This window comes from Arthrobacter sp. 92 (assembly GCF_050260325.1).
Classification (GTDB): domain Bacteria; phylum Actinomycetota; class Actinomycetes; order Actinomycetales; family Micrococcaceae; genus Arthrobacter.
This window is the reverse complement of record NZ_CP189863.1, coordinates 2,903,160-2,958,540: the sequence shown is the minus strand read 5'-3', so window position 1 is coordinate 2,958,540 and position 55,381 is coordinate 2,903,160. Positions and strand designations below refer to the sequence as shown.

54 protein-coding genes and 4 pseudogenes (2 of these 58 only partly in view) are annotated in these 55,381 nt (G+C 63.4%); 25 read left to right on the top strand and 33 right to left on the bottom strand.

Going from position 1 to position 55,381, the window contains the following annotated elements:
* From ACP4XC_RS13695 to ACP4XC_RS13645, 11 genes are all read right to left on the bottom strand, one after another.
* Nucleotides 1-243: the 5' end (the start) of a glucose-6-phosphate isomerase gene (locus ACP4XC_RS13695; protein ID WP_427170520.1), read on the bottom strand. The gene continues 348 nt to the left of window position 1, outside the view; only the first 243 of its 591 coding nucleotides appear in the window; the start codon lies at nt 241-243; its stop codon lies beyond the left edge, outside the window.
* The gene (locus ACP4XC_RS13690; RefSeq protein WP_427170517.1) at nt 240-1,202 is read right to left on the bottom strand and encodes a shikimate dehydrogenase; all 963 of its coding nucleotides are present in this window, start codon (nt 1,200-1,202) and stop codon (nt 240-242) included. Before ACP4XC_RS13690 ends, ACP4XC_RS13695 begins: the two co-directional genes overlap by 4 nt.
* 10 nt (nt 1,203-1,212) lie before the next feature.
* Entirely contained in the window at nt 1,213-2,742 is a 1,530-nt protein-coding gene (gene glpK / locus ACP4XC_RS13685; RefSeq protein ID WP_427170515.1) for a glycerol kinase GlpK, read from the bottom strand.
* 41 nt (nt 2,743-2,783) lie between these two features.
* Complete coding sequence (locus ACP4XC_RS13680; RefSeq protein WP_427170512.1) at nt 2,784-3,833, bottom strand: zinc-dependent dehydrogenase; 1,050 nt, start codon at nt 3,831-3,833, stop codon at nt 2,784-2,786.
* The gene (locus ACP4XC_RS13675) at nt 3,830-4,897 is read right to left on the bottom strand and encodes a galactitol-1-phosphate 5-dehydrogenase (protein WP_427170510.1); all 1,068 of its coding nucleotides are present in this window, start codon (nt 4,895-4,897) and stop codon (nt 3,830-3,832) included. Before ACP4XC_RS13675 ends, ACP4XC_RS13680 begins: the two co-directional genes overlap by 4 nt.
* Nucleotides 4,898-4,903: 6 nt before the next feature.
* Complete coding sequence (locus ACP4XC_RS13670; RefSeq protein WP_427170508.1) at nt 4,904-5,743, bottom strand: SDR family oxidoreductase; 840 nt, start codon at nt 5,741-5,743, stop codon at nt 4,904-4,906.
* Nucleotides 5,744-5,813: 70 nt separating this feature from the next.
* Nucleotides 5,814-6,476 (bottom strand): bifunctional 4-hydroxy-2-oxoglutarate aldolase/2-dehydro-3-deoxy-phosphogluconate aldolase, encoded by a 663-nt coding sequence (gene eda, locus ACP4XC_RS13665; protein ID WP_427170506.1) that lies wholly within the window; start codon nt 6,474-6,476, stop codon nt 5,814-5,816.
* Nucleotides 6,466-7,380, bottom strand: a complete 915-nt coding sequence (locus ACP4XC_RS13660) for an MBL fold metallo-hydrolase (protein ID WP_427170504.1) — start codon at nt 7,378-7,380, stop codon at nt 6,466-6,468. Before ACP4XC_RS13660 ends, eda begins: the two co-directional genes overlap by 11 nt.
* Nucleotides 7,377-8,216, bottom strand: a complete 840-nt coding sequence (locus ACP4XC_RS13655) for an ATP-binding cassette domain-containing protein (protein ID WP_427170502.1) — start codon at nt 8,214-8,216, stop codon at nt 7,377-7,379. Before ACP4XC_RS13655 ends, ACP4XC_RS13660 begins: the two co-directional genes overlap by 4 nt.
* Nucleotides 8,213-9,268, bottom strand: a complete 1,056-nt coding sequence (locus ACP4XC_RS13650) for an ABC transporter permease (protein ID WP_427170500.1) — start codon at nt 9,266-9,268, stop codon at nt 8,213-8,215. Before ACP4XC_RS13650 ends, ACP4XC_RS13655 begins: the two co-directional genes overlap by 4 nt.
* 47 nt (nt 9,269-9,315) lie before the next feature.
* Entirely contained in the window at nt 9,316-10,371 is a 1,056-nt protein-coding gene (locus tag ACP4XC_RS13645) for a substrate-binding domain-containing protein (RefSeq protein ID WP_427170498.1), read from the bottom strand.
* A 136-nt stretch (nt 10,372-10,507) separates the two neighbouring features.
* Between ACP4XC_RS13645 and glmS the strand changes: the two genes are divergently transcribed.
* The 5 genes from glmS to ACP4XC_RS13620 all read left to right on the top strand — a co-directional run bounded on the left by glmS (nt 10,508) and on the right by ACP4XC_RS13620 (nt 17,187).
* Nucleotides 10,508-12,403 carry a glutamine--fructose-6-phosphate transaminase (isomerizing) gene (gene glmS / locus ACP4XC_RS13640; protein WP_427170496.1) on the top strand — a complete coding sequence of 632 codons (1,896 nt, stop codon included), beginning with the start codon at nt 10,508-10,510 and terminating at the stop codon, nt 12,401-12,403.
* Between the two features lie 206 nt (nt 12,404-12,609).
* Nucleotides 12,610-13,737, top strand: a complete 1,128-nt coding sequence (locus ACP4XC_RS13635) for a sugar ABC transporter substrate-binding protein (RefSeq protein WP_427170494.1) — start codon at nt 12,610-12,612, stop codon at nt 13,735-13,737.
* Nucleotide 13,738: 1 nt separating this feature from the next.
* A complete protein-coding gene (locus ACP4XC_RS13630) occupies nt 13,739-15,289 on the top strand; it encodes a sugar ABC transporter ATP-binding protein (RefSeq protein ID WP_427170491.1) in 1,551 nt (516 codons plus the stop codon).
* A gap of 86 nt (nt 15,290-15,375) precedes the next feature.
* Complete coding sequence (locus tag ACP4XC_RS13625) at nt 15,376-16,338, top strand: ABC transporter permease (protein WP_427170489.1); 963 nt, start codon at nt 15,376-15,378, stop codon at nt 16,336-16,338.
* A 54-nt stretch (nt 16,339-16,392) separates the two neighbouring features.
* The gene (locus ACP4XC_RS13620) at nt 16,393-17,187 is read left to right on the top strand and encodes an SDR family NAD(P)-dependent oxidoreductase (RefSeq protein WP_427170487.1); all 795 of its coding nucleotides are present in this window, start codon (nt 16,393-16,395) and stop codon (nt 17,185-17,187) included.
* A 745-nt stretch (nt 17,188-17,932) separates the two neighbouring features.
* Here ACP4XC_RS13620 and ACP4XC_RS13615 read toward each other — a convergent pair.
* On the bottom strand, nt 17,933-19,750 hold the full coding sequence (locus ACP4XC_RS13615; protein WP_427170485.1) for a glycoside hydrolase family 15 protein: 1,818 nt from the start codon (nt 19,748-19,750) through the stop codon (nt 17,933-17,935).
* 572 nt (nt 19,751-20,322) lie between these two features.
* Here ACP4XC_RS13615 and ACP4XC_RS13610 point away from each other — a divergent pair.
* Nucleotides 20,323-20,601, top strand: a pseudogene (locus ACP4XC_RS13610) (transposase); the annotation flags it as partial.
* 442 nt (nt 20,602-21,043) lie between these two features.
* Here ACP4XC_RS13610 and ACP4XC_RS13605 read toward each other — a convergent pair.
* From ACP4XC_RS13605 to ACP4XC_RS13590, 4 genes are read right to left on the bottom strand one after another with little or no spacing between them, the layout of a single operon-like run.
* On the bottom strand, nt 21,044-22,270 hold the full coding sequence (locus ACP4XC_RS13605) for an N-acetylglucosamine-6-phosphate deacetylase (protein WP_427170483.1): 1,227 nt from the start codon (nt 22,268-22,270) through the stop codon (nt 21,044-21,046).
* A 6-nt stretch (nt 22,271-22,276) separates the two neighbouring features.
* Nucleotides 22,277-23,092: a copper homeostasis protein CutC gene (locus ACP4XC_RS13600; protein WP_427170481.1), complete on the bottom strand. Its 816-nt coding sequence runs from the start codon at nt 23,090-23,092 to the stop codon at nt 22,277-22,279.
* The gene (gene nagB, locus ACP4XC_RS13595; protein ID WP_427170479.1) at nt 23,077-23,856 is read right to left on the bottom strand and encodes a glucosamine-6-phosphate deaminase; all 780 of its coding nucleotides are present in this window, start codon (nt 23,854-23,856) and stop codon (nt 23,077-23,079) included. The genes ACP4XC_RS13600 and nagB overlap by 16 nt, the downstream gene beginning before the upstream one ends.
* A 55-nt stretch (nt 23,857-23,911) precedes the next feature.
* On the bottom strand, nt 23,912-25,162 hold the full coding sequence (locus ACP4XC_RS13590) for a PTS transporter subunit EIIC (protein ID WP_427170477.1): 1,251 nt from the start codon (nt 25,160-25,162) through the stop codon (nt 23,912-23,914).
* A gap of 213 nt (nt 25,163-25,375) precedes the next feature.
* Here ACP4XC_RS13590 and ACP4XC_RS13585 point away from each other — a divergent pair, with 213 nt between their 5' ends.
* The gene (locus ACP4XC_RS13585; RefSeq protein WP_427170475.1) at nt 25,376-25,606 is read left to right on the top strand and encodes a glucose PTS transporter subunit EIIB; all 231 of its coding nucleotides are present in this window, start codon (nt 25,376-25,378) and stop codon (nt 25,604-25,606) included.
* Complete coding sequence (locus ACP4XC_RS13580; protein WP_427170473.1) at nt 25,606-26,064, top strand: PTS sugar transporter subunit IIA; 459 nt, start codon at nt 25,606-25,608, stop codon at nt 26,062-26,064. The genes ACP4XC_RS13585 and ACP4XC_RS13580 overlap by 1 nt, the downstream gene beginning before the upstream one ends.
* A 21-nt stretch (nt 26,065-26,085) precedes the next feature.
* Here the strand turns inward: ACP4XC_RS13580 and ACP4XC_RS13575 are convergent, their stop codons facing one another.
* Nucleotides 26,086-26,754 (bottom strand): GntR family transcriptional regulator, encoded by a 669-nt coding sequence (locus ACP4XC_RS13575; protein WP_427170471.1) that lies wholly within the window; start codon nt 26,752-26,754, stop codon nt 26,086-26,088.
* A gap of 806 nt (nt 26,755-27,560) precedes the next feature.
* On the opposite strand from ACP4XC_RS13575, the pseudogene ACP4XC_RS13570 reads away from it, so the two are divergent.
* Nucleotides 27,561-27,806, top strand: a pseudogene (locus ACP4XC_RS13570) (ATP-binding protein); the annotation flags it as partial.
* A 94-nt stretch (nt 27,807-27,900) separates the two neighbouring features.
* On the opposite strand, the gene ACP4XC_RS13565 reads toward ACP4XC_RS13570, so the two are convergent.
* The 9 genes from ACP4XC_RS13565 to ACP4XC_RS13525 form a co-directional block, all read right to left on the bottom strand.
* On the bottom strand, nt 27,901-28,167 hold the full coding sequence (locus ACP4XC_RS13565) for an HPr family phosphocarrier protein (RefSeq protein WP_427170469.1): 267 nt from the start codon (nt 28,165-28,167) through the stop codon (nt 27,901-27,903).
* A 38-nt stretch (nt 28,168-28,205) separates the two neighbouring features.
* Nucleotides 28,206-28,409 (bottom strand): PRD domain-containing protein, encoded by a 204-nt coding sequence (locus tag ACP4XC_RS13560; protein ID WP_427175112.1) that lies wholly within the window; start codon nt 28,407-28,409, stop codon nt 28,206-28,208.
* Nucleotides 28,410-28,681: 272 nt separating this feature from the next.
* Nucleotides 28,682-29,092 (bottom strand): rhodanese-like domain-containing protein, encoded by a 411-nt coding sequence (locus ACP4XC_RS13555; protein ID WP_427170467.1) that lies wholly within the window; start codon nt 29,090-29,092, stop codon nt 28,682-28,684.
* Complete coding sequence (locus tag ACP4XC_RS13550; RefSeq protein WP_427170465.1) at nt 29,092-29,724, bottom strand: bifunctional 4-hydroxy-2-oxoglutarate aldolase/2-dehydro-3-deoxy-phosphogluconate aldolase; 633 nt, start codon at nt 29,722-29,724, stop codon at nt 29,092-29,094. The genes ACP4XC_RS13555 and ACP4XC_RS13550 overlap by 1 nt, the downstream gene beginning before the upstream one ends.
* 3 nt (nt 29,725-29,727) lie before the next feature.
* The gene (locus tag ACP4XC_RS13545; RefSeq protein ID WP_427170463.1) at nt 29,728-30,699 is read right to left on the bottom strand and encodes a sugar kinase; all 972 of its coding nucleotides are present in this window, start codon (nt 30,697-30,699) and stop codon (nt 29,728-29,730) included.
* An 8-nt stretch (nt 30,700-30,707) separates the two neighbouring features.
* Nucleotides 30,708-32,276, bottom strand: coding sequence for an N-acyl-D-amino-acid deacylase family protein (locus ACP4XC_RS13540; RefSeq protein WP_427170461.1), 1,569 nt, complete (start codon nt 32,274-32,276; stop codon nt 30,708-30,710).
* Nucleotides 32,277-32,302: 26 nt separating this feature from the next.
* Nucleotides 32,303-33,508, bottom strand: a complete 1,206-nt coding sequence (locus ACP4XC_RS13535; RefSeq protein WP_427175111.1) for an alanine racemase — start codon at nt 33,506-33,508, stop codon at nt 32,303-32,305.
* 101 nt (nt 33,509-33,609) lie between these two features.
* Entirely contained in the window at nt 33,610-34,002 is a 393-nt protein-coding gene (locus ACP4XC_RS13530) for a RidA family protein (protein ID WP_427170459.1), read from the bottom strand.
* Nucleotides 34,003-34,065: 63 nt separating this feature from the next.
* Nucleotides 34,066-35,406 carry an MFS transporter gene (locus ACP4XC_RS13525; RefSeq protein ID WP_427170456.1) on the bottom strand — a complete coding sequence of 447 codons (1,341 nt, stop codon included), beginning with the start codon at nt 35,404-35,406 and terminating at the stop codon, nt 34,066-34,068.
* 142 nt (nt 35,407-35,548) lie between these two features.
* On the opposite strand from ACP4XC_RS13525, the gene ACP4XC_RS13520 reads away from it, so the two are divergent.
* From ACP4XC_RS13520 to ACP4XC_RS13475, 10 genes are all read left to right on the top strand, one after another.
* Entirely contained in the window at nt 35,549-36,310 is a 762-nt protein-coding gene (locus tag ACP4XC_RS13520) for a helix-turn-helix transcriptional regulator (RefSeq protein WP_427170454.1), read from the top strand.
* Nucleotides 36,311-36,598: 288 nt separating this feature from the next.
* Nucleotides 36,599-37,264 carry a TetR/AcrR family transcriptional regulator gene (locus ACP4XC_RS13515; protein ID WP_427170452.1) on the top strand — a complete coding sequence of 222 codons (666 nt, stop codon included), beginning with the start codon at nt 36,599-36,601 and terminating at the stop codon, nt 37,262-37,264.
* Between the two features lie 53 nt (nt 37,265-37,317).
* Complete coding sequence (locus tag ACP4XC_RS13510) at nt 37,318-38,013, top strand: saccharopine dehydrogenase NADP-binding domain-containing protein (protein ID WP_427170450.1); 696 nt, start codon at nt 37,318-37,320, stop codon at nt 38,011-38,013.
* A gap of 16 nt (nt 38,014-38,029) precedes the next feature.
* A complete protein-coding gene (locus ACP4XC_RS13505) occupies nt 38,030-38,401 on the top strand; it encodes a hypothetical protein (RefSeq protein WP_427170448.1) in 372 nt (123 codons plus the stop codon).
* A gap of 768 nt (nt 38,402-39,169) precedes the next feature.
* The gene (locus ACP4XC_RS13500; protein ID WP_427170446.1) at nt 39,170-40,132 is read left to right on the top strand and encodes an ABC transporter substrate-binding protein; all 963 of its coding nucleotides are present in this window, start codon (nt 39,170-39,172) and stop codon (nt 40,130-40,132) included.
* A gap of 89 nt (nt 40,133-40,221) precedes the next feature.
* Nucleotides 40,222-41,130, top strand: coding sequence for an ABC transporter ATP-binding protein (locus ACP4XC_RS13495; protein ID WP_427170444.1), 909 nt, complete (start codon nt 40,222-40,224; stop codon nt 41,128-41,130).
* A complete protein-coding gene (locus ACP4XC_RS13490) occupies nt 41,130-42,044 on the top strand; it encodes an ABC transporter permease (protein WP_427170442.1) in 915 nt (304 codons plus the stop codon). The genes ACP4XC_RS13495 and ACP4XC_RS13490 overlap by 1 nt, the downstream gene beginning before the upstream one ends.
* A gap of 42 nt (nt 42,045-42,086) precedes the next feature.
* On the top strand, nt 42,087-43,037 hold the full coding sequence (locus ACP4XC_RS13485; protein ID WP_427170440.1) for a TauD/TfdA dioxygenase family protein: 951 nt from the start codon (nt 42,087-42,089) through the stop codon (nt 43,035-43,037).
* Nucleotides 43,034-44,425 (top strand): LLM class flavin-dependent oxidoreductase, encoded by a 1,392-nt coding sequence (locus ACP4XC_RS13480; RefSeq protein ID WP_427170437.1) that lies wholly within the window; start codon nt 43,034-43,036, stop codon nt 44,423-44,425. The genes ACP4XC_RS13485 and ACP4XC_RS13480 overlap by 4 nt, the downstream gene beginning before the upstream one ends.
* 25 nt (nt 44,426-44,450) lie before the next feature.
* The gene (locus ACP4XC_RS13475; protein ID WP_427175110.1) at nt 44,451-44,915 is read left to right on the top strand and encodes a flavin reductase family protein; all 465 of its coding nucleotides are present in this window, start codon (nt 44,451-44,453) and stop codon (nt 44,913-44,915) included.
* Nucleotides 44,916-45,430: 515 nt separating this feature from the next.
* Here the strand turns inward: ACP4XC_RS13475 and ACP4XC_RS13470 are convergent.
* On the bottom strand, nt 45,431-45,574 hold the full coding sequence (locus tag ACP4XC_RS13470) for a hypothetical protein (RefSeq protein WP_427170435.1): 144 nt from the start codon (nt 45,572-45,574) through the stop codon (nt 45,431-45,433).
* Nucleotides 45,571-45,867: a hypothetical protein gene (locus tag ACP4XC_RS13465; RefSeq protein ID WP_427170433.1), complete on the bottom strand. Its 297-nt coding sequence runs from the start codon at nt 45,865-45,867 to the stop codon at nt 45,571-45,573. The genes ACP4XC_RS13470 and ACP4XC_RS13465 overlap by 4 nt, the downstream gene beginning before the upstream one ends.
* A gap of 381 nt (nt 45,868-46,248) precedes the next feature.
* Between ACP4XC_RS13465 and ACP4XC_RS13460 the strand changes: the two genes are divergently transcribed.
* The 5 genes from ACP4XC_RS13460 to ACP4XC_RS13440 all read left to right on the top strand — a co-directional run bounded on the left by ACP4XC_RS13460 (nt 46,249) and on the right by ACP4XC_RS13440 (nt 50,155).
* Complete coding sequence (locus ACP4XC_RS13460) at nt 46,249-46,719, top strand: Hsp20/alpha crystallin family protein (RefSeq protein WP_427170431.1); 471 nt, start codon at nt 46,249-46,251, stop codon at nt 46,717-46,719.
* 57 nt (nt 46,720-46,776) lie between these two features.
* Entirely contained in the window at nt 46,777-47,082 is a 306-nt protein-coding gene (locus ACP4XC_RS13455; protein WP_427170429.1) for a hypothetical protein, read from the top strand.
* Between the two features lie 75 nt (nt 47,083-47,157).
* Nucleotides 47,158-47,346 (top strand): hypothetical protein, encoded by a 189-nt coding sequence (locus tag ACP4XC_RS13450; RefSeq protein WP_427170426.1) that lies wholly within the window; start codon nt 47,158-47,160, stop codon nt 47,344-47,346.
* A gap of 351 nt (nt 47,347-47,697) precedes the next feature.
* The gene (locus tag ACP4XC_RS13445) at nt 47,698-48,441 is read left to right on the top strand and encodes a GAF and ANTAR domain-containing protein (RefSeq protein ID WP_427170424.1); all 744 of its coding nucleotides are present in this window, start codon (nt 47,698-47,700) and stop codon (nt 48,439-48,441) included.
* Between the two features lie 718 nt (nt 48,442-49,159).
* Nucleotides 49,160-50,155 carry an alpha/beta hydrolase family protein gene (locus tag ACP4XC_RS13440; RefSeq protein WP_427170422.1) on the top strand — a complete coding sequence of 332 codons (996 nt, stop codon included), beginning with the start codon at nt 49,160-49,162 and terminating at the stop codon, nt 50,153-50,155.
* Here ACP4XC_RS13440 and ACP4XC_RS13435 read toward each other — a convergent pair.
* A pseudogene (locus ACP4XC_RS13435) lies at nt 50,059-50,742 on the bottom strand (DUF1214 domain-containing protein); the annotation flags it as partial. The gene ACP4XC_RS13440 and the pseudogene ACP4XC_RS13435 sit on opposite strands and share 97 nt — an antisense overlap.
* A 259-nt stretch (nt 50,743-51,001) precedes the next feature.
* Here ACP4XC_RS13435 and ACP4XC_RS13430 point away from each other — a divergent pair.
* A pseudogene (locus tag ACP4XC_RS13430) lies at nt 51,002-51,238 on the top strand (helix-turn-helix domain-containing protein); the annotation flags it as partial.
* Nucleotides 51,239-51,712: 474 nt separating this feature from the next.
* Here the strand turns inward: ACP4XC_RS13430 and ACP4XC_RS13425 are convergent.
* The 4 genes in view from ACP4XC_RS13425 to ACP4XC_RS13410 are tightly spaced (at most 32 nt apart) and all read right to left on the bottom strand, a layout consistent with a single transcriptional unit that may run on beyond the window.
* A complete protein-coding gene (locus tag ACP4XC_RS13425; protein WP_427170420.1) occupies nt 51,713-52,591 on the bottom strand; it encodes a DUF6454 family protein in 879 nt (292 codons plus the stop codon).
* Nucleotides 52,569-54,122: an inositol monophosphatase family protein gene (locus ACP4XC_RS13420; RefSeq protein WP_427170418.1), complete on the bottom strand. Its 1,554-nt coding sequence runs from the start codon at nt 54,120-54,122 to the stop codon at nt 52,569-52,571. The genes ACP4XC_RS13425 and ACP4XC_RS13420 overlap by 23 nt, the downstream gene beginning before the upstream one ends.
* The gene (locus ACP4XC_RS13415) at nt 54,119-55,222 is read right to left on the bottom strand and encodes an ABC transporter ATP-binding protein (RefSeq protein ID WP_427170415.1); all 1,104 of its coding nucleotides are present in this window, start codon (nt 55,220-55,222) and stop codon (nt 54,119-54,121) included. Before ACP4XC_RS13415 ends, ACP4XC_RS13420 begins: the two co-directional genes overlap by 4 nt.
* 32 nt (nt 55,223-55,254) lie before the next feature.
* Nucleotides 55,255-55,381 carry the 3' end of an ABC transporter permease gene (locus ACP4XC_RS13410; RefSeq protein WP_427170412.1) on the bottom strand. The gene runs 725 nt beyond the window's last position, so 127 of the gene's 852 nt are visible here — the last part of the coding sequence; its start codon lies beyond the right edge, outside the window — the gene reads right to left on this strand; its stop codon occupies nt 55,255-55,257.

The window sequence follows — 55,381 nt, the reverse complement described above, 5'->3', positions numbered from 1 at the left end:
CGGATACGTGATGCTCGTTCCGTAGGCCACATCGCCGTTGGTCGAGGGGACGCCCATGTCGAAGAATTCGTATACGAGCACGTCCTCGTTAGCGAGCTGGGTGGTGGCCGCCTCCTGGTCGGCGTACATATCTGCCATGGCAGAGAGCCGGCGCTGCAGGGGGGCCTTGGTCGTTGAGAGTCCGGTAGTGACGTTGAAGTCGGTGACGACTGCTTCGACAGTGGTTGCGGGGGTGGTGTTCATGAGGGGTTCTCCTTCTGGGATACGGTCTGGGCGATGTTGGAGAGGCGGTCAAAGGCCGCTCCCCGGGTGGGGATGTCTATGTTGAATACGTCGGCGATCACGCGGGTCCAGCCGTGAATGAAGTACACCCAGCCGTCCTCTACCTGGACCTCTAGTTCCGGCTGTTGGGCCCGGGCCTGGTCCAGGAAGACCAGGTCGCCGCGGTAGTTGAAATCCCAGGCGATGGCTCCCTGGGGGAAGGTGACGCCGTCGGTCAGCGGCGAGCCGGGGCGGTCTTTGCCCAGCCCGGTTGCGTTGATGATCAGGGATCCTGGGGATGCGTTGGCGACGACGTCGTCATTGGTCGATTCGTCCGTGGCCTGGACGTACGTGATCGGCAATGTGCTGCCGATTCTGACGTGCATTTCCCGCATTTCCTCGAGTCTGAGACTCCTGCGGTTGGTGACAATGATTTTCTTGGGGCCGGGCAGGCCGGCGGCGGTGCGCTTGTGCAGGTACAGGGTGAGTGCCAGGGAGGATCCGCCGGCGCCGAGCAATACCAGGTCTGCTGAGGAGTTTTCCCAGTAGCTCCCGGGAAGGATGGCCTCCAGGGACAGGCCGCTGGTGGCGGCGTCCATGGCGTTGCCCCAGAGGTGCGCGGATCGTTTGCTGATGCTGCTGATCTCGTGCAAGAGCTGCGCATCGGGTCCAAAGTCATCGAAGAGGTCGCGGGCAGCGCTGACAATGTCCAGCTTGTGGGTCGTTACGAGTGCCCCGAGGGACATCGGGTCGGATTTCAGGAATCCGACGACTTCCCGGTAGGCCTCCCGTGGTGCGCCCAACGGAAGGTCGATGCCTTTGAGGGTCGCGTTGAGGCCGAGTTCTTTGGCCCAGGCCGGGAAGACTTTCATGATGGAGGATTTGTTCGTCGTGACACCGATGAAGTACATGGTTGGTTCGACGGCGGGTAGTAGCGTCACAGGGCGCTCCCTAGAGGTTGGTGGTCGGTGGGGTGGTGGGTTCGTGCTCTTCCCAGTCGCAGGCGCGGGCGACGGCCTTCTGCCAGCCGGCGTACAGGGAGGAACGTTTTTCTTCGGACATGTCCGGCACAAAGGCCCGGTCGAGTGCGAACGTGTCACGGAGTTCGTCCTGGCTGTTCCAGAATCCGCAGGCCAGGCCCGCGAGAAGCGCGGCTCCGCGCGCGGTCGATTCCACCTGGCGGGGACGGAGGACCGGGACGTTGACCATGTCGGCCTGAAACTGCATGAGGAAGTTGTTCCGCACCGCGCCGCCATCGACCCGGATTTCCGAGACGGGGAGGCCGGCGTCGGCTTCCATGCAATTGATGACGTCCTTGATCTGGAAAGCGATGGATTCAAGGGTGGCCCGGATGATGTGGTTCCGGCTCGATCCCCGGGTGAGTCCGAGGATCGCGCCGCGGGCGTACGGGTCCCAGTAAGGCGCGGCCAGGCCGGTGAAGGCGGGAACGACGTATACCCCGCCGGAGTCCGGTACCCGCATGGCGGCGTATTCGCTGTCGGCCGAGTCATAGATGACGCGAAGCTCATCGCGCAGCCATTGGATGGACGCCGCGGCAACGAAGATGAGTCCTTCGAGCGCATACTCGACCTTGCCGCCGATACCCCAGGCGATGGTGGTCAGCATGCCGTTCGCCGAGCTGACGGGCGTGTCCCCGGTGTTCATGACCAGGCTGGCGCCGGTGCCGTAGGTGGCCTTGACCATGCCGCGGTCGAAACATGCCTGGCCGAACAGCGCCGCCTGTTGGTCTCCGATTGCCGAGGCGACGGGGATGTGGGCGCCTGCGAAGATCCCGTCGCAGGTGTTTCCGTAGACCTCGCTGCTGGGACGGACCTCCGGAAGGATGAGCCGCGGCACCCCGATCTCGGTGAGCAGTTTGTCGTCCCAGTCCAGCGTGTTGATGTTGAAGAGCATCGTCCGGGCAGCATTGGAGTAGTCCGTGACGTGCGCCGCCCCGGCTGTGAGGTTCCAGATCAGCCAGCTGTCGATGGTGCCGAAGCAAAGCTCGCCGGCTTCTGCCCGCGCTCGTGCGCCGGGCACGTTGTCCAGGATCCACGCGATCTTTGTGCCGGAGAAGTAGGCGTCTATGACCAGGCCGGTTGTGGAACGGACGTGGTCCTCCAGGCCCCTCTCCTTCAGGCCGTCGCACACGCCTGCTGTTCGCCGGTCCTGCCAGACGATGGCGTTCATGATGGGCTTCCCGGTGCCGCGGTCCCAGATGACTGTTGTTTCGCGTTGGTTCGTCACGCCGATGGCACCGATGTCGTGCGGGTCGATGTTGGCCCCTTGCAGGGCGCGGCGGGCTACGGCCAGCTGCGTGTTCCAGATTTCCATGGGATCGTGTTCCACCCACCCCGGCTTGGGGTATATCTGGGTGAACTCCTGACTGGCCTCGCCTACGATCTCCACGTCTGAGCTATAGATTATTGCCCGGATGCCGGTCGTCCCGGCATCCAGCGCCATGATGTACTTCGTCGTCATCGCAGGTCCATTTCTGTGCGCATTGCGGTTGGGGCAGCGCGTTAATTCGATTCGAAAAGGATCATGGCCTTCATCCCTTGGCCCGATCCTGCATAGGCCAAGGCCTTCTCGATGTCATCCAGTGTGAATGTCTGGCTGACCAGTGGCGAGAGGTCCAGGCGGCGTTCTCCGACGAGCCGAAGGGATTCGGCGTAATCGGAGTTGCTGGACCCGGTCGTTCCCGTGAGCGTCAGGCCCTGGTAGTGGACCCTGTTCGTGTCCAGGGGCACGGTCTGCGCCTTCCCGAGTCCGGCAAAGAAGTTCACGCGTCCGTGGGTCGCCAGCAGCTCGACCGCCTGCGCCTGCACTTCGGGTTTGGAGACACACGTCAACGCCACGTCAACACCACGGCCTTCGGTCTCTTCCTCCACAACGGTCGCGAGGTCGCGCTCGGTGAGGTTGACCAGGACATCGGCCCCGACTGATCCAGCGAAGTCAAGACGCGGCTGCCTGTTGTTGGAGACGATAATCTTCCGGGCACCGTAGAGTTTGCTCAACATGACGTGGCAGGCGCCGATGGGCCCGGCTCCCATGATCAACACCGTGGTGCCAGGCTCCACCCCCAGCTTGCTGACAGCGTTGTAGCAGCATGACAGTGGTTCCACCAGTGCGGCTTCGGCGAACGTCACGCTCTCGGGCAAGTGGAACACGTTGCCCCGATTGACGGCGGCGCTGGGTACGCGGACGTATTCCTGGAAGCCGCCGTCCATGGTGATGCCGAAGGCTTCGTAGAAGGGGCACATGTTGTTCAAACCCACGAGGCAGTTCGGGCATCTCCCGCACCCGACGTTGGGCGTGACGCTGACCCTGTCGCCGACGGCGTAACCAACGACTTCACTGCCTGCCTCGGTGATTTCCCCGGCAAATTCGTGACCAAGCACGCGTGGGGTGCCGTCCTGGAGCTTGAAGTGCCCGTTGGCGGCGATCCGACGGTCTGTGCCGCAGATCGAGGCTGCCCGGACCTTGATGATGATGTCGCCGGGACCCGCAGCCGGCGTCGGGATTTCGTCCACGGTGATGTTGCCCGGGGAATGGAGGCGTGCTGCTTTCACTTGGCCCGCACCTCCGCCTGAGCCTCGGCCGAAACGGCGAACAGCACCTTATTGTACCAGATGGCACGGTCGGTGAGCTGCCTGAATGTCCCGGGTGCCTCTTCGAGCGGCAGGACATGGCTGATCAATTCGTCCACGTGGAGGTCACGGCCCAGATGGGCGATGACCATGTCCCATTCGCTGCGGCCCTTGGGTGCAACCTTGGCGTTCCAGGTTCCGTAGAGCCGCAGTTCCCGCCGCAGGAGTGAGGAGACGGCCGCCTTGGCGAGGTGCAGATCCCCGCTCAGGTCGCCGAGAAGGACCACCTGCCCCTGGACGGATGCCGCCTCGATTGCCTGGATCAGCGCACTCGGATTCCCTGTCGCCTCGACGGCGATCTGCGGCCCCCACCCTCCGGTGGCGGCTTTGGCAAGCTCTGCCGTGTCACCCGTCTTGGCATCGAGGGTCTCGAAGCCGAGGCCGGACATGATCTCCAGCTTGCGGTCGTCGATATCCGCAACCAGGACACGGGAGCAGCCCAGGATCCTCAGCCATTGTGCGGCCAGGGCGCCGATGGGTCCTGCTCCGATCACGAGGGCGGTGGCATGTGTGGGGATCTGGACCTTCAGCATGGCGTGCAGTGCCACCCCGGCAGGTTCCACCATGGCCGCGTGGGTGAGCGGCATATCGTTCGGAACACGGAAGATGTTCCGCTCCGGCACCCACATCCTCTCGGACATGGCCCCGTGTCTGCGGGAGCCGAAGTAGTCGTATCCGGTTCCCAGGGCATATTCACCGATCTCGGACATGGGATCCTCGTGACTGTGCAGCAGAGGAAAAACCGCCGCGCGGTCGCCGGCGCCAAGGCCTGGACTGTGCGGGGCTTCCTCAACGATGGCAGAGAACTCATGTCCGAGGACCAGGGGGTAGTGATACGCCTTGCCGTGCCCGTAACGGAGCACGTCGGACCCGCAGACGCCGACGGCGCCGACGCGCACCAGCACGGGGTTGTCTCCGACCGGTTCGGGATCTGGGATGTCGGTGTATTCCAGGTCGTTGAGTCCGTTAAGGATGGCAGCTTTCATGGTTTCTTAGACCTCCATGCCGTAGCGGTGTGCCTTGTGCGTCGGGTAGAGCGCGATCTGCGGGATGGTGACGTCAGGGGTCCGGGTCGCCACGAAAAGGGTGATTTCAGCGACGTTGTCCACTTCAATGCAGCTGGCGTGGATGCCTTCTTTGAGTTCCTTCTCGTCGAGCCAGCCGTCGATGTAGGCGGGGACGTCGCCGTCGTAGAGGCCCTTGTCGATGATTTCGGTCATCGGGGTCTTGACGTGGGACGGGTTGATGACGGTGACGCCGATTTTCTTGTCCTTGCCCTCGAGCAGGATGTTCTTGCTGAAGCCCATCAGGCCGTGCTTGGATGCGCGGTAGGGGCTGTGCCCGGGCCCGGAGGCGACCCGTGCCGAGGATGAGCCCATGTTGATGATGCGGCCGCCGTTTTCCTGCTTTTCCATGATCCTGAAGGCTTCACGGCACATCAGGAACACGGCGGTCAGGTTCGGGGTCATCGTCTTGTTCCACTCGTCAAGGGTGACGTCGACGACCGGCGGGGCCAGGGAGTCGCGTCCGGCGCTGTTGACGATGAGATCGACGCTTCCCCAGGTGTTTTTGGCCCAGGCGAAGAGGTCGATGACGGATTGTTCGTCGGTGACGTCGGCGAGAATAGAGTGCACCTCGCCGCGGCCGTAGCCGCGGATGCTGGCGGTGACCTTTTCCAGCCGTTCTTCGTCGATGTCCACGAGCAGGACCTTGCTTTCGTTGGCTGCGAAGATCCGGGCGACGGCTTCCCCGATTCCGGACGCTGCTCCGCTGATGACGGCGACCTTGCCGGCCAGGGCAACTCCGGGCTGGGGGACGTATGTTTCGCTCATTTTGTGTTCTCCTTTTGGATGATGGAACTTGCAGGATGGTGTTGGGGTAGGGCCGGGATGCGGCGGGGCGTCAAGATGATGCCGCGCGGGTTCGGGTGGCATCGGCGGCGAGTTCGGCGGCCTGCGCGGCGCTGGTGCGGATTTCATCCCAGCGCCGGCTTGCGATGGCGTCGCGGGTGGCGATCCAGGAGCCGCCACACGCGACGACGGAAGGCTGGCCCAACCAGGCCGTGACCGTTTCGGCCGTGATTCCTCCGGTGGGCATGAAGGACACGTCCGGGTATGGTGCGCTGAGCGCCCGGACCAGCCGGATGCCTCCGATGGCCTCGGCCGGGAAGAGTTTCAGCAGGTGCAGCCCAAGGGACCGCGCCGCTTCGATTTCCGTCGGCGATGTGACGCCGGGAATGATCGGCACGGAGCGTTGCCGTGCGCGCCGGACGACGGCGGCGTTGAGGCCGGGGGAGACGATGAAGTGCGCGCCCGCGTCCGCGGCGGCGTCCACGTCCTCTTCGGACAGGACGGTGCCGGCTCCGACTAGAAGTCCGGGCACGTTCTCGACCATGCGGGCAATCGCTTCTGCTGCCGCATCTGTTCTGAAGGTGACTTCCGCGATGGGAAGGCCCGCTTCGACCAGTGTCCGGCCGAGCGGGATGGCGTCGTCGGCGTATTCGATTTCGATGACGGGAACAATAGCGAGCCGGCGAAGCGACTCTTCCAGATCCTCAGCGTTCATGACTGATGCTCTCTTCCTGCAGGGCGGCGGCTGTCCCGGGCGGGGCGATGCTGTAAGGGCGTCCGACGGTCGGGACCGTCCACTGAAGATTTCCCGCAGAGCGGGCAAATTCGGCGACGGCATCGTCGGGGTTGATGGTGTTGAAGTCGAAGAGTCCAAAGTGGTGCCCCACCATTGCGGGTATGCCCGCTGCCTTGCAGAGGCTGATGGCTTCCGTAACCGTGAAGTTTCCCGGCACGCCGTTTGTCAGCCGGTGGCTGTCGCGGCCGTTGATGGGCAGCAAGGCGACGACCACGCCGTGCTCACGGAGCAGTTGGGCCTGGCCTTCGTATGGGATGCAGTCGCCGGAGTGGTAGATCCGGACTCCGGCGATGTCGACGATGAAGCCCAGGAACACCGCATCCCCGTGCTCGTCGGTTTCCAGTGTTTCGTGTGCGGCGGGAACCGCGGTGACAGTGATGTCCGTAGCCAGCTCAATCCGGTCGCCGGCCGTGACCGGGGTGAACGATTCGGCCGGGACGTGGCGGTCCAGCGCGATCCGGGCACGGGCCCTCGGGGCAATGAACCGGGGGCTGTTCCGTGTCAGGAGTGCCTGCACGGTAGCGGGGTCCAGGTGGTCGGTGTGGGCGTGGCTGTGGAGTACCGCGCTAACGCCCTGGATTTTCGAGGGGTCCACGGGCACCGGGTGGAGGCGGGTGTGGGGGAAGATGGTGCCGGCATACTTGGTGGCGAGACTGTCCGAGAGGTACGGGTCCAGAAGCACTCTGCGTCCGGCATGTTCGAGTGCGAATCCCGCCTGTCCCAGCCACCAGAATCTGATGTCCTCGGATGGTGTGGCGGCCTGGGTCAGGTAGCCCAGGCCCGGCCCGTCTGCCAGGGGGCGAATGATGGGTTGGTAATTCATTGCCTCACCAGCCGCTCAGGGATGGTTTCGGGATCATGGTCTTCCGGGGGTGTCTGGGCTCCGGTCATGAGGGAGACGGCGTCGTTCATCGTGATCGCCGTCTTCTGCACGCACGCGATCCGCCGGCCGAGCCTCTGGATGTGGATTCTGTCGGCTACCTCGAACACATGCGGCATGTCGTGGCTGATGAGGATGACTGGAATTCCGCGGTCCCTGATCTCGGCTATGAGGTTGAGGACTTTGGTCGATTCCTTCACGCCCAGCGCGGCTGTGGGTTCATCCATGATGATGACGCGGCTGCCGAACGCGGCCGCGCGGGCGACGGCGACGCCCTGGCGTTGACCACCGGACAGTGTTTCCACGGCCTGGCCGATGTTCTGGATGGTCAGCAGACCGAGGTCACCGAGGATCGTTGCCGTTTCCTGGCGCATGGCCTTTCGGTCCAGCATCCGCAGTCCCCATCCAAGCGGTCCTGGCTTGCGGAGCTCCCGGCCCAGGAAGACATTGGCTGCTATGTCGCGGGCGGGAGCCAGGGCCAGGTGCTGGTAAACGGTTTCAATTCCAGCTGACCTGGCATCAAGCGGCGTGCGGAACCGTTCGGTTTTTCCGTCGACCCTGATTTCTCCCTCGTCCGGCACCACTGCGCCGGACAGGCACTTGATCAGGGATGATTTCCCGGCACCGTTGTCCCCGATCACGGCGAGGACTTCCCCCGGGTACAGGGTCAGGTCCGCGCCGGCGAGTGCGGTGACGTGCCCGTAGCGTTTGACCAGGTTCCGGGCGGAGAGGATTGGCGTGATCTGCCGGGTCCGTGCGGGGTTGCTTGTCGTTGTCATCCTGCGACCTTTCGTGTCCACTGATCCAGGCCGACGGCCACGATGACCAGGACGCCTGTGGTGAAAACCTGCCAGAGCACGTCCACACCGGTGAGTGTCAGACCGTTGCTGAACACCCCGATGATCAAGGCCCCGAGCAGGGTGCCCAGCACATGACCGCGGCCGCCGAAGAGGCTCGTGCCTCCGATGACGACGGCGGTGATGCTGGCAAGGTTCACGCCCTCTCCGGAGAATGGGCTGACGGAACCGACGCGCCCAATCAGAAGCCACCCGGCCACGGCACAGATCACGCCGGCGGTGATGTAGACGCCCATCAGCACCCTCGTGGTGCGTATCCCGCTCAGCCGTGCGCCTTCGGCGTTGTCGCCGACGGCGTAGATGTGCTCACCCCATGCGGTGCGCCTGAGGATGTAACTGACGACGATGAATGCTGCCAGGACGAGGATCGAGCCGAACGTCACCGGTGCACCCAGAACTCGTAACGTCTGGCCGGGCCACAGGAGCAGGTCCGGCAACGCATTTGCCTTGATCGTCTGGCTGCCGGAGACAAACAGGTTAAGGGCGGTGAAGATGCTGAGGGTGCCGAGGGTTGCGATAAAGGGGGGTACCCGGAACCGGGTGACCAGCGCCCCGTTGAGGAATCCGCACATTCCGCCCGTCAGCAGGCCCACGAGCAGTGCCAAAAGCGGAGGAGTTCCCGCTTCGGCGGCAAGCTTGCCGGCAATCACGGTGCTGAAGACCATCGCCGCGGCAACTGACAGGTCAATGCCGCCGGTCAGGATTATCAGCGTCTGTGCGATGCCGACCATGCCGATGATCTGTACCTGCTGCAGGATCAGGGAGATGTTCAGGGGTTCGATAAACCGGGATCCGACCGTGACGGTGAAGAAGATGCAGGCGAGGATCAGAACGGCCGTCGGCCCCAGCAGCGGGTGGGCATGCATGGCGCGCTGTATTCGTCCCATGAGCGGGACCTGCGGCTGGTCGACGAGGCGTTCCCCTACCCGGCGCGGGGGAGCGGGCGCCGTTGGTGGTGATGATAAGGACTTCATGGTGTGTACCTTTGCTGTTCAAAGAAGTGGTGTCCTGGGGGCCAGGCTCATCCCCAGCAGTTCGCCAGGCCCCAGGCTGTGTCCTTGGATTCGACTCCGGTGGCGGGCTTGTCGCTGATAAGGGTCACGCCCGTGTTGGTGAAGTCCAGACCCTGGCTGGCTGCAGGCCGTGTTCCGTCCTTGATGTAGGCGCTGATGGCCTGAAGCGCGTCACCGGCCATCTTCAAGGGAAACTGCATTGATGTGGCTCCGATGGCCCCGGTTTTGACGTTCTTGACTCCCGGGCAGCCCCCGTCAATGGAGACCACCGTCACTTTGTTCTCAAGGCCGGCGGCTTTGATGGATTCGAAGGCGCCGGCCGCGGCCGGTTCGTTGATCGTGTAGACGAGATTGATGGTGCGGTCGCGCTGGAGGAGCTTCTCCATGGCTGTGCGGCCGCCGGCTTCGTTGGCGTTGGTGACTTCGTGGCCGACAATGCGGGCGTCGGGCTCGTCGCCGATCTTGGACTTGTCGGCGACGTCGATACCGAACCCCTGAAGGAATCCCTGGTCTCGTTGGACGTCGACGGCGACCTGGGCGGGGCTCAGGTCAAGCATGGCGATACGCGCCTGCTTGCCGTTGAACTGGGTGGCCGCCCACTTTCCGATGAGCACCCCGGCCTGGAAGTTATCCGTGGCGTAGGTGGCATCGGCAGCGGAGGCCGGATTGGTGGGGGAATCGAGGACAGCGACGAAGACGCCGGCGTCGCGTGCCTTCTTGATGGCGGGAAGGATGGCCTCGGAGTCGGACGGAGCGATCATGATGCCCTTCGCCCCCCGGGCGACCAGATTTTCAATCGCCTTGACCTGGGAGTCATTGTCGCTTTGGCCCTGGCCGGACAGAGCCTGCAGGTCAAAGCCGAGCTCCGCTGCCTTCTGCTGGGCGCCTTCGCGCATCTTCACGTAATACGGGTTGTCGTCGGTCTTGGTGATGAGGCCGACGAGCGGTTTGGAACTGCCTGACGCTCCAGAACATCCTGAAGCGCCGATGGCGAGGCCGGCCGCGATCAGGATCGCCGCGGCGGCTTGGATCCTCGGTGCACGCCTTTGTGTACGGTTCAACATTTTTTGAGAGCCTTTCTCGCGTTCGGAAGCGTCGTCGCTCTGAACTCCGGGGTGCTGTTGACTCCACATTAGCAGGAATTTTCAACCGTGCAATAAGTTTTGGAAGAAAGTTCCCATCTCGCGTAATGTGTTTCCCATGTGTGGAATCGTGGGATACGCGGGAACAGCCGGCTCGGTCGAGACAGGGTTGCCCAGCCGGGCAGTGAGGGTGGTTCTCGAGGGGCTCCGACGCCTGGAATACAGGGGATACGACTCCGCTGGCCTCGCGGTTCTGGCCGGGAAGCGTGTTCATGTGCGCAAAAAGGCCGGACGGCTGGCGAACCTCTCGGCGCTGGTGGAAACGGAACCATTGCCAGCTGCGGCGGTGGGGATCGGGCACACGCGCTGGGCGACGCACGGGGCACCGACCGATGCGAACGCCCACCCGCATCTGGCTGACGATGACCGGCTCGCCGTCATACATAACGGGATCATCGAGAACTATGCGCCATTGCGGAACCGGCTGGCAATGGGGGGCCACGAGTTCCTTTCGGAAACCGATTCCGAGGTCGCGGCGGCACTTCTTGCGGATAACTACCGCAGTCTGGTTGGGAATCGGACGGGCGGCGACACCCTTGCCGCCGCGATGCGCCGGACCTGCGCGGAGCTGGAAGGCTCGTTCACTATTCTGGCCGTGCATGCCGACCACCCGGGCCTCATCGTGGCGGCCCGCCGGGATTCCCCTCTCGTGGTGGGCCTCGGCGACGGGGAAAACTTCCTGGGGTCGGACGTCTCCGGATTCGTCGACTTCACCCGCCGTGCCGTTGAACTCGGACAGGACCAGGTCGTCAGCCTCACGGCGGATGATGTCACCATCACCGACTTCCGTGGCGTACCCGTGGCAGGGAGGGACTTCGCCGTCGACTGGGAAGCGGCCGCAGCCACCAAAGACGGCCATGCCTCATTCATGGCCAAGGAGATTCATGAACAACCCGAAGCTGTCCGCCGCACACTAGGCGGGCGGCTCGGCGCGGATGGAGCGGTCTCGCTGGGGGACCTTGGAGTCACTGACGAAGTCCTGGCGGGCATCCGGAAGATCGTTATCGTTGCCTGTGGAACAGCCTCTTACGCGGGCCAAATTGCCAAATATGCCATCGAACGTTGGTGCCGCATTCCCGTTGAAGTCGATCTGGCCCACGAGTTCCGATACCGCAGCCCGCTGGTTGACGGCCGCACGCTCGTGGTTGCCATCTCGCAGTCAGGCGAGACGATGGACACCCTAATGGCCGTTCGGTACGCGCGGGAACAGGGCGCACCAGTCCTTGCGATCTGCAACACCGTCGGTGCGACAATTCCGCGCGAATCAGATGGGGTGCTCTACACGCACGCAGGGCCCGAGGTTGCCGTAGCCTCCACCAAGGCATTTCTCACCCAAGTGACAGCAGGACTCCTGCTCGCCCTCCACCTGGCGCAACTGCGCGGCACCGGCGACCCGACGGAGATCTCAGCGGCGGCGCGGGAACTGGCTGGCATGCCGGCAAAGATCCAGACCGTGCTGGCAGGCGAAGCTCGGATAGAGGCCCTCGCCGCGTCGATGACCGACGCGACAGCAGTACTCTTCATCGGCAGGCATGTCGGGCACCCGGTTGCCATGGAAGGGGCCCTGAAGCTCAAGGAACTGGCCTACATCCATGCCGAAGGTTTCGCCTCCGGCGAGCTCAAGCATGGCCCGATTGCCCTGATCGAGGCCGGGCAGGCGGTGATTGTCATCGTTCCTTCGCTGACCGGGAGCCCGGTCCTTCACGCAAAAATGATGTCCACAATCCAGGAGATCAAGGCCCGCGGCGGCCGTGTCATCGCCCTCGCGGACGAGGGGGATGCCGCAACCGGGGGCTGGGCGGACACAGTGCTGACCATACCGGCGTCCGCCCCTCTGCTCGCACCGCTGTTGACCGCCGTGCCGTTGCAGCTCTTCGCGGCGGCCCTGGCGGGCGCCAAGGGGCTGGACATTGATCAGCCGCGAAATCTTGCCAAATCAGTCACTGTGGAATAGCGCACGGAAACAATCTAGAAATTTCCGCCAAACCTATAGTTTTGGCGGAAATTTCTTGCTACGGTAATGCTATTGCCAATGAGGGCAAACCCACTGCATCCCCAACTGGTCCCGGCCACCGAAATCCTGCCGCCAGCCACTGCAATGGCATTCAGAGAGGCCCCAACATGTTTCAACGGAGAAACCACCAACGGGGAAGCGCGGCCGTGGCCCTGCTTGCCTGTCTCATGCTGCTGACCACGGCCTGCGGGTCAGCGAAAACCAGCCAGACATCACAGGCAGATTCCGCCGCATCCGCCGCGTTCACAGCCAAGGTCACCGCCGATGTGGCCGCTGCCGCGGCGCCGCAAACCCCCACGACCAACCCCATACCGGCCAGCGCATCGCTCTCGGGCGGGGCCAAGAAGATCGTGATCATCCCCTGTTCCATGGCGGTCGAAGGGTGCGCCCGGCCGGCCCGCTCAACACAGGAAGCCTCACGGCTCCTTGGCTGGGATGCGACCATCGATGACCCCGCAAGTGACAGCACCAAGATCTCCGCGGCCATTCAGCGGGCCGTTTCGCGGAAAGTTGATGCCATCGCCCTGACGTCCATCGACGCCGCCGCAGTCCAGGGCGACATCAAGTCCGCCAGGGACGCAGGCATCGCCGTGACCTGCAACATGTGCGGCAACAAGGACGACTTGTACCAGTCACTGATTCCGGCTCTGGACGCCAACAACAAGGGCGGCTACATCCTGGGGGAGTTCGCTTTCCTTGAAGCACGCAAGCGTTTTGGTTCAGCACCCAAATTCATCGTCCTGACAGACCCGGAATTCGACACCGTCAAGGCCCGGGTGAGCGGACTCAAGCAGTTCATCGATGACTGCAAGGCCGCCGGAGCAGGCTGTGAGCAGGTCGCGGAAAGTTCCTTCCTGGCAGGTGAAATCAGCACTGTGGCTCCCGGGCGGGTAGCCCAGCTGGCGCGCAGCAACCCCCGATACAACGTGCTGTTCGCAGGATTCGACGCTGCCATGCTGTTCTTCTCCCAGGGCCTGCAGCAGGCTGGACTCGCTGACTCCAAGAAGGCTTTCGGGATTTCCGTGGACGCCGACGTCGCCAACACAGAGATGATCCGCAAAGGCGGGTTCCAGGCGGCCTCGATCGGATTTGCCTTCGGCCGCGCAGGCTATGGCCAGGTGGACAATCTGAACAGGATCTTCAGCGGCCAGAAGCCCCAGGACCAGGGCATCAGCGGTAAACTCGTCACCGCCGAGAACGCCCCGGCCTCCGGCGGCTGGGACGGCGACTTCGACGCAGCAGCCCTTTACAAGGGACTGTGGAAGGTCAGCTGATATGAACACCGCCGATTCGCCCCGCACCGTCCTCACGGTGCGGGGTCTGTCCAAGACTTTCGTTGGTCAAAAGGCTCTTGACGCCGTGAACCTTGAGCTGCGCTCGGGTGAAGTACACGCACTCCTGGGCCAGAACGGCTGCGGAAAGTCCACGCTCATCAAGTGCCTCGCCGGATTTCATCACCCGGACGAAGGCGCCGAAATGACTCTGGACAGTGCGCCCGTGACCCTTCCCTTCGAACCCTCCCAGGCCGCGGCCATGGGTTTGGTGTTCGTTCACCAGGATCTGGGCCTCATTCCGAATCTTTCCATCACCGAGAATTTCGAAGCCTCAAGGCGTTACGGGGCCGGGCTCTTCTCAAAGATCCGGTGGTCACGAATGAGAGAAAACACCACCGCGGAGCTGGCACTCCTTGGGCACCCGGATCTTGACCCCGACACGCCGGTCGGCCGTCTGCCGATAGCCCAACAGACCATTGTTGCCATAGCGCGGGCGCTGAGCTCAGCCGGCGAGGGGGCCAAAGTCCTCGTCCTGGACGAACCCACGGCTGCCTTGCCCGACTCGGAAGCCGCACTGCTCTTCAAAGCAGTCCGTCGGGTCGTGGACAGGGGCGTGGCCGTCCTCTATGTCACCCACAAGCTCGAAGAGCTGGCCGCATTTGCGGACAGGGCGACAATCCTGCGCGATGGCCGGAACGTGGAAACAGTCGACATAGCCGACACCGACCGGGACAGACTCGTCCGGCTGATCGTTGGACGAGACGTCGAGGCCGTGCCCCACGCACAAGGGCAACGGTCCACAGGAGAACAGCTCCTGGACGTCCGCGGCATCACCGGAAAACGGCTGAGGGACGTCTCGTTCAACATAGGTGCCGGCGAAATCATCGGGATCGCGGGAATGCTGGGATCAGGCCGGAGCGAACTCGCCCGGATTCTCTTTGGCGCACAGGAACCGGTCAGCGGCACCATCAGCGTCAAGGGCAAAGAGTGCCGCTTCAGGACGCCCCGGGATGCGGTGGCACGGAAGATCGCCTTCATCCCGGAGAACCGCCGCCGGGACGGCGGAGTGCTGGACATGAGCGTCGGTCAGAACCTCACGATGCCTTCAGTCGGCCGGTTCTGGCGCGGATTCAGGCTGTCCAAAGCCACGGAACGAAAATGGATATCGCAAAAAATCGGCGAATATGATGTCAGACCCGCCTCGTCCGGCAGGCTGTTCCGGGTGCTTTCCGGAGGAAACCAGCAAAAAGTCGTTATCGCCAAATGGTTGGAAACCAATCCCGACATCGTCATCTTTGACGAGCCCGTCCAAGGTGTGGACATCGGTGCCCGGGCGGAAATATTCGACCTCATCCACCGCGCGGCGGAACGGGGCGCCGCGGTTGTGTTGATCTCCTCGGAAATCGAGCAGATGATTGCCCTCAGTCATCGGATCCTCACTCTCCGGCACGGCCGCGTCGTTGCCGACGAATCAACCACAGGCCTGACCGCCGGCAAGGTCACCCAGTCGATGTACTTCGACGGCGAAAGAATTAAGGAAACCTCACCATGACTTCGACCCTAGACCCGACACCAGCGCCAACGGCAGCCGGCAAGCCCGGCAAATCCGGGAAGACCGGTAAGCCCAGGAATCGCTTCATGAACAGAGGACCCAACGAAGCTCTCCCACTGTTCTTCGCCCGGATAGCGCTGCCGCTGCTCCTGGTGCTTTTGATCGTCGTCTTCTCCGTTGCCGCCCCCGATACCTTTGCAACGGTCGACAACCTCAAGACGGTGCTGAATCTCCAGGCGGTCCTGACAATTCTGGCGATTGGACTTCTCCTGCCGCTCATCGTCGGTGAACTCGATCTCTCCGTCGCGGCCAACCTGGGCCTTGGACTGATTCTCGTTACGGGGCTGACCTCGCAACAGGGCGTACCGGCGGTCCCGGCGATGGCTATCGCCATAGCAGCGTGCACCGCCGTCGGACTCATCAACGGGCTGCTGGTCAGCAAAGTCGGGATCAATTCCTTCATCGTCACCATCGGCATGAGTACAATCCTCACGGGGCTGATCGGCGCCTACACCCTCGGCAACGTCTTCTACGAGAACATCCCCAAGGAGCTCACAGAGCTGGGCCAGGGGAACTTTCTTGGCATTCCATTGCCCGTGGTCGTCGCGGCAGCCATTGGACTGATCGTCTGGTACGTTCTGTCTCAGACCCCGGCAGGACGTTTCCTCTACGCCATTGGCGGCTCACGGGATGCCGCACGGCTCTCGGGAATCGCCGTACCACGGCTCACGATCGGCGCATTCGCCGGGGCAGGCGCCCTGGCCGGCATCGCCGGCGTCATCCAGGCGGGAATCCTCGGAAGCGGCAGCCCAACAGTGGGGCCACCGATGTTGCTTCCGGCCTATGCCGCGGTCTTCCTCGGCGCCACCGCATTCCTCCCCGGAACGTTTAACGTGTGGGGCACCATCGTTGCCGTGATCACTCTCCAGGTCGGCACCACAGGATTGGCCCTCATTGGAGCGCCGTTCTGGATTGAACCCTTGTTCACCGGCACAGCTCTCATCGCCGCCGTGGCTGCCACGAGGTTCCTGCGCGGCGAAGCCACCTAAACCGGGCAAGAGAAGCCCCGAAGAAACCACCCCATCAACAAGAAGGCGAATCACATGAAAATCAATCTTGAGGAAAAGAAGGCTCTGGTAACAGGGTCCAGCCAGGGGATAGGCCTCGCTATCGCCAAGGGTCTCGCTGAAGCGGGGGCCACCGTGACGATCACCGGCCGCAATCAGGAACGGGTGGAGAAGGCCGCCCAGAGCGTCAACAACCTCAACCTGCCAGGACGACTGATACCGCTCGCGGTGGACCTCTGCACGAAGGAGGGAACGGCCAAACTCTTCAGCACACTTCCCGCCGTGGATATCCTGATCAACAACCTCGGCATCTTCGAGCCCAAGTCATTCTTCGACATCGACGACGACGAATGGATCAGGTATTTCGAAGTCAACGTCCTGACGGGAATCCGGACCTCACGCCAGTACCTTCCCGGGATGATGAAAGAGGGCTGGGGCCGCGTTGTCTTCATCTCGAGCGAATCCGCGCTCCAGATTCCGCCCGAGATGATGCACTACGGTGCAACAAAAACGATGCAGCTAGGTATTTCCCGCGGTCTGGCGGAACTGACGGCCGGGACCGGCGTCACCGTCAACTCTGTTCTGCCCGGACCGACGTTCTCAGAAGGCGTGTCCGAATTCGTCGTGAAGATGGGGGGAGATTCCCAGCTCTCCGCCCGGGAACAGACGGATGATTTCGTCAGGGAACACAGGCCCACATCGCTGCTGCGGCGCGCAGCCACGACAGACGAAGTCGCCAACCTGGTCGTTTATCTCAGCTCACCCCAGGCCTCTGCGACCGTGGGTGCTGCCGTGTCTGTTGACGGCGGCACCCGGCGGGCGATCTTCTAAACCGAAGTGAACGCCCGCCGCAGCTGTGGAGGGCGACTGGCACCGACGCGTGGGAGAGGGACCCATGGCCAGGCGCCAGCCCTCTCCACGCCCGGTCCTGTCTTGACTTTCCGGCAGCGTGATCTTTGTTCCGAGATGGCCACTTCGACGGCTATTTACCTGCGGGGCAGACCATGAGGCGGGCCTTGTGTTTACTGGACGGGCAGGAATGGGACGCCCAGGATTTCGCAGCCAAACCCAAGGACTGGAGGATCCGCCACAGACGCCATCTCATATGCCTTGGCTGCCGTTCCCGCGCCTTCTTTCGGGACACTTCCAGGCACGGGAGCAGGGCTTTCTTCGGCGCAAGACCTCATCGGCGGGCTTGTCCCCTCATTTCCTACAGTTACGGCGTCTTCAGGTACCTGCAGTAACGGACCCGCGCCGCGCGCGTCGGCCGGCTCAGGAACGAGACTCGGAGCTGCATATCTGGCAGGTACACCTTCCCTTCTGTGTCAACGACATGACGAGGTCGTACGGAGCGGCGAGGGTCGCGTTGTAACGCGGGCAGACGTTCGCCGACTATGACCCGTGCCACTAATGAGTGCCCGTACGCGAACTCTCCGTGACCAGTCGCCGAAATCGGCAAGCCGATCATCCGTGACTTCCCGGGCGCCCTGGATTGCCGGGACACTAGTCGACAAGGATCGCAGGGGCAGGATGGCTTCATCCCTTCAACGGGCGCCAGAGATGCGTGCCTATTATTTCAATGCTTCGGTTGGAGGCTGAGGCGGTCCACGCCGTGCATGGCGTCTGCGGCCCGCACCAGGGTCAGGTGGGAGAAGGCTTGAGGAAAGTTTCCCGCCATGCGCTTTTCCTGCAGTGAGTATTCTTCGCTGAGCAGGCCGAGTTCATTGGAGAGTCCCACCAGCTTGTCCATCAGGTTCCCGGCGTCGGTCCGGCGTCCCGAGCGCGCGTACTGTTCCACCAGCCAGAAGGAGCACGCGAGAAACGGATGCTCGCCCGGTTCCAATCCGTCGACGCCGGTCTCGGTGCGGTAGCGCAGCAGCAGTCCCCCCTCGGTGAGAAGCTCCTTTTCCAACTGGGCGACGGTGCCGAGCATGCGCTCGTCGTCGTAGGCAAGGAAGCCAACCTGGGGCAAGGTCAGCAGGGCAGCGTCCATCTGCTGACCGCCGTACGTTTGCGTGAAAGCGTTGAGGTCCCGGTTGAATCCGAGATCCATTATCTCCGCGGCCAATCTTTCGCGGAGCCTCTCCCAATGTTCCACAGGACCCGGCAGGCCGTGGTCGCGAACGGCCCTCACCCCGCTGTCAAACGCGGCCCACATCATGACTCTGGAGTGGGTGAAATACTGGGCATCGCCTCGCATTTCCCACAGGCCGAAGTCTTTGTCCTCGAGGTGATTTTCGACGGAACCGAGCAGCGCCCGCTGGAGCGCCCAGGAAAAATGGTCCTCTTTGCCCCCGGCGAGACGAAGCCTTTCAAGCGCCACCATTACCTCACCGACCACATCAGCCTGGTACTGGGCGACGGCAGCGTTACCGATGCGTACGGGTCTGGCATTCTGGTATCCGGGAAGGTGGATAAGCTCCTTTTCTGTCAGGTCCCGTTCACCCCCCACGCCGTACATTATTTGCAGGTCCTCGGGATCGCCGGCGAGGGCGCGCAAAAGCCAGTTACGCCATTTCAGCGCCTGGGATTCATAGCCGTGTGTCAACATGGCCTCCAACGTCAAGGACGCATCGCGCAGCCAGCAGTAGCGGTAGTCCCAATTGCGCGGCCCGCCAAAGTCCTCCGGCAGGGAAGTGGTGGGCGCGGCGACAATGCCTCCGGTCTCATAGTGGGTGAGCGCGCGCAGCACCAGCAGCGAACGCTTCACTGCAGCGCCGTATTTGCCGTCATCGCGGCAATTGCTGGCCCAGATGGTCCAATAGTCCGCCGCCAGTTCGAGGGCGTCATCGACATTAATGGCCGCCGGCACATCCTCGTGCGAGGGGAACCACGTCAGTTCGAAGTCCACGGTCTGGCCCTGGGCAACCGTAAATTCCCCTGCATGCCGGTGTCCTTCGGCCATCGGAAGGTGCTCTCCCCGTAGGGCCAGGGCGTCCGGACCCGACATGGCCAGCAGTATCTCCGCACCCCGGACCACCGCGCTATCTCGGACCCGGCTTACCCAAGGTAATACGGTGGCGTATTGGGGCCGGATTCTGATCTCCTGCCGCATACGGACCGCCCCGCTCAGTCCGGTAACCCGTCGGAGCAGTGACGACCGTGGCTCACCCACCGGCATGAACTCCGTCACTAAGACCCGTCCGGTGTCGGTCTGCCACGTTGTCTGGAGCACAAAGGTCGAGTCCACATAGCGGCGGTCAAGGACCACGGCCTCCGGCCGGCTCGGTGCCAGCAGCCACCGGCCGTGTTCCTCGCTCCCGAGCAGGGCAGCAAAGACCGAGGGCGAGTCGAAACGGGGGAAGCACAGCCAGTCCACGCTTCCTTGCCGGGAAACAAGAGGTCCGGTGTGAAGATCGGAAAGCAGCGCATAATCTTCTATTGGTGCGGCCATGCTTCACTCAATCACGAGGGCACGGAATCCAGATAGGCGTTCTCTTCCCCCGGTGCCTGATTTCCGCCGGCTGCTTCCGTCTGCGCGGCCGTGCCGACTATCCGGCAACGGGGACAGGAGGTCACGCATTGGTTCGCTACCGGCGACGACCTGTTAGAGCTGACCCTCGCGAAGACCACGTCCACTGACCTCGCCGACGGCTGGAAAAGTCTTCATGTCAGGGGAGCATCTCAGGCACGGGTAAGCCGAAGGCCTGGAGTGCAGTCGAAGAATGCCGGCTGTACAACGCGCGCAAACGGAACGATGAGCCATTGGTTGCCGTAAAACTCCACGTAGGAGTCGGAGGGGCAACGTGCAAAGGCTTCTTCGCGAGTCATCGTGGTGTTCCCTTCTATAGTGTTCGAACGGGTATGGCTTGACCCAAGCCGCATCCTAAAGTCCTGCAGCACTGCAATTTCTGGGATGCCGAGCGCGGTATGGTGTGTTGTTACTCACAATTATAGCAGAAAGTTTCCGCCGAACTCTATGCTCAGAATGGAATTTTCCGTCAAGAACATTCGGAGGTTATCGAGGGTCACGCAGCGGCGCACTTCCGCGAGGTATTCGGCGCCAGGGTCTGCCAAAGGCACGATCTCGCGTATCACGGAGAAGGTCATCGGGGGATGACCGAGTGGCAGGACCGGCCACTGGACCGGGTTTACCCGGTGGTGTTCATCGACGCGATCTTTCGTCTTGGTCCGTGACCGTCAGGTCACGAACCGGCCGGTCTATGTCGCGATCGGCGTCAGCGTGAACGGTGAAGCGACATCCTCGTGCTGTGGGCCGGGGACGGCGGGGAGCGGGCGAAGTTCAAATCTTCTTTTATGGGCTCCTCTGCCCGGTTCGGTTGAGAGCCTTCGAGCTCGCCGTGGGCTCGGGTGTTCGATCACGGATTCTCGGAGCGCCCTGGACCTAATCACTGCCTTGATCATTGCCTTGGGGTGCGGGCGGGGGAGCGGATAGCGCGTTGGAACATTGTCCAAGAGATCCGCCGGGCGGACCGTCGGCATACTCTGGTCGGTCGGAATAGCTGTAGCCCGCTGGAGACCGAGGAGGGCGGTCCCCTGGCGCGTGAAGAGGGTCCGTGTGGAGGACTCACCGCGGCGGGAAGCAAAAGTCGCGCCACCGACGTCGGAGCCTTCGCAGAGCCATGCCGCGGCGCCCTGGCTGGGGCGATCCGCCTGGGCTCGCTTCGGTATTCTTTTTGGGCACCTGGCCCCGAAAATCATTTCGGCGCCCGATGTCAGGGAAACGTTAAAAGTGTCGGGCCGGGGGTGCCTGCCATTTGCCACCCCGCAGCACGCCAGTGAGGACCAGATCCGAGTCAACCACGACGACGTCGGCGGGCATCCCCGTGCGGATGTCGCCGGCCTTCGACGAGAGTCCGAGGACTGCTGCCGGGACGGCGCTTGCGGACGTCACTGCGTCGCTGAGGGAAACACCTGCGGTGACCGTGGCACGGACGACGTCGAGCAAGGTGGCTGTTCCACCGGCGATGGCCCCGGTGCTGTCCACCCGGGCTACGCCTCCCCGAACGGTGACCCCCAGTGTGCCGAGCCGGTAGTGGCCATCGTGGAGTCCGGTGGCTGCCATGGAATCTGTGACCAGCGCGATGTTCTCGGCTCCCACCAGTTCGAATACCGTCTTGACCGTTTCGGGTGCGAGGTGGACGCCGTCGGCAATCAGTTCAACGACGGCGGCCCCGGCCCGTGCTGCGCTGAGGCAGGCCGATACGGGGCCGGGGGAGCGGTGGTGCATGGCTGGCATTGCGTTGAAGAGATGAGTGACCGTTGGCCGCCGCCCCTCCTGGGCTTTAGCAAGTCCGGTGGCAGCGCGGTCCAGGAATGCTGCGGCGACTCTATGTGCTGCTGCGGTGTGTCCGAGTGAGGGCAGCACCCCGCGGGCAGTGAGCAGGTCCAGGAGTTCGGGCGCGCCTGGGAGTTCGGCTGCCAGGGTTATGGAGGCCAGGGACGGGCCGGCGGCTTCGAAAAGGTCGGCCATCAGGCAGGCGTCGGGTGCCAGCAACAATGCGGGGTCGTGCGCGCCGCACTGGCCGGCCGAGAGGAAGGGGCCTTCCAGGTGTGAGCCTGCAATCAGTCCTTCCTCCTGTAGTGACCGGAGGGCCTTGAGGTTGCGCAGCAGATCGGCGGGTGCCGCGGTGACCAGGCTGGCGAGAAGCGTGGTCGTTCCGTGGCTGTGAAGGTAGCGGGCAGCAGAGCGGGCGCCCTCCACTGAACCCTCGGAGAAATCTGAACCGTTGGCGCCGTGGCAGTGCAGGTCCACCAGGCCCGGCAGCAGAATGCTGCCGGCAGGACCAGTTTTGACGCCAAAGCCAGAGGGTTCGCCACCATCCAGTTCCCCGCGAAATCCTGATGCCGGTCCGGCGTACGTGATGTGGCCGCCGTCCATGGCGAGGAGCCCGTCGTTGATGTCCATGCTCCGGGAGACGATGCGGCCCCGCAGTATCTGTTCCCTGCCCATTATTCTTTAGCCTCCTGCTGTCAGCGCCGTGGCGATGCTGGCAGCGAGTAGGGGATCGGCAGCAGGTGCCCTGGTCCCGGTGGAATGGTTTTGCGGCCGGGCAGAGGAATGGACGGCGTGGACCCCGCTTTTCAGGAGTGCCGGCACAAGTTCGAGCCGCACCCCGCCTCCGGCCATGATCTGTATCGACGGGGCGTGGGTCCGTCCCAGTTCGACCAGCCGGGTCAGCATCTGCAGGCCGGCGGCGCAGTCGGGCCTGCCTCCGCTGGTCAGCACCCGGTCGACACCTGCATGTTCGAGCCTGGCAAGGGCATCGGCGGGATCCACGCCCGCGGCCAAGGCGGCGTCAAAGGCGCGGTGGAACGTCACCTCCGCGGAGGGATGGTGTTGGCGGGTGATCCCGGAAATCCGGGCCAGCGCTGCAACGTCCGGGCCGCCGTCGGCGGCCAGCATGCCCACCACGACGCCGGCAGCTCCGGCTCCCAAGGCCGCAACGACGTCGTGCTCGACCACCTCAAGCTCCTCACCGGTGTAGGCAAAATTTCCCGGCCGGGGGCGGATCAGCACATGGACCGGCAGGTCCACCTGGCATGCCTGCTCAATGGTTCCGATGCTTGGCGTAATGCCATCCGTTTCGGCAAGGGCCGCGCAGAGTTCCACCCTCGCAGCGCCCACGGATGCTGCCAGGCGCACTCCGTGGGCATCTTCCACTGCCAGTTCGAGCTTTGGCAATGTGGAGGTGGAGGCCCACTGGGGGCGGTGCCCCACAGTTTGCCTGCCCGCCGCGCCCTGATCCTCCGCCACGCTTAGAGTCCCTGCCATTGGGGTTTCCGCCCGAACGTGTCCTGGTAGTAGTCCCGGTGAGCCAGTTTAGAGGCTGCGGCTGAGTCCACCAGGACCGTGACGTGGGGATGGAGCTGGAGGGCTGAGGCAGGGCACACCGCCGCCACTGGACCTTCCACGGCTGCCGCGAGGGCCTGCGCCTTGGTCGCGCCCACAGCCAACAGCAGAAGGTGCCGTGCCTGGCGGATGGTGCCCAGCCCCTGCGTCAGCACATGGTCCGGAACGTCCGCCGGATTCTCGAAGAAGCGTGCGTTGTCCTTTCGGGTCTGCCGGGTCAGCGTCTTGATTCTGGTCCGGGAGGCCAGTGAGGACATCGGCTCATTGAAACCGACGTGACCGTCGGTTCCAATTCCCAGGATCTGGATATCCACTCCTCCCGCTGCCTCGATGCTGGCCTCGTAGCGCAGGGCCTCAGCGGCAGGATCCGCTGCCACGCCATTCAGTCCGTGCACGGCGTCCGATCCGAGATCCACGCTGTCCGTAAACTCCTTGCGGATAACCGAATGATAGGACTGCGGATGCGTGGCGGGCAGGCCCAGGTACTCGTCCAAGAGGAAGGCCCGCGCGTTGGTGAAGCTCAGCCCGTAATTGCGGTGGCGTTCGATGAGCTCCTGGTAGGTGCCCAGGGGAGTGGACCCGGTGGCAAGGCCCAGGACGGAGGGTCCGCTGCGGACCTGTTCCTCGATGGCGTCTGCTGCGGCGCGGGCCACGTCGGCGCCAGTGGGAAGGATGATGATTTCCATGCGGTAAGAATGCTTTCGGTTGCTGTGGGTGGGAAGGTAACGGTCAGTGCAGCTGCTACTTCGCCGCGTCGGTTTCGACCGTGACTTCGTCGTCTTCCCTGCCGGGGGTGCGGAGGTTCCAGCGCTTGATCACGAAGGAAAAGAGGAAGTAGTAGACCCCCCCGTAGCCCAGCCCGATCGGAATGAGCAGCCAAGCGTTCTGGGCCTTGCCGAAGTTCAGGATGAAGTCGATCAACCCGGCCGAGAAGGTGAAGCCGTCGTGGATCCCCAGCGCATTCACCAGCGCCATGGAGGTTCCGGTCAGCACCGCGTGAACGATGTAAAGCGGAAAGGCAACGAACATGAAGGAGTACTCGAGCGGTTCTGTGATGCCGGTAAAGAACGCTGTGAGGGCGGTGGAGAGCATAATCCCGCCCACCACCTTCTTCTGCGACGGCTTGGCGTGGCGCCAGATGGCCAGGGCCGCCGCAGGGAGGCCGAACATCATGATAGGGAAGAAGCCGGTCATGAATACGCCAGCGGTGGGATCACCGGCGAAGAATCGGTTGAGGTCGCCGCGGACCAGGTGCCCGGAAGCGTCAGTGTAATCACCGATCAGGAACCAGACGCCAGAGTTCAGAATGTGATGCAGGCCTGCGGGGATGAGCATGCGGTTGGCGAAACCATATACGCCGCCGCCGAGCACGGCGTTACCAGCCACCGCCTCGCCCACGGCGGACAGGCCCGCGTTGAAGAGCGGGTAAACGAGGGCAAGGACGACACCGGCGACAAGGCTGGCCATGGACGTCAGGATTGGCACCAAACGGCGGCCGCTGAAGAAGCCCAGGAAGTCCGGCAGTTTGGTGCGGTAGAACCGCTGCCACAGAGTCGCCGATAGAAGGCCCACCACGATGCCGGCGAGAACGCCGTAGTTGATCAGTGCGGGCTTTCCGGCGGGGTCAACCTGTCCTGCCAGCACGAGTGGGGACATGGCCTTGAAGACGCCGTCAATCACCATATATCCCACCACGGCTGCCAGTGCCGTGGAACCGTCTGCTTTCTTTGCCCAGCCGATGGCGATACCCACTGCGAAGATTAGAGGGAGCCAGGTGAAGACGGCGTTACCGGCCGCCGAGATCACAGCCGCCCCTCCCTCGAATCCAGGAATGGCGCCAAGCAGGTCTGCCTGTCCGATGCGAAGGAGGATCCCTGCCGCGGGAAGTACCGCGATGGGAAGCATCAAGCACCGGCCAAGGCGCTGCAGGATGGCAAAGGCCCTGTTTGGCTTCTTCTCTTGAGCCAGGGCGGTGATCTCGGATGATGACATGGTTGCACCTCTGCGGATTGGGGGCTTGTGAAGTGACGGCTCCAGCCGGTACTGTCTGGTTATGACCAGTTCAGTGTGATTCATCCCACGACCGCCTGTCAAGGTAGGAATCCGGTGGGAGTGCCAGCGATGAGCCGCAGAATTAGTCCCCCCGGCCGCCGGCCCGGGTGTGCAGGAGTGTCCCCCGCGGGGGCACCGTCAGGAAGGACAGTTATGTCTAAAGCAGAAAAGATCGTGGAAGGGCTTGGCGGAGCGGCCAACATCGTTGACGTGGAAGCGTGCATCACCCGACTCCGCACCGAAGTGAAGGATTCCTCGCTCGTGAACGAAGCTTCACTGAAGGCCGCCGGGGCGCACGGCGTATTCTCCTCAGGAACCGCTGTCCAGGTGGTCGTCGGTCCTGAAGCTGACACCCTGGCCGAGGACATCGGGGACCTGCTCTAGTGGCGGGGCATTTGGTTGTCCACGCACCGCTGAGCGGGACTGTCATTCCCCTTAGCGAGGTGCCGGACCCCGTTTTCGCCGGGCAGATGGTGGGGTCGGGAGCTGCGGTGGAACCGCCTGCAGGGGAAGCATTCGACGTTGTCTCACCCGTGGCCGGGAGGTTGGTCAAGCTCCTGCCGCACGCGTTCGTGGTGGTGGAGGACTCGGGCCGTGGCGTACTGACACACGTAGGCATCGACACCGTGAAGCTCAACGGCGAAGGTTTCACGCTGCTGGTGGCCCAGGGTGACACCGTCAGCGCCGGGGCTCCCGTCGTGCACGTGGACCCCACAGCTGCCCTTGCGGCCGGTTACTCGATGGTGAGCCCCGTCGTCGTGTTGGACACCAATCCCGACACGGCCACACTAATGGCCTCCGGAGCGGTGACCGCCGGCGTCGGCCTGTTTTCCATGGGCTAAAGCCGGTTGGGGAGGTGCGGCCTAAAGCCGCACTTCCATGGTCAGTGAGTACCGGTCGGACCGGTACCAGGACCGGGAGTGCTCGATCGCTACGTTTCCCGAGTAGGAAACGCGGTCAAACGCCAGCACCGGCGCCCCTGTGCCCGTGCCCAGCAGCGCCCCCACATCCGCCGGCGCGCCCTCCGACCGAACGCTTTGGCGAGCACGGTCGATCTGGTGGCCGAACTGGGCGGCAAGGGCCTTATAGACAGAACCGGTCAGGTCAATCTCCAGCAGGCCGCCCGCATAGGCAGGGTTGTACCAGGCGTCATCGACGCTCACGGGCCTGCCGTCCGCCAGACGAAGCCGGCGAAGATGGATAGCTTCTGCCCCCTGCCCCAGACCCAACGCCTCAGCGGTGGCGTCGGGAGCATCAGCGGTCTCGGCCACCAGTACCACGGTGCTCGGCACATGGCCCATGGCCTCCATCTCCTGCGTGAAGGAGGCCAAGTGCAGGGTGGACTGCACGGGGGAATCCGCCACGAAGGTGCCCTTGGCCGGAACCCGTACCAGATGTCCGTCGTTCACAAGACGGCCGATGGCCGCCCGGACCGTGATCCGGCTTACGCCATAAGAATCCATAAGCGTTCGCTCGCTGGGAAGCCGAGCCCCCGGTTCCAGTTCCTCCTTGACCAGCTTGAGGATAATCATGCGCAACTGCTCGTGCTTGGGAACGTGGGAATTACTGATGGCGCCCAAAGCTTGCCGAGTGCTTCCGGCTGTCGCTGTCGCTCGCAATTCGACCCCCTGATCCTGGAGCGGTCCGGTAATGACCACCGCTTCGGATTATGCCACAGGACTGCCCCCGCGGCGGCAGGAACCCACCCGAAACCTTCCCATCAGTGGGCACCTAGCGATCGCACCAAGTGAAACGCCGATCATGGACCAATCGTGGGCGTGCCATTGCCGGTATTTGTAGACATCGGAGCAGTTGTCGACGCGCGCGCGACGTAATGCGGTATTCGGTATCCAGGGTGAAAAGCACCCAGTAGGCACCACGGCGTGCAGCGCCCAGGCATTGGTGACGGGCTTGCTGAGCCGGTAGAGGTTCTCTGCGCGCGCGCCCAGTGACGACTTCGATGATCGCTGCTCACTTCCCGGGACGGTCCGCCGAAGTTTTCCAGACGTGTGCCAGGGAGTCTTTCCCTCGAAGCGGATCCGACTCGGATGTCCCAGAACCTATATTCGCAAAACTCGCCCCGGCCATAGCCAGGACTCGTCAGCAGGCACGGGACATCGCCACAGCGTTGCTGTATGAACGCAGCGTCGTCAGACTGAATTCTTCTGACCGGACGCCACATGCTTACGGCCCGGGATGCAATGGCGCGCATAGGGGACGCGATGGCGGGAACGCTCAACCAATGGGAGAACAATCCCGCAGTGCGGGCTGATCTTCTCAGCAAGCTGAAGACGGGCTAACGGGCGGTGTTGTCTGGACTCGGACGGAAGTCGAAAGGGCCGTGGAGGAACCTGTTCTTCAACCGGTCTCACGTCGCCATGGGCACCCCTGCCTGGTGCTTACCAGCAACGTCGCGTTCAGCACGTTGCGCGAAGTCTTCAGCGACGCGACAGTGGCCTCACTAATGGTCGACCGGATTGTTCACCACGCAGAAGTCATGAACCTCACCGGCAGCAGCTACGGACTCCGGAACAAGACAAAAGCACAGCTTCAGGCAGAACTGCAACCCATGGCCCTGTTTTGAGGGGGAAAAATTGGCCCTATTTTCGGTTGACGTTAATAGCCGGACCTGCGTCGTTTTCCTTGGACGCAGCGACGTCCGCGGGCAGAGCATATCCTCATAAGGCGTCGAGATCAGATGCCAGAATCGCCTGCAGTTCGTCCGCGACGCGGTCCGCATCTGAGCCTTTGACGTCAATGGTCACCTCGTCGCCGTGCGCAATGGCAAGGGTGATGATGGAAAGGATGCTCTGCGCGTCAATCGTCTTGCCCTTTGTGGTGAGGGACACCGTGTGCTCGGACTCCGCGACAGCCTTCGAAAATATTGCTGCGGGACGGGCATGGAGGCCGACCGCCGAAGCGATGGTGGTAGTGCGTTTTGCCATGATTGTGCCTTTCGTTGGGGGTCGGTGTTAAAGCGGTGCTATTTAGGCGCTGCGCGGGCGATGTGCAGGGCCAGGAATGCAACTTCCTCGTTCGGCAGCGTCGTTTGGTGCTCCTTCTGTACGAAGACGCGCACACGTTCGGCCGCAGCGACCGCCTGCGGGTAGCGTTCGCTGAGACTGCGGAATAGGAAATCGTCTTCGCTTTCGAGCGGCGGGTCATCTTCAGCACAGCCCCATCGAATCTGTCGATGCCCGATACCCGCGCGGTCAGGGCCAGGGGCCTTTTCCCCACGGAGCAGGGGGCTTTAAGATGCCTCACCTGGCCGCCCGGGCACGGGCTCCGGCCGGCAACGCCGGGCACGGTGGGCCACACGGTGGAAGTCTGCACTGAACGACTTCGCCATCACCTTCGACGGAATAAATCAACTGAATGCCAACTGTGACCCCGCACATCTCGGGATAGCAACTCAGCCGATGCTGGCCGTCCATGCGGGGTCGTGGTGTTGCGCGCCCGCTAATGCAGTTCAGCGGTGACGAGGGGGTCTGCCTCGCGAGGCATCACAGCCGCGGCCTGCTCGACGGGGAAGCGGTTCCGTACCCAGTATTCGTATCCGCCTCTGAGTTCGCGCACGTCGAACCCCTCGTCGATCAAGCGGCGGGCGGTGTGTGTTGCGCCGTTGCAGCTGGGCCCCCATCCGTAGACGATGAGGGTGCGGTCTCGGGGCAAGGTTGCGAGTTGAGCTTCGAGATTATCGGCGGGCAGGTGCAGGGCGCCTCTGACATGACCCTGATCCCAGGAGAGCTGTTTGCGGGTATCGACGATCATGGCGGCGCCGCTGGTCTGAGCGTCGGCGGCCGCGACGGTGTCGATTTCGTACGCGAGCTTCGCGTCCACGAAAGCCAGGACTTCGCTGCGCGATACCACTACAGCACCTCAGGCCCGCGTGGGCCATCTTTCTTGAGGAGCGCGGCGAGCTTGGGCAGCTGAAGTGGGTCCTCAAGCGCTGAACCGATGGCGACGACGCGTGCTCCGCCCAGCAGGAACTCTTCTGCGTTGGCGGCGTCCATACCGCCGGTTGTGACGAATTCAGCGTTCGGAAATGGTCCGTGCATAGCCCGAATCCAGGGGGCACCGAGTAAGGACGCGGGAAATGCCTTGAGCCAGGTCAGCCCTGAGCTCAGCGCCAACTGCACCTCGGTAGCGGTGGCGACTCCTGGCATCGGGGGCAGCCCAGACTCTGAGGACGCACGGACAACCTCCAGGTCAAAGCCTGGGCTCACAGTGAACGCGGCCCCGCAGGTCAAAGCAACCCTGACGTGTTCGATGGTGACGACGGTGCCCGCGCCCACGATCTTTCCCCGTTCGCGTGCGGCGGCGGCGACGCTCTTCAATGCCTCGATGTCCTCCGGCGTCTGGATGGGGAGTTCAACAACGTCGATCCCGAGGTCCCAGGCGGTGGTTGCAACAGCGAGACTTCGCTCTGTCCCCATGCCGCGAAGGATTGCCATAATTGGTGCCCCCGCGAACATCTCACTGAACTGCGCATTGTCAATCATTATCTAATCTGTCCTTTCCGTCGGTGTTTTCCGAGCACGTGACGCTGACTCAGTAGGGGGAGGGGCCGCGACGAAGTCGCTCGTGGAAAGCAGTACAAGTCGCGCGCGTTCGTGGCCAGAGCGCAGTCGATCGCGAGTAGAACTATCCCGGAGCGCTGCGGAGAGGTAGCCGGCTGCAAACGCGTCGCCAGCGCCGACGGCTTCGATCACTTCGGTGGGGATCGCCGGTTCAAACATTTGTGAGCCCGCGCTGAATTCCGTTGCGCCCACGTCACCGTCTTTCACTATGAGCCGCTCAGGATCCGGCAGTATCGTTCGTACATCATCCGGAGTGCTGCACCCCCACAGCGCATTCGCTTCGTCAAGGCCGACAAAGACGATATCTGCCCGGTTTGCCAGTCCGCGCAGGGCAGGCGCAGCAGCGCCTACCGGCCAGAGAGACGGCCGGTAGTTGACGTCGAAGCTCAGTGAAGCGCGGCTCAGGGCAACCCGTTTGAACACTGCATCGACGAGCTCGGCGCAGGAAACTGAAAGCGCGGGGGTGATCCCTGATAGGTGGACTATGGCGGCGTCTTCGAGCGGAACACCTGCGACGGCGGCGGGGTCCATTCGGGAGGCAGCTGATCCACGGCGATAGTAGAGCACGCCGTGTCCTGGGTCTTTGAAGTACACCCCTGTGGGTGCAGTCGAATCGCAGCTGACCCAACGAATGTCGACGCCATGATCTGCGATCGACCGGCGGATTCGGTGGCCGAGAACGTCGTCGCCCACCCTACTTACCCAGGCCGACGGAATGCCCAGATGTGCTGCGTGACTGGCTACATTCGATTCCGCTCCACCTGGGTGAAGAGAGACGGTCCTTGCGGTTGCGAGCGGCTCGGCGTATTCAGGCGTCAGCATCATCATCGTCTCGCCGATGGTGATCAAGCGTGGAGTAGTGTCGGTGGTTGCTATTGATTCTGCAGTGTCTGGCATTTATATTCCTAGTTCTTGGTGCATTCGCGTCTGAGGCCCTGGCCGGGCGCGCTGCTCACGAGCCTGCCGCCGGCCAGAACCGGTTGACCGGCCACGAGCACGTCATCGATTCCTACTGCTTCGCCAAGCGGGCTTTCATACGTGGCGGTGTCGGTCACTGTGTTGGGCTCGACGACGACAAGGTCGGCGACCCAGCCTGTGGCGACCCTGCCGCGTTGACCGAGATTGAAACGGGCGGCCGGTGCCGTGGACAGATGTTGTACCGCCTGCGGCCATGACCAGGTGGCAGTTTCGCGCACGTATTCGCGTAGGTAGCGGGCGAAGGTGCCGCGTGCTCGAGGGTGTGGATGCGCTCCGAGGAAGATGCCGTCGGACCCGCCCATATGACCGTCGTGAGAGAAGATGGACGCGAGATCGGCGACGGAGCGCGGGTGCCGCACGGCCATGATGGCGTTGACTTCCAGCCGGGAAGCGGCCAGTACGTCCAGGGCGAATTCGATGTCGTCTGTGCCGGCTTGCGCGGCCGCGGCTTCGAGGGTGAGTCCGTGAGCCCACGCGAACTCGGGGGCGCCGATGTGGGCGAGGGTGATCATTGACGGCCACTGAGGTCCGAGGCTGGCGTTGTTCCGCACCATGGGGAACCAGTCCCGACGAAGACGTGCCCGCTCAAGGGAGTCGCTGATGACTTTGACGACGGTCTCCGCCGGTAGGAGGGAGAGTTTCGGTGGCAGCAATGGCATGGCCAGCAGTGTGCAACCGCGGGTATAGGGGTAGGCATCGAAGGTGGCGTCAACGCCGGAGTTGCGAAGGACCTGCAGCTGTTCATCGATGATGCCCGCATCTGCGTGAAAGTGTGAGATGTGGACCCGAGCCCCCGATGCCGCTGCGATATGGGCGATTTCGGAAACACCGGTGCCCGAGTTCGCCTCATAGCCACCCCGCATATGCGTGACGTAGATTCCTCCTGCGTCAGCCACCGGCGCACACAATGCAGCGATCTCGTCGGCCGTGGCAAAGAGGCCGGGGACGTAATCCAGCCCGGTGGAAAGGCCGACTGCTCCCTCACGCAGGCCCTCCTCAACAATGGCAGCCATTCGTGCGCGCTGCGAGTCGTCGGCGGGGGCACTCGATCGCCCGCACACTTCCGAACGCACCGTTCCCCCCGGCACAAGGTAGGCGAAGTTCAGGCGGGACCGGCCGTCGACTCCCTTCAGGTACGCGGCCACCCCGCCGCCGGAGTAGCGTGGATGGGCACCGTTGATAGCGGCGAAATACTCCCTCGCGTAGGCGCCGTCGCCCGGTGCGTAGGACACGCCATCCTGCCCCACGATTACACTCGTCACCCCCTGCTTCAACAGAGCCCGCTGAACGGATTCGTCCTCCGCGAACCCGTCGGCGTGCGAGTGGACATCGACAAATCCGGGCAGGACGAAGCGTCCTTGGCAGTCGATGATTTGATCATCCGACGCGAGGACGACGTCACCGACCTCGGTGATCGTGTCACCCTCAATTGCGACGTCGGCCTGCCGCATCCCCCCGTTGTCGACGACTGTTCCGCCACGCATCACCAAACGCATTTTTGGGCCCCTTTCGCAGATGGCTATCAGAAGAAGGTGCGGACGAGGCCGACCACGAGGTCGCTCTCCGCGGACGCCGTCATGGGCAGGTAGTGCCACTTGTCGAACGTCGTGCATGGATGCGACAACCCCATCGCGATCACCGAGCCGAGGTCGACGTTCTGACCGGCGAGCCGCAGATAGCTGTGCTGATCGTTCATGGCGACGATCGACGCGTCCGTCAGCGGAGTCCACGGGCCTCGGAGCTCGGTGGCAAGTTGGCGGGGGATTGGCAAGCCCTCGTCGAAGGCGAAATCTCGCTTGCCGCCGTCTATCAGGGCCAGCCCTGGCTCGGGGTGCGAGACCACGCGGGCGATGCCCCGCATCGCCGAGCGCAACCGGGCCGCTTCCGGCTGGCCGGCTGCTTTTCCCTCGTCGAGTGGGGAGATCCGACGATAGAACCCGTCGTCATGTGTAATGTAGGCGCCGCTACGCATCGTCCACGATGTCCGCGGGTCCGCCTCCATGGCCTCCCCGTATACGTCCGCGACGACGTCGAAGTATGCGCTTCCTCCTGCGGTGACAAAGATGGGGCCGTCGTCGTAGAGCCCGCGCAGCGCCTGGTGGAGCTCAACTTGTCGCCGGAGGTACGTCCGCACGACGTCCAACGTCGCATCGGAGCGGTCGTGGCCCAGAGAGCCCTCATATCCCGCAACACCCGCCAGACGTACGACATCGGAGCTAGCTACCCGTCGGGCGACCTCGATCGCCTCCGTGACCGTGCGAGCTCCGGTGCGTCCGCCCGCTGCCCCGAGTTCGACACAAACGTCGACGGGCCTCGGGGTACCGGCGTCGCGGAGGGTGCGCTCCATCGCTTCGATCGTTGCGATCGAGTCGACCCAGCACACGAAGCGAAACTCCGGGTCGGCAAGTTCGGCGGAGAGGTAACGCAGGGAACGCTCGTCGACGACGGCATTCGCGAGCATGATGGAGCCCAGCCCGAAGGTGCGTGCCGTGCGGACCTGTCCCATGGTGGCGAGAGTAATTCCGACGCTTCCCGCGTCGAGCTGCCGTTGCCAAAGCTCAGGGGCCATGGTTGTTTTGCCGTGCGGCATGAGCTTCAACCCTCGCGCTGAGGTCCACTGCGCCATCAGGTCCACGTTGTGCCCTATCGCCTCCTCGTCCAGTGCGACGACGGGCGTCCAGAACTCGGTGAGCCGCGGCTCACTGTTAAGGAACTCCGTCACGGTCATGCCTGACGCGCGCGTGGGTATTCCCTTATCGCGTGGGGATAGGCGTTCGTTCCCGAGCTGCTCCAGCAGAAGCTCTTGTGGCATCGTCTATTCTCGGGGTTCTACTGGGATGCCGGCACGGCGGCGACGACGTCGATCTCGACGAGGATGTTAGCCAGTTGTGATCCGACGGTGGTGCGCACCGGGTAGGGCTGGGAGAAGAACTCCTCGTAAGCGTCGTTGAACTCGACGAAGTCTGCCAGATCCGCGAGGTGCACGGTTGTTTTGACGCAATCGTCCATGGTGAGTCCGCGTTCGGCGAGGATGCTCTGCACATTGCGCAGCACCTGTCGTGTCTGTTCGGCTACGGAGTCGGGGACCGCTCCTGTGGCCGGGTCCTGCGGCCCGAAACCTGCCGTATAGAAGAAGCCGTTGGCCTCAATGCCCTGGCTGTAAGGACCGGCGGGCTGCGGGGCCTTGGGCGTGTGGAAAGCTGTCTTTGACGTGGAAGTCATGGATGGGCCTTTTCTGTGAGGAGATCGGAATTGCTTGGGTTAAGGATGTTTTAGCGCGGCGGACTAGGTGATGGGATGCAGCCGGCCTGCGTTCTCGACGTCAGGCCGGAAGGAAGCGTAGGCGGTGGCGACGACGCCAATGAGAGCGATTACGGCGGCATAAATGATGCCTGGCCATACGCTGCCGAATGCCGCTGAGAGGGCGGTTGCGATGAGCGGCGCGAAGCCGCCTCCGATGGTGTTTGAAATCTGGTATCCGATGTTGACGCCGGTGGTGCGCGCTTCGACGTCGAACATCTCAACGAGCATTGTCTGGAGGGTGCCCTGCATGGCAACACCGGGGATGACGAAGCCGATGATCATGCCCAACCAGATGAGCACTGCCGTCTGAGTGCCGTAGAGCAGGAAGGCGGGGTAGATGAGCAGCGCGAAGGCGACGCAGCCACCAATGTAGGTTTTGCGGCGGCCGATCTTGTCCGACAGGCTTCCCCACAGAGGTGCAGCGAAGATCTGAAGGACGCCCACGATCATCGTGCCGATAAATCCAACCTGCGCGTTGGTTCCCTTGGACACCATGTATGCAAGTCCGAAGGTGAGCACGAGGTATCCCGCGATGCTTTGCGGCAGCCCGATGAGGATACCCAGGACCGCGTTCTTCGGATGGCGGAAGACTTCTTTGAGCGGTGACTTGCGCGTGTTCGGCGTTAGAGCCCGGGCGGCGGCAAGTTCCTTGAACTCGTCGGATTCATCCAGCTTGGAGCGCAGCACGATCGCGATGATGGCCAGGACCAGGGCAAAGACAAATGGGATTCGCCAGCCCCATGTGATGAAGAACGAGTGCGACGCAGCCCCGAATGCGGCCATCAGGCCGGCCGAGGCCACATTTGCGATGCCGGCTCCGCTAATCAGCAGCGCCCCGAACAGCCCGCGGCGGCCAGCGGGTGCATGCTCGACGACGAGTGTTGCCGCTCCTCCCATCTCACCGCCCACGAAAAGGCCTTGAAGCATGCGGAAAAGGAGGAGCAGAATCGGCGCTGCGATCCCGATGACGTTGGTGGGCGGAATGAGTCCGATCGCTGCCGTGGAGATGCCCATGCCGATGACTGTGATCATCAGTGCGGTCTTCCGGCCCATCCGGTCACCAATGTGGCCAAAGATGAGGCCGCCCACCGGGCGAAGAAGGAAGCCGAAGGCGAAGCTTGCGAACGATGACAGGGTTCCAATGACGGCGTTGTCATTGGGGAAGAACACGGAGGGGAACACGGTGGCAGATGCCAGGCCGTACAGGTAGTAGTCGTAGTACTCCATAAGGGTGCCGACTGCTCCACCCGCTATGGTGCGGCGCTGCGCCGTTGATAGTCCTGTTCTCCAGGACGTCGCCTGCGTTTTCATTATTTGAACCATGGGAGCCTCCTTGCTTACCCGCGAATAATTGGTCTTGGTGCCGCATCCAGCCCAGCAACTTGCCCAAACTAGCACTGGCCGAACAGTCTGTCTATGGGTTTAACAATTTGTCTTAGTCGGTCTCGGCATGTAGGACTGTTCTATGAGTAAGGATGCAGTGCCGACGAGTTCCGCCAGTCAGGTCATGAACCACCTTGCGCACATGGGCACCTACGAGTCGGTGGAGGAGATCTGCGTCGCGTTCGCCCCTGTCATGCACGCCATGGCCGCCGCCGCCGGGCCGGCCTGCGAAGTGGTTTTGCATGACCTCTCCGCTCCAGAGCCCGATCTTGGCCATACGATCGTGGCTATCGAAAACGGGCACGTCACGGGACGTGAGGTAGGAGGACCCTCCACGAGCCTGGGGATCGGAGTGCTTCACAATCAGTCAGCGGATCACAACGCCTTCGGTTACCGTGGCATTACCAGTGACGGCCGCCAGTTGCGCTGTTCCTCGGTGTACTTTCGCAACTCGGCGGGCCGGATTATCGCTGCGTTGTGTGTGAATGTTGATGTCAGCGCGATCCATCAAGCCCGAGCCCTGCTCGAGGGCTTGCTGCCGCAGGAGTCCCCAAGGTCGCCTGAGCAGCCCAACGAGTTCTTCGGGGGGGACTTGGTGGCAGTGATGGATGTGATGGTCGGTGAGGCGATCCGCGAGATTGGCAAACCTGTGGAACAGATGAGTCGCGATGACCGTATCGCGGTCCTTTACAAGTTGGATCAACAGGGGGTGCTGCAGATGCGAAAGGGCGTCGAAAGGATCGCCGCGCGGCTGGATATCTCGCGGGTGACTGCCTATGCCTACCTTGATGAGGCCCGGAGCCACGCCCCGAATCTACAGGGCGTCGATGGCGGCGACCGCTAAGAAAGCTCGGAAACTCATCATGTTTTGGTGAGAGTTGGGAATCGATCCATTTCTGAGACGGTGGGGCCGCGTTCCAAGGGATGTCAGGAGTGTCGAAAATCTCGCGGTTCGACATGCCACCTCCGCTGTCTCAAGAACAGTTGATTTACGCGACATAGTTTTGGGGAGTCATATCCGGCGCAGCCAAGATTCGGCGGTTTGCATTGCGTCTCTGACTTCCTCTCCGCGGACAGGGGATGATCCGGGCACCTACTCTTCCGGGCGCTGGTCGCCTAGGCTTGCCTTCGATTGAAAGGAATTGCCATGGAAGTAGCAGCGCGGGGACGCCCACGGCAGTTTGACGTCGATGCTGTCCTCGATCGCGCAATCGTTGTGTTCTGGCGCCATGGGTATGACGGTGCAAGTCTCGCCGAGTTGACGGCAGCCATGGAAATCTCACCGCCTAGTCTTTATGCCGCTTTCGGGGGCAAGCGCGACTTGTTTGCGCAGGCGTTCGAACGATATCTTGCCGTCGAGATGGCTTACGTCGACCACGCCCTGGCAAGAGAGAAGCTGGCGGACGTTTTTCATGACTATCTCTTTGGCACCGCAGATGCCGTGACGCGCGGCGACCGGCCGCATGGCTGCATGTCCGTCCAGATCGGGGGGTCACGCACCGGTAATACGGCGGACGGGAATGAGGTCCGGCAACTTGTTGCCCGTGCCCGTGACGACGGCTTGCGGCGGCTCACCGTGCGAATTCAGAAGGGCCTCGATCTTGAGGGTTACGCCGTCGGCGATTCCAGAGCGGAAGACATCGCCCGATACCTCGCCAGCGTCAGTAGCGGGATGTCGCTTCGCGCCGCTGACGGCGCGAGCCGCGAGGAACTTCAATCTGTTGCCAAGTTGGCCTTGCGGACCTTGCTTCCGGCCCCAACCGTTGCGGGGCCGGAAGCTGCAGGCGGCCGGGAATAAAGGACGAGCAGCGACTCTTATTGTAGTGAACACTACAGAAAGAAGGACTGTTCATGAGTGGACGTTTGATGATTTACGGTGCGACCGGCTACACGGGAGAGCTTGTAACTCGCGAGGCCGTCCGTCGGGGCCTTGATCCAGTAGTGGCCGGAGGTAACGGGGAGAAGCTTGGACGTCTCGCCGCCGAGCTCGGGGTGCAGAGCCTCGTCTTCGGTCTTGCCGACCATGACAGCATCGTGAGGTCCTTGGATGGCGTTAGTGTGGTCTTGAATGTGGCGGGCCCGTTCGGCGCCACGGCCGGGCCGCTGCTTACAGCCAGCATCGCTGCGGGTGCGCACTACCTGGACACAACTGCTGAACTAGCCAGGTTCCTGCTCGCCGAATCGCTGAACGAGGACCTTGTCACTGCATGGCACTCCACTAAGATCCCCAACATTGAGGTTTACATCCATAACGGCATTCCCCTGCCTGACCTAGCGGAAGGTATGGAGCTTCCTGACGGGCCCAGCGCGCAAGAGCGCAGCATCGGCCGTTCCCGCGTGGCCGCCGAGGTCGTCGGCAGTGACGGCACTACAGTGAGAGGGCTTGTAGATACTCCAACCGGGTATACCTTCACGCAGCTCGCTTCGGTGGAAATCGCCGCTCGGGTGCTGAACGGCAGTTTCACCCCGGGTTTCCAGTCGCCGTCGTCGGCGTACGGGCCGGACCTCGTTCCCAGCATTGCCGATAGCCACTTCATTGATCTTTAACCACCGGGAGGACATCATGACCAGCGACAGTATGAACAGCAACAGCGACGTCAGCCTGGAGAGCGCGCGGAAGCGCGCCATGGAGATCCGAGCGCTTTACGAGATCCTTGAGCAACGGCTGAACGGTCAGGTGTGGACGTTGCACGAACTGATGCTCGGTTTCACCAATGACGTAGGAATGGTCGGACGCCTCATTCTCGCGAATGACGGGACATGGGACATTGACGGAGACGTAACAGCGCGGCTTAAGCACAAGCTGGGCGAGTCACTGTGGTGGGTCATCGTTCTGGCCGAGCGGCTTGATATAGACATCACTGACGCTTTCACCTCGACAATGGATCACATTGAACAGGGGTTGGCCCCGGCGGTAGGCCGCCAGGGCCAGTAGGTCCTCTGCCTGCTGGCAACATGGACAATCCCACCTCTACACCACTCGGGCATGGGCTGCGCGAATGAGAACTCGGGGAGGCCGGCACTGAGGCCATTGATACGCACTCGGTGGCAGCGATGCGTTGCCGGCTCAGTCCGAGCCGTTACATCAGTACCCATTCGGCGTCAGGAGCGCGCCGCAACCGCCTGTCCATGATCGACATCCTGCCACGACGTCTTCATGAGTCGGGCGGTCACCGCGGGTCCACGGACAATACTTTCGGGCGTCCGCGACCTACACCCGGGCCCCCGTCCAGGCAGCCGGAATGGCTGTCTGAGCCGACGGAGCGAAGTTACCGCAGGCTGCTTCGTCGGGATGCCCTTCTTTGCTGCCACGCCCCAACCTGCGGCGACGTCCCGGGCAAGGGATGACGTAACAATCCACCACAGCCCCGGGGGATTTTTATGTTGAGGGCTGGCGGGGGTGGCGATGAACTCTTTCATGGGCAGTCGCATGGCGTAACCCTGGCTTCACAGGACCCGGGTTAAGGGGGGGCGGATGTGCCTCGGAACGGCTGTAGAAGTCTCTATGAGTCTGCCCGGTTAAGCACTGTTTCCTGATGCGTCCGCCTCGGTACGGTTTCCCGCCAGGGCCGTGTCCGGCGTCAGGTTACGTTCGGTTTCTTTGGATGTCCTGGGCCCTGCCGGCAGGGATTGATCTCTGTTCTGATGGTGGACACGAGCCGGCCGGACCGGTTCGCACCATCGAATCCAGAAAGAATCCGCTATGAAAAACCGACCCTTACCTGCAAGATTTTTCCCCGCTGTGGGCATAGCCGCGGCCTTGGCGGTCTCGCTGGTGGTGTCCGGTTGCAGCGGCCCCGCGAGTGCCCAGTCCCCGGCGGGGAGCACCCCCGGGACGCCCGAAGTGACGGAGCTCCGCTACGAGGGCTCGGCCAACAGCGTCACGCTGCCCGAGCTGGCGGAGGACCTCGGCTACCTGGGGAACGTGAAGCTGAACTGGGTGGGCAACACCATCAGTGGTCCGGCGAGCATTCAGTCGGCCGCGACGGGCGCCACTGATTTTGGCGGTGCTTTCTCGGGCGCTGTGGTGAAGCTCATCGAAGCCGGCGCCCCAGTCACCGCGGTGATTAATTACTACGGCGAGGACGAGAAGACCTTCAACGGCTTCTACGTCACCCAGGACAGCCCCATCCGGACGCCGCGGGACCTGATCGGCAAGAAGATTGCCGTCAACACTCTTGGCGCCCACTCGGATGCCGTGATCAACAGCTATTTGAAGAAGAACGGACTGAGCCAGGACGAAATCAAACAGGTCCAACTCGTCGTCGTTCCGCCGAATGACACCGAGGAGGCGATCCGCCGCGGACAGGTTGACGTCGGAGCGCTCGGCGGAGTGCTGCAGGATAACGCTGTCGCCAAGGGCGGCCTGCGGTCCCTGTTCAGCGACTACGAACTCTTCGGAACCTTCGCCGGCGGCCAGATCGTCCTGCGCAAGGACTTCATCGAGAAGAACCCCGAAACCACGAAGGTCTTCACCACGGGCGTGGCGAAGGCCATCGAGTGGGAACGCAGCACCCCCCGCGACCAGGTGATCGCGCGGTTTACGAGGCTCATCGACAAGCGCCAGCGCTCCGAGAGCACCGCGACCCTGAAGTACTGGAAAAGCGTCGGCGTCCCGTCCAAGGGTGCCATCAGCGATGAGGACTTCAGCCGCTGGAACGCCTAGCTCAAAGACACCGGCGTCGTCAGCGGCGATATCACCCCGTCCAAGTACTACACGAACGACTTCAACGGCATGCTGAAGGGGACGGCGTCATGAGCGCCGGTACCGGCACGACGCCGAAAATCAGTCTGCGGGACGTCGTGAAGCAGTTCACGGTCCGGCCCAGCAAGGACCAGCCCGAGGGCTCCACCCTGACGGCGTTGGAAGGCATCACCCTGGACGTCGCCGCGGGAGAGTTCATCACGCTGGTCGGTCCGAGCGGATCCGGCAAGACCACCCTGCTGGACCTCCTTGCAGGGCTCACCCGGCCCGACACGGGCCAGGTGTTCGTGGACGGCCGGGAGATTACCGGCCCGGGCCGGGACCGCGCCGTCGTCTTCCAGCAGTACGCCCTGTTCCCGTGGCGCACCGCAGCCGCCAATGTCGCCTTCGGCCTCGAAGGATCAGACGGTGACGGCCGCCGGCTGGGCCGCAAGGAGCGCGCGGAGAAGGCCCAGGAATATCTGGACCTGGTGGGCCTGTCAGGTTTCGGGGACCGGTACCCGCATGAGCTCTCCGGCGGTATGAAGCAGCGCGTGGCGATCGCCCGGAGCCTCGCGTACGAGCCGGACATTCTTCTCATGGATGAACCGTTCGCGGCGCTGGACGCCCAGACCCGTGAGCAGCTCCAGGAGGAACTCCTGCGCATTTGGCGGTCCACGGGCAAGACCATCATTTTCATCACCCACGGCATCGACGAGGCCGTTTACCTGGGTCAAAGGGTGGCCGTGCTCAGCTCGCGTCCCGGCCGGCTCAAGCAGATCGTCGACATCGATTTGGGGGAGCGGACCGGTGACGGCGACGTCCGATCCGACGCCGTCTTCGTCGAGCACCGGCACAAGGTCTGGTCGCTGCTGCACGAGGAGGTCCGCAAAGCCCAGGAAGCCGGGCACGCCAAAATCCGGCCCGACGGGTCCGCGCCGGACGAGGCACCGCAACTCAGCACGGGAAGGGCAGCGTGATGACCACACCGACACTGACCAAGGACACAGCGGCTACCCCTTCGGTCGTCCCGTCCGCGGCCACCCCGGCCGGCACGGGACAGGCCCAGCAGCCCCCGGCAACCAGACGCGTGCCCTCCCGGATCCGTGCCGTTGCCGGCACCGCCGGGCGCGGGATCTGGGCCTCGGGCGCCATCCTGCTGTTTCTGCTGCTCTGGGAATTCGGGCCCACCTACCTCGCCTCCGCCTCGACCCGGGTGTTCCTCCCGCCGCTCCATGAGGTCCTGCGGGCCCTGGGTGCCCTCATCGCCAAGGGCCAGCTGCAGGACCATCTGGCGGCAAGCCTGACCCGGTCGGCCAGCGGCTTCGGCATCGCCGTCGTGGCCGCCGTCGCCCTAGGCCTGCTGGTCGCATGGTACCGGTCTCTGGACCGGTTCCTGAACCCGCTGCTGGAGGTCTTCCGGAACACGGCCGCGCTGGCCCTGCTCCCGGTCTTCACCCTCCTGCTGGGCATCGGGGAGACGTCCAAGATCAGCATCGTCGCCTACGCCGCGTTCTTCCCCGTGCTGCTGAACACCATCGCCGGGGTCAGGACCGTTGATCCGCTGCTCATCCGTGCCGCCCGTTCGCTGGGGCTCTCCAACTTCCGGCTGTTCCAGAAGGTCATCCTGCCCTCGGCGGTGCCGACCATCTTCACCGGAGTCAGGATGGCGGGAACGTCGTCGATCCTGGTGCTGATCGCCGCGGAAATGGTCGGCGCCAAGGCGGGCCTCGGCTACCTGATCGTCAACGCCCAGTCCAGTTTCCTGATCCCGGACATGTACGCCGGGATCCTCACCGTCGCGGTGCTCGGGCTGCTGGTCAACTACCTGCTGGTCGCCGTTGAACGGTACTTCTCCCGGTGGCGGACCGCCATCGGATCCCAATCAAGCTAGCCCGGCCGAACCAAACCCCTAAGACCAAAGGACACAAACACCATGTCAACAACAGCTACAGAAACCCGACTCGAATTCCGCAAACTGGGCGCGCGCATCGGAGCCGAAATCCGGGGCCTGGACCTCAGCAGCGACCTCAGCGACGCTGCCATCGCCCGGATCCGCGAGGCCTTGAACACCCACAAGGCCCTCGTCTTCCGGGACGCCAACATTCACGACGACGATGCACAGGTCCGCTTCGCAAGCCGTTTCGGCCCGCTCACCCAGGCGCACCCCACCGTTGCCTCCGTCGACGGGAAACCGGCTGTCCTGCCGGTGGATAGCGAAAATGGAAGTGCGAACAACTGGCACACCGACGTCACGTTCGTGGTGAACCCGCCGCAGGCCTCCACTCTGCGCAGCATCACCCTCCCGGCCTACGGCGGGGAGACCCTGATCGCCTCCTCGGCAGCTGCTTACCGGGACCTGCCCGAGGAACTGCGGAACTTCGCGGACACTTTGTGGGCCATCCACACGAATGACTACGACTACTCCGTGCCGAAAAACCTTGAGCACGCCAGCGCCGAGGAGCGCCGGAAGGAATTCATCCGGATCCACTTTGAGACCGCCCACCCCGTGGTCCGGGTCCATCCCCTGACCGGGGAGCGGGGCCTCTTCATCGGCGGTTTCGCGCAAAGGCTGCGCATCGTGGGCCTGTCCAACACCGAATCCAAGGACATTCTGCGGCTGCTGCAGGCCTACGTCACCCGCCCGGAGAACGTGGTCCGCGTCAACTGGGAACCGGACCAGCTGGTGCTCTTCGACAACCGCATCACCCAGCACTACGCCCCGGACAACTACGACGGCCAGCCCCGCCAGCTGAACCGGGTCACCGTCGCCGGCGACATCCCCCTAGGCGTCGACGGACGCAGCAGCACCTCCATCCTGGGCGATTCCTCCGTCTACTCCGAGACGGTCGTTCTGCCCGCAGGCGTGAGCGGAGCGCGACGGTGAGTGGGGCACGGCAGCTGCACCTGAACGCGTTCCTCATGAGCACCGGGCATCACGAAGCATCGTGGCGGCTGCCGGAAAGCGACAGCTTCGCAGGGACGGACGTCGCTCATTTCCAGCGGTTGGCCCGGACAGCGGAACGTGGAACGTTCGACTCCATCTTTTTCGCAGACTCTCCGGTGCTGCACGGCGACGTCGGCCAGCGACCTTACGGCACCCTCGAACCCACCGTCTTGCTGGCCGCCATCGCCGCAGTCACCGAACGGATCGGGCTGATAGCAACAGCATCTACCACCTATAACGACCCCTATAACCTCGCGCGGCGGTTCGCCTCGGTCGATCACATCAGCGGCGGACGGGCCGGATGGAACGTCGTCACCACGGCGGGGGAGGCTGCGGCGAGGAACTTCTCACTGCAGGACCAGCCGCCCCACGCGCGGCGGTACGAGAGGGCGGCGGAATTCCTTGACGTGGCGCGCAAGCTCTGGGACAGCTGGGAAGACGACGCCACGGTAGCGGACAAGGAAGAGGGGGTCTGGGCCGACCGCTCCCGCGTCCACCCGGTCAATCACGCCGGCAGGTATTTCCGCGTCCAGGGACCCTTGGACGTTCCCCGCTCCGCCCAGGGCCACCCCGTGATTGTCCAGGCCGGTTCCTCCGAGGACGGCAAGGACTTCGCCGCCCGCTACGCCGAAGCAGTGTTCACTGCCCAGCAAACACTGCCCGACGCGCAGCGCTTCTATGCCGATTTGAAACGCAGAACCGCAGCCATAGGCAGGGATCCCGAGACGATCAAAGTGCTGCCGGGCATTGTTCCGATCATCGGTTCCACTGTGGCCGAAGCCCGCCAGCTGGAAAAGAAACTCGACGAGCTCATCCACCCGGAACACGCCAGACGGCAGTTGGCCAGCCTGCTGCGGGTCTCCCCGGAGTACCTTCCCTTGGACGCACGGTTGCCCGAGGACCTCCCCTCCGAGGATGCGATCGAAGGCGCCAAGAGCAGATACACGCTGATCGTGGACCTCGCCCGGCGGGAACGGCTGACAGTACGCCAACTCATCGGCAGGCTCGGGGGCGGCCGCGGACACCTCACGTTCTCCGGCACACCCGAGCAGGTGGCGGACGCGATCCAGAAATGGTTCGAGGCCGGGGCGGCGGACGGTTTCAACATCATGCCGCCCGTGCTCCCGGCCGGCCTTGAGACCTTCGTGGGTCACGTCATCCCCATCCTGCGGGACCGCGGACTCTTCCGGCGGGAATACACCGGACGGACCCTGCGCGAACACTATGGACTGCCCCGTCCGGCCAACGCCTTCGCTCCGCCGGACCGGTTCAGAACAGCCGGAACCTTCGATCCCGCGAGAGGTGACGTCCTTGTCTCTGAACCGTGATCTGAGCCCGGCTGCCTTGCGGGAAATGTTCCGACATTTTCCATCTGGTGTGGCGGCGCTATGCTCGACCGTGGACGGGGAACCGGAGGGAATCGTCTCCTCGACTTTCACTGTCGGCGTGTCGTTCGACCCTCCGTTGGTCATGTTCGCCGTGCAGAACTCATCGCGGACCTGGCCACTCATCCGGGACAGCTCGCGAATCGGCGTTTCCGTCCTGGCCGCCGACCAGGCGGACATCTGCCGCCAGATCGCAGCAAAATCCGGCGACCGTTTCGCCGGGGTCCGGCTGACCACCGCGCCGTCCGGCGCAGCATTTCTGGACGACGCCGGGCTTTGGCTTGACTGCTCCGTGGAGACAGAGACACCTGCCGGAGACCATGCCGTCGTGCTTCTGAGGGTCCACGAACACTGCACCCGGGACAACAGCCACGACCCTCTGATATTCCACGCCTCGGGTTTCCGGAGCCTTCAGATGTCCAGCGTCGCCTAGCGTGCCTGGCCGCGTTCGGCGGCCCGGGGTGCGGGCGACAGCGAACAGGAAAGACTTATGGCGGGGGCGCCCCGCGGGAGATCCGGTGACGATTTGCGACGCCGGGTGACTCTGCATGTCATCGGGTGACGTTCGCGGCCGTTGTTAGGACCCTGGCCGGATCCGTAATGTCATGCCGTGCCGCCGTTCCGGGTCCAGGCGAAACAACTCACCTGGAGTGTTCCGCCTGGTCCCGGAGGTCCCGCCGACCCCGGGGGTGCTGGTGACGGGTTCACGGAACTCACCCAAATACGGGCGTGCTGCTGTCCGCCGGAAATTCCCCGTGGCTTGAGTCTTCACAACTCATAGGTCTTCCCCGAAGCCAGCGGCTTGTCGCCGAAACGGCCTGATATGGCTCACCCCCAACAGGCTTGAGCCATATCCGCCGGCCATTAGCGGGGCGGGGGTCCGGGAGGGTGCTCCCATTACGCGGTGTGAGCGCGCCGATATAGTTCCTGATCGATGAGGCCGAAGAGTTAGACGGCGACGGTCGACCCCACGTGTTTCTGTACCTGGCGCAGCGATTGGCGCAGGTTCAGGAGGTCTTCATCGGATACCAGGGACCACCTTCCAAAATGGTGGAATATCCGGTTGCGGCGCTCGGGTTTTTGTCCGCTCATGCGGCTACCCTCGCTGCCAGGGCCGGGTGGTGCCCACGACGGGTGCGCACGGGCCGGTGCGCGGAAAGGGTTGTGACACCGGCGCCGGAGAGGGCGTGGAGCGCTTCCGGCGAGCTGGTGTGGAGCTGGTCCAGGTGTAGGTGAACGGCAAAGCCGGGCAGGACGCGCCCGGCGCGGCCTACTACTGCGAGGAGGGCGCGGACGTTGTTGGGGGTGAGTTTTCCTGCGGTTCTAAGGGTGACGGTTGTTGCGTCCATGTCGACGGCAACGGTGACGGCGAGTTTTGCGGTCATAGGGAAAAGGTCCTCTACGAAGCACTGACGGCCGCTTTCTTGACCTCTTCCAGAGTACCGAGATTGCCGGAGGCGGCCACCATTTGTGAGGCACGTCACGCGGTTCACGCCTCCGGCTAGCGATGAAATCTAAAAAAGTGCGGTGGCGACATAGCAACCCGAATCGATTGGGCCGTAAATCATAGAAATTCACTCCACGCAGCGGAGGTCCTGTCCGAGGAGGCGTGGTTCCCGAAGCGGAGCGATTCAGGCCCTTCCAGTGAGTCAACGGAATGTCGGGGGACCTTCGTCCCTGTCGTCTCCTGCCCGCCGGGGTATCTACTGGGATGACCCGGGGCTTACAACGGAGTCCTGCCCTGCTCTGAAATGGGAGAAACCGCCATGGCTGATTTGATGAGATGGTCCCCGTTCGCAAGCAGCCGCTGGAGTTCGCCGTTCGACGCCCTCCTCGGGTCCCCGGCCGGGTTTATGGACGCCTTTGACCGGATGCTTGAGTCCGCGGCCGGTCCCGCCCCGATCAGGGTCGAGGAGTTCGTCGATGACAAGACACTTGTTGTCCGGGCCGAGATGCCCGGACTGGATCCTGAGAAGGACATCGAAGTGAGCATTTCCGAGGGCGTGCTGCACATCAGTGCCGAGCGCCAGGAAAAGGAAGAACACAAGGACAAGAACCGGTACCGCTCCGAGTTCCGGTATGGCTCCTTCACCCGCGATCTGCCGCTGCCCGAGGGGATCAGGGAGGAGGACATCAAGGCCTCCTACACCGACGGTGTCCTGGAAGTCAGGACCCCGCTGCCCGAAGCCGTTGCGGCCGGAACGGAAAAGAATACGCTTCCCATCACCCGCGGCTGAAACCGGCACGGCGGAAACGTGCAGGTCCGGGAGCGCGGCCCTAAGGCGGGGACTCCGATGACCATCAGATCGAACTGGAACGAGTTTGACCCTGCCACCCGGCAGTGGCTCATGGATCACCACGGTGCGGTCATCGTGCCCCGGACCGTGGCGGCCGCCATCAACCGGGCCACCGCTGAACCGGTCCCCACCGATTCCCACGGCCAGATCAGGCTCACGGACGAGGACGTCCTGTTCATCCGCAACCGGGCCCACAGCGCCTACGCCGCCCACGGGGTCGAACGGTTCTTCGACGCCGTCCAGCCCGAAGGAGCCCGGCATCACCCGGCCAGGAAGAACGCGCACAGATGGCCCCACGCATGAGCGCCCGGAACAGTCCGCCGGAGTTTGGTCGTAGACCGGTGAAAAGGGCCGGGCGCGGCGGTGGCGGGGCTCTTCATGGGTGACCCGTCCACGGTCGCGTTCAACCTCACGTTGCTTCCAACAGCTGCGCTGGCGTTCCTGATGTTCCTGTCCGGCTTCGTCTTCTTCACCGTGGTTCTTCTCGCTGCCGGCGCGATCCGGTTGATCGCACTGTTCCTGACAACCGCGGCCGGAAGACTGTTCGAGAGGCAGCACGGTGCCTGAGACCTGTCAGGCAGAACGACGGCGGATTGCCCGGTCCCGGCAATCCGCCCGTGGATAGGATAACCACAAGCGCCGTCATCGTCCGGGATCTTCTTCGGCGCTCCTTCGTGCACGGGGACAGGCCGTTGGACTCTAACGGCGTCTGTTGAAGAGGTATTGCATAGAGACTCCCGGTGGTGCGTTTCGATGATGATGCTGTTGAAGCCGGGGTAGGCGGCTCGGGCGTGGCGTTGGAACCCGCCGGGGCCGCTGCATCCGCCCAGACTTCCATCAGCGAACGTGGAGGGACCGTGCCAGATGGTGCCCAGTCGGGTGCTCTCGAGGGGGACGGCGGCGTTGAGGGGGACGGGCATGGACCAGAAGAGCCAGGCACTGGGCGGCGATGCGGCCATGCACCTGCAGGATGCCCTTCTGGCGAGCGGGGATGTGGAGGGCTTTCTTCACGCCCTTGCGGGCTATGCCGCGTCGGCGTTTTCACGCCCCGAGCGGGCTGTGCACTGCGGGGTGCATATCAGCAGCCGCCGGAAGGCGTCGGCCTCCGCGGCGAGCAGCAGTCAGGCTCTGGACCTGGAGCACATCCAGAACAGCACCGGCGACGGGCCGCAGCTTGCCGCGGTGGGCGATTCCACCATCGTGCACATCCGGGATATGGAGCGGGAGGAGCGGTGGCCGCTCTATGTAAAAACTGCAGTGACTGGCGGATTTCGATCCGTTCTCGTTGTCCCTCTGGCCCTTGGCGATATGGCCCGCGGCACGTTGACCTTTTATGCCCCGGTGTCGTCCGCATTTGGTTCCGACGATGTTGCCAGCTTTCAGCTGTTCGCCGGGGAGGCCTCGAAGTCGCTGAGGCTTGCTTTGACGATCGCCAGGTGTCAGGACGCGCGGAGGGACCTTTTGGCCGCGCTGGAATCACGGACGGTGATCGGTCTGGCTGCGGGAATGATCATGGCGCAAAACCGGTGTTCCCAGGATGATGCTTTCCGGATCCTCCGGGAAGCATCGAACGCGCGGCACATCAAGCTCAGGGATGTTGCCGCTTCTGTCATCGCCCCGATGGCTGCCGGCACCGAGGTCCGGGTCCACTTCGATGAGTGACGACGGAGAAGATTTGCCAAAATTGTGGGGGCATGAGGGCGTAGAAGCGCCCCGATGTTATTGGGGGATACATCGGGGCGCTCAGGCAAGCATATTGCTGTGCTTTGCGCCAGTCAACACGGGGTAGCGGTGCCGTCAGTCCGGCTTCCCAAGAGGAATCCCGGCCGGCACGTGAGGCACGATGCCACGCCGGAAGGCCCGCCATGACGGTGACGCTTGCCTCTTGCGGCACCGGAAAACGAGGCGTATTAATGGTTATACGTTCTTCGAAAGAAGGACGGGAACGAACACCAGGGGAAACCCGGAACGCACGTTGGATCTGATCCAGGGTGGCCTGTCGATGACGCGGCAGGAAACACCGGTTTCTCACTAGTTCGGGAGATGATGTTCGTCATAACGGAATCAAAACAGTCGAAGCCCCTTCAGCATTGCTGACGGGGCTTCCCCTTTGCCCTGACAGTGCAGGCTGCCTCCGCCCGGTCCGACGGCCCGGTCAAACCTCCCCGACGCGGCCGCGGAACCGCCCGAGCAGGACAGCAAGCCCCTAGCCCGGCTGGGCCGTCGGTCCGCACTAGTCTGGACCCCGGCGTTCTTGAGGATCGCCGCTACGACCTCCGCTTTGTGCGCTGCGAACGCGCCCCAGTCTTTGGTACTGGCGGCTGCTTCGCCTGGGTGAGGTCGATTGTCCTGTTCGTAGTTCGGTGTGAGACTGGCGGACATGGCAAGTTCCCTTGATGTGTCCTGGCAGCTGGATGGCATCCCCATGGAGGGCACGGTTGTCCGGCCCGACGGCGACGGTCCGTTCCCGGCGGTGGTCCTGGTCGCCGGCAGCGGGCCGACTGACCGGGACTGGTGCTCACCGTTGCTTCCCGGCAGCCACGGCAGCGGCCGGCTGTTCGCCGAGGCGTTTGCCCGTGCCGGCATCGCGAGCCTCCGCTATGACAAACGGGCCTCCGGCCCGCACGCGATCGAGAACATCACGAAGCTCATCGGTAAGGTAAGCATGCAGTCTCATCTGGATGAGCTGGTCGCGGCCGTCGGGTTGCTCGCCGGCTTGGACTTCGTCGACCCCGCGAGGATTGTCGGGCTCGGCAACAGCGAGGGCACCCTCCATGTGCTCCACTACGCCACCAGTGACCAGGACGTGCCCTTCGCCGGGATCGTGCTTGCTGCACCGCCCGGACGCCCCATCCAGACTGTGCTGCTCTCCCAGTTGGCTCTCCAAGCCGCCCAGGTCCCGGGCGGCGCCGGGCTCATGCCGAAGATTGAGGAAGCTGCTGCGCGCTATACGGCCGGGCACCCGATGAACCTCGATCCGTCTCTACCCGAGAACGTGAGAATGGTGCTTGCGAGCTTCGAGGCTCCGGCGAACCTTCCGCTCGCCCGCGAACTGTGGGTCGAGTCCACCGGCGACTCCCTCACGAAAGTGCGGATCCCCGCGCTCGTGTTGATTGGCGGCAGGGACGTACAGATTGACGCCCGCGCCGACGGCGGCCCGCTCCAGGAAGCCGCCGCCGGGATGGCAAACGTGACGTTCGCCTTCCCGCCCAACGCGAACCATGTGTTCAAAGAAGATACCCGCACCCCGGACGAAGTCGCCGCCCTACCGGGGAACGGCTACAACGCCCCGGAAACACATCTGGACCCCGAAAGCCTGGCGACGATCCTCGGCTGGCTGGAGCGGACAGTGAATTTGAGAACGTCCCCCGTCTGACCCGCGGGCCTCGCATGCGTGGTAGCGACGACGCATGCCGCACACGCGACGTCTTCGTCTGCGGCCGCTGGCAGCACCACATAGCAACCCCATGGATGACACACGGGGCTGCCACACGGCACCACCAGCGGGCAGCACTGCACGTTAGCCGATCCCTCTCGCCAAATAGCGCTGTGAAAACGCCGCCATTTACCGCCGAAAGTCACAGCGATTCCTGATTTCGCACGACCTACGCTGGGTCCATGGCTATTGTTCACAGAGCAACTCTGACTCCATCGAAAATGGAGCTCCTCAAACAGTGGCATCAGTTTGAACTTCCCGGGAGGAGTCGGCAGCCAGTTCTGCTCGCGCCCGTTCGGAGCCTGATGCTGGAGATAGATATCGACTGACTTGTCGGCGTTGTGCGAGAGGGGTGCACGGTCACCAACGCTGTAGCGATTAGTTGGATTGCTCACCATATACCCGGCGACATCGGTCGGAGTGAGCGACCAGAAGGCCCCATTCGGCGGGATTTTCCCGGCAGGAAAATGCAGGACGTATCCATGCCCGCCGCTCAGCGTTTGCCCTGAGCCATCCACAGTGGTTGTCCAGTACGCGGCCGGTTCGGGTCCGGAGGCCTACCGCTTCACAGCGGAGCGCAAGACGCTAGTGCCTACCGGACAGCCGTTTAGGCAGCCTGGTTGTGGCGCCGAAGTCGGCTAGAGAGAAGGTGTGCACAATGTGCACACCTTGGGCTTCCGATCGGGTTGTGTTAAGTTTCGCGACATGGGTGACGGTTCTGCATCAGGACATCGGTGACAGTTCAGGGATTCCTGATGGTGACACTTCTGCCATTCTGATGGGTGGATGAGTGGAGTTGAGCCTGTTGATCCTCGTGTCCGTTTAGCCATCTCGCAGTGGCCGGATGACCCGCCGCGTGGTGCCGTGACATCGTTCTGTACCGAGCATGGCATCTCCCGTAAGACGTTTTACGTGTTGCTGGGCCGAGCCCGGGCCGAGGGCCCGGCTGCAGCGTTGGAACCGCGGTCCCGCCGGCCGCGCACGAGCCCGTCCAGGATCAGTGATGAGGCCAAGGAGCAGGCACCCCGGGTGGGGGGTCATCCAGCGCTGGGTGGGGAAGAAAGTGTCCGCCGGCGTCGAACTCAATTTCCTTGGGTGAGACGACCTTTGGTGAGTGGATCGCCATCGCCAAGGTGTATCCCAAGACGCCTTGAAGTTGAGGCAGGCAGTGTTTGCCTTGAGGATGTCGTCATGGATGTTGCTTTTGTTCCCTGTTCGCGTGAGTGGGGCCGCGAAGCTGGAACGGGGCCACCAGTCGGGCCAACTCATCTCGACGTTTGTGTTGACGGCCCACACCGATGCCGGGTGGCGAGGAGGTGCCAGGTTGAGCTGAGGTCGAAGAGCCGCGGGATCATGGGGATGTTGTGGCATGCACGTTTCGCGCTGACTTCATGCGGTTGCGTCATCCCGCCATCGGAGGGATTCAAGACATCCTCAGCGGGACACATCATCCTATGACTCCTGCCCTCTCCCGGCGAACCATTGTGTCGATCGTTATCAAGCGCGGGGCATCATGCGGTAGGTGAGGATCCGGGTTCCTCTGATATCTTCGCCATCATCCGGGGCGGCGTGCAGGAGGATCTCTTTGGTGTCGGTGGTGAGGGTGACGGGGTTGCGGGTGATGACGTGGCCCGCGTCGCTGAAAAGGCTGACCGGCACGTTGTGGCTGATCCGGCGATTTAGCGGGTCAACCAGGGCGAGGCCCCCGAGTTCGTGGGTGCCACCGGCGGGCAGGGGCAAGAGGGAGATGCCGCTGCACAGGAGCAGACCCGGAGCGGCGATTTGGGCGTCCTGGTAGTCGATGTAGTGGTCCGGGTTTTCCCAGCGGTCGAGCACTCGCCCGTCCGAGTCCCAGGTGTAGAGATGGCGTGAGCCCCAGTTTCCGCCGTAAAGGAGGTCGGAGCCGGGGTCGCGGAGGATCCAACCGATGTGGTCATCCACCCGGAACCGTTCGCGTGCGGTGTGCTTGACCGGGTCGATGCTGTAGATGATGCTCCTGCTCGATGCCCGGTACTCCGCCAGGGAAACCCAGACGTTCTCGCCGTCGTAGTCGATGCCGCCGGGGTGGTACATCGCTCCTTCGCCGACGGTGATGTCGCTCATCAGCGCCCCGTCAGCGTCGAGGACGAACACATGGCCGGCTCCGCGGCCGGGCGTGCGGAGGGCGGGGTCCGCGGCGGGGACGGGTTCGTCCAGGATTTGGACGGAGGAGAGGAATATCAGTCCGCTGGCGAACGCCATCCCTTGCGGGTGGTGGGTGGGGAAGTCGAGGGGAACCTCGCCCACCAACTCCCAGCGGCTGCTCCGGCCGATCCTCGCGACGTGATCGGCGAGGCCGAGCACCGGAGTGGTGTCAGCCGTGGTCGGCACCGGCATGTGCCTGCCTCCAGATTCTGTGAAGTTCGGCAGCGTGTGCGGGGACCGCGACGAGGACGCCGCCAGTGGAAGGGAACGGGTCGGTTTCGCCCTCGGCGTTCAGGACAGCGCCGCCGGCTTCGAGAACGATGAGCGTCGCGGCCAGGTGATCGATCGGGCTGAAGCTGCCGATGATGGCGCCCGCGCCGCGTCCTGCGGCGATACCGACTACGGTCATGGTGGCTGATCCCATAATCCGCATGATGCTGTGCCGCCGCCCGAGCTCCTGGAGCAGTCGGAGCATGCCGGGCCACGGGAGATGGCCGGCGAGTTCGGTGGAGACCACTTTTCCGGCAAGGGACGGATGAGGTCCGTCTGCGGCCCGGGGGAGGGCCAGTTCCCTGCCGTTCAGGCGTGAACCGTGTCCGGCTACCGCTTCGAAGACGTCACCTCGCCAGGGATCGGCGACGACGGCCACAAAAGGGGTACGGTCGATGGCCAGTGCCAGGGAGAAGGCCGTCCAGGGGATGTTGTTGACGAAGTTCGTTGTTCCGTCGACAGGATCGAGATACCAGCAGGGCTGGCCCGCAGTGGCCGTGCCGCCCATCTCTTCGCCGACCACGGTGTGGCCCGGGAGCCTGGCGGCAATGACGTTACGGACGTGGCGTTCGACTGCGACGTCTACTTCACTGACCAGATCGCCCGGGTGCGCCTTGGTCGAGACCTCGCCATGGTCCGCGGTCCGGGTGTACGTGATCGCCCAGTCTGCGAGTTCCCGGGCGACCTCGAGGGCCTGCAGTGTTTCGGCGCCTGACAGGGCCGCCGGTGGTGAGGTGTCGGGCCATGTGTCGGGGTCCTCGGCGATCGTGGCTTGCAGGAGTTCCAGGCGGTTGCTGGTGATCGAGTCCACCCCGAGCCTGAGCACCCAGCGCATGGCCTCCCGGTCATCGACGGTCCAGCACGCGACCCTGGAGTCCATATCGTGGATCCGGTCAACCGTGGCCTGGCTGAGGAGGACGTACTCGGCGTTGACGAATTCCGGTTTGAGCTCCTCCAGCAGTTCAGCCGGCGGAGCGGATCTCTGGTTCCACGGCAGCCAGATCCGTGCGTCCGGATCCAGTGCACGGATTGTCCGCATGCCCTCCAAATTTCCGCACCAAGAGACGTCCACGCCGCTGGCGAGGACAACGCCGGCTGCTGCGGCCGCGGGTTCGGCGTCTTCCATATCGATCAGAAGTCGGGACGGGCACCCTCTGAACAGATCCAGCGCCTCGGAGAGTAAGGGGATGCGTTCCTGACCCGTTCCCAGATCGCGGACCACGTCGTAGTCGACATCGCTGACGTTGCGCTCCATACCCCACAGCCGCAGCAGGGAGGTGTCGTGGAGCACGACCACGTGTCCGTCCTTGGTGAGGCGGACATCGACTTCCACAAGGTCCGCTCCTGCAGTGATGGCTGAGCGGATGGCCGGGAGAGTGTTTTCCCGAAGGTTGCTCGAGTCCCCCCGGTGGGCGGTGGCCCGGGTCTTCTCAATCGGGATATTAGGCCTCATTGTGCCGTGCCGGATTCTTCGATGAGGTGTCCGTTCCGGAAGGTCATGGCCTTGGAAATGGCGGCATGGACCTGTTGGCCAGGCGCGGGTGTTTCGCCGGTGACGAAGCTGCGCAGCCGCGCGTCCGCCCGCCGGAGGTGAACCTCTTGGAAGTGACCGCGGGGGACGACCCGTTCGACGGTGGCCGGGAGTGAGCCCTTGAATGCTCCGACGGACAGGGTGACGTCTTCGGGGCGGATCCCGATCACGTCGGTCCCGGCGGAGATTGTTCCCGCGCTGAGGGTTCCTTCGATTCTGTTGAGGCTGCCGATGAAGGTTGCGACGAACTCGGTTTCGGGCCGGGCGTAGAGGTCCGCCGGGGTGCTGAACTGCTCGATCCGTCCGGCGTTCATGACCGCGATCCGGTCCGACATGGACATCGCTTCTTCCTGGTCATGGGTAACGATGACGGTGGTGATGCCAAGGTCCTGCTGGATGTTGCGGATGTCGTCGCGGACTTTCACGCGCAGCTTTGCATCCAGGTTGCTCAGCGGCTCGTCCAGGAGCAGGAGCTTCGGCTCCTGGACGAGGGCGCGGGCCAGCGCGACGCGCTGCTGCTCGCCGCCGGAGATGCGTGCCGGTTTGGAATCCTTGTGATGGAGCAGGCTGACAAGTTCAAGGACCGTTTCAACACGCTCGGTGATCTGGGCCTTGGAGAGCTTGCGCAGTTTCAGGGGGAACCCGACGTTGTTCGCGACGGTCATGTGGGGCCAGAGGGCATAGTTCTGGAAGACCATCGCGCTGGGCCGTTTCTCCGCGCCCAGGTGGGAGACTTCCTGTCCCTGGACCTCGATGGAACCTGAATCGGGCTGGAGGAAGCCTCCGATCATCCGCAGGGTGGTGGTTTTACCGCAGCCGGAGGGGCCAAGCAGGGACACCAGCTCCCCTTCCCCGACCGTCAGATTGAGGTCATCGATGATTGTCCGGCCGCCGAGGACTTTGTGCAGTCCCCGGATGTGCAGGCCGCGGCCGGCCCGGGTTCCGTCGGTTGGGGCGGCCGTTCCGTGGTGCTCCGGCCGCTGGCGAGGGGCGGCTGGTGTCAGGGTTTCGTGTGTGGTCATGGGGTCTCTGTCCGGCGTTGAGCGCTGTGGCGCTATTTGATCTGGAAACCCTCGGCGAGCTGGCCGCCGAGGATGTGCTTGTGTGCGGCGAGCATGAGCGCGACCGAGGGAATGGCCAGCAGGATGGAGAAGACCGCCGCGACCTGGGTCGGGTAGTTC

Excerpts from the sequence above, each read along its gene's own strand:
- ACP4XC_RS13645 (WP_427170498.1), bottom strand. The coding sequence starts at position 10,371 with ATGTTGAACCGTACACAAAGGCGTGCACCGAGGATCCAAGCCGCCGCG.
- ACP4XC_RS13600 (WP_427170481.1), bottom strand. The coding sequence starts at position 23,092 with ATGGCAGGGACTCTAAGCGTGGCGGAGGATCAGGGCGCGGCGGGCAGG.
- ACP4XC_RS13620 (WP_427170487.1), top strand. The coding sequence starts at position 16,393 with ATGAAAATCAATCTTGAGGAAAAGAAGGCTCTGGTAACAGGGTCCAGC.
- ACP4XC_RS13575 (WP_427170471.1), bottom strand. The coding sequence starts at position 26,754 with ATGATTATCCTCAAGCTGGTCAAGGAGGAACTGGAACCGGGGGCTCGG.
- ACP4XC_RS13660 (WP_427170504.1), bottom strand. The coding sequence starts at position 7,380 with ATGAATTACCAACCCATCATTCGCCCCCTGGCAGACGGGCCGGGCCTG.
- ACP4XC_RS13455 (WP_427170429.1), top strand. The coding sequence starts at position 46,777 with ATGACCATCAGATCGAACTGGAACGAGTTTGACCCTGCCACCCGGCAG.
- ACP4XC_RS13655 (WP_427170502.1), bottom strand. The coding sequence starts at position 8,216 with ATGACAACGACAAGCAACCCCGCACGGACCCGGCAGATCACGCCAATC.
- ACP4XC_RS13420 (WP_427170418.1), bottom strand. The coding sequence starts at position 54,122 with ATGAGGCCTAATATCCCGATTGAGAAGACCCGGGCCACCGCCCACCGG.
- nagB (WP_427170479.1), bottom strand. The coding sequence starts at position 23,856 with ATGGAAATCATCATCCTTCCCACTGGCGCCGACGTGGCCCGCGCCGCA.
- ACP4XC_RS13520 (WP_427170454.1), top strand. The coding sequence starts at position 35,549 with ATGAGTAAGGATGCAGTGCCGACGAGTTCCGCCAGTCAGGTCATGAAC.
- ACP4XC_RS13590 (WP_427170477.1), bottom strand. The coding sequence starts at position 25,162 with ATGTCATCATCCGAGATCACCGCCCTGGCTCAAGAGAAGAAGCCAAAC.
- ACP4XC_RS13545 (WP_427170463.1), bottom strand. The coding sequence starts at position 30,699 with ATGCCAGACACTGCAGAATCAATAGCAACCACCGACACTACTCCACGC.
- ACP4XC_RS13670 (WP_427170508.1), bottom strand. The coding sequence starts at position 5,743 with ATGAGCGAAACATACGTCCCCCAGCCCGGAGTTGCCCTGGCCGGCAAG.
- ACP4XC_RS13470 (WP_427170435.1), bottom strand. The coding sequence starts at position 45,574 with ATGAGCGGACAAAAACCCGAGCGCCGCAACCGGATATTCCACCATTTT.
- ACP4XC_RS13440 (WP_427170422.1), top strand. The coding sequence starts at position 49,160 with ATGGCAAGTTCCCTTGATGTGTCCTGGCAGCTGGATGGCATCCCCATG.
- ACP4XC_RS13605 (WP_427170483.1), bottom strand. The coding sequence starts at position 22,270 with ATGGGCAGGGAACAGATACTGCGGGGCCGCATCGTCTCCCGGAGCATG.
- ACP4XC_RS13505 (WP_427170448.1), top strand. The coding sequence starts at position 38,030 with ATGACCAGCGACAGTATGAACAGCAACAGCGACGTCAGCCTGGAGAGC.
- ACP4XC_RS13650 (WP_427170500.1), bottom strand. The coding sequence starts at position 9,268 with ATGAAGTCCTTATCATCACCACCAACGGCGCCCGCTCCCCCGCGCCGG.
- ACP4XC_RS13465 (WP_427170433.1), bottom strand. The coding sequence starts at position 45,867 with ATGACCGCAAAACTCGCCGTCACCGTTGCCGTCGACATGGACGCAACA.
- ACP4XC_RS13460 (WP_427170431.1), top strand. The coding sequence starts at position 46,249 with ATGGCTGATTTGATGAGATGGTCCCCGTTCGCAAGCAGCCGCTGGAGT.
- ACP4XC_RS13415 (WP_427170415.1), bottom strand. The coding sequence starts at position 55,222 with ATGACCACACACGAAACCCTGACACCAGCCGCCCCTCGCCAGCGGCCG.
- ACP4XC_RS13495 (WP_427170444.1), top strand. The coding sequence starts at position 40,222 with ATGAGCGCCGGTACCGGCACGACGCCGAAAATCAGTCTGCGGGACGTC.
- ACP4XC_RS13535 (WP_427175111.1), bottom strand. The coding sequence starts at position 33,508 with ATGACCGTGACGGAGTTCCTTAACAGTGAGCCGCGGCTCACCGAGTTC.
- glmS (WP_427170496.1), top strand. The coding sequence starts at position 10,508 with ATGTGTGGAATCGTGGGATACGCGGGAACAGCCGGCTCGGTCGAGACA.
- ACP4XC_RS13630 (WP_427170491.1), top strand. The coding sequence starts at position 13,739 with ATGAACACCGCCGATTCGCCCCGCACCGTCCTCACGGTGCGGGGTCTG.
- ACP4XC_RS13530 (WP_427170459.1), bottom strand. The coding sequence starts at position 34,002 with ATGACTTCCACGTCAAAGACAGCTTTCCACACGCCCAAGGCCCCGCAG.
- glpK (WP_427170515.1), bottom strand. The coding sequence starts at position 2,742 with ATGACGACGAAGTACATCATGGCGCTGGATGCCGGGACGACCGGCATC.
- ACP4XC_RS13585 (WP_427170475.1), top strand. The coding sequence starts at position 25,376 with ATGTCTAAAGCAGAAAAGATCGTGGAAGGGCTTGGCGGAGCGGCCAAC.
- eda (WP_427170506.1), bottom strand. The coding sequence starts at position 6,476 with ATGAACGCTGAGGATCTGGAAGAGTCGCTTCGCCGGCTCGCTATTGTT.
- ACP4XC_RS13500 (WP_427170446.1), top strand. The coding sequence starts at position 39,170 with ATGAAAAACCGACCCTTACCTGCAAGATTTTTCCCCGCTGTGGGCATA.
- ACP4XC_RS13525 (WP_427170456.1), bottom strand. The coding sequence starts at position 35,406 with ATGGTTCAAATAATGAAAACGCAGGCGACGTCCTGGAGAACAGGACTA.
- ACP4XC_RS13565 (WP_427170469.1), bottom strand. The coding sequence starts at position 28,167 with ATGGCAAAACGCACTACCACCATCGCTTCGGCGGTCGGCCTCCATGCC.
- ACP4XC_RS13540 (WP_427170461.1), bottom strand. The coding sequence starts at position 32,276 with ATGCGTTTGGTGATGCGTGGCGGAACAGTCGTCGACAACGGGGGGATG.
- ACP4XC_RS13625 (WP_427170489.1), top strand. The coding sequence starts at position 15,376 with ATGAACAGAGGACCCAACGAAGCTCTCCCACTGTTCTTCGCCCGGATA.
- ACP4XC_RS13675 (WP_427170510.1), bottom strand. The coding sequence starts at position 4,897 with ATGAAAGCTGCCATCCTTAACGGACTCAACGACCTGGAATACACCGAC.
- ACP4XC_RS13485 (WP_427170440.1), top strand. The coding sequence starts at position 42,087 with ATGTCAACAACAGCTACAGAAACCCGACTCGAATTCCGCAAACTGGGC.
- ACP4XC_RS13490 (WP_427170442.1), top strand. The coding sequence starts at position 41,130 with ATGACCACACCGACACTGACCAAGGACACAGCGGCTACCCCTTCGGTC.
- ACP4XC_RS13615 (WP_427170485.1), bottom strand. The coding sequence starts at position 19,750 with ATGGCCGCACCAATAGAAGATTATGCGCTGCTTTCCGATCTTCACACC.
- ACP4XC_RS13475 (WP_427175110.1), top strand. The coding sequence starts at position 44,451 with ATGTTCCGACATTTTCCATCTGGTGTGGCGGCGCTATGCTCGACCGTG.
- ACP4XC_RS13445 (WP_427170424.1), top strand. The coding sequence starts at position 47,698 with ATGGACCAGAAGAGCCAGGCACTGGGCGGCGATGCGGCCATGCACCTG.
- ACP4XC_RS13450 (WP_427170426.1), top strand. The coding sequence starts at position 47,158 with ATGGGTGACCCGTCCACGGTCGCGTTCAACCTCACGTTGCTTCCAACA.
- ACP4XC_RS13425 (WP_427170420.1), bottom strand. The coding sequence starts at position 52,591 with ATGCCGGTGCCGACCACGGCTGACACCACTCCGGTGCTCGGCCTCGCC.
- ACP4XC_RS13550 (WP_427170465.1), bottom strand. The coding sequence starts at position 29,724 with ATGATTGACAATGCGCAGTTCAGTGAGATGTTCGCGGGGGCACCAATT.
- ACP4XC_RS13510 (WP_427170450.1), top strand. The coding sequence starts at position 37,318 with ATGAGTGGACGTTTGATGATTTACGGTGCGACCGGCTACACGGGAGAG.